Origin of the sequence: Rhodococcus sp. 114MFTsu3.1 (assembly GCF_000383555.1) — a bacterium.
GTDB lineage: Bacteria > Actinomycetota > Actinomycetes > Mycobacteriales > Mycobacteriaceae > Rhodococcoides > Rhodococcoides fascians_E.
Window position 1 is genome coordinate 55,906 of record NZ_KB911549.1, and the last position, 55,484, is coordinate 111,389.

Below are 55,484 nucleotides of genomic sequence, written 5' to 3' on the forward strand. Positions count from 1 at the left end.
GTGATCGCACACACCAATCTGTACTGGGACAACCAGCGCGCCCCGGGAAGGAAAGCCGGAACGGTTTCGACCGACGAGATCGACTTCGGCCGGTAGAGCAGCGCTAGGCTCTGCCGAGGTGCCGGGCTCGAGGAGGACACATGGACATGAAGTTGGAACTGATCCCTATCGCGGTGAGCGACGTCGATCGAGCCAAAGCGTTCTACGTGGACAAGCTCGGGTTCGTCGCCGACGTGGATGTCACTCCCGCGGAGGGTGTTCGCGTGGTTCAGCTGACCCCTCCCGGGTCGGCATGTTCGATCAGCATGGGAACCGGGCTCGGTGCGTACTCGATGCCTCCCGGTTCGACCAAAGGGCTGCATCTGGTCGTCGCGGACATCGAGGCATCGCGGGCCGAGTTGGAACACCGCGGCGTTCGGGTCGACGACGTCCAGGATGTGGGGGGCGGGGTGAAGTACGCGGCATTCGCCGATCCCGACGACAACACGTGGACACTGCAGGAGATGGCGTGGCGCACCGGGGACGCGTTCTAGACGCCCGAGCCACGCCTGCGCTCCATTTCAGCCTGCGTAGCTGGAAATCTGAATCAGGTTGCCGCAGGTGTCGTCGAACGTCGCGACGGTGACCGGGCCCATGTCGGTGGGCTTCTGCGTGAACACGACGCCGAGGCCGACAAGACGCTCGTATTCGGCGCGGACGTCGTCGACGGCGAAAGACGTGGCAGGAATGCCGTCGGCCATCAGGGCGTCGCGGAATGGCTTCACCGCGGGGTGTTCCGCAGGTTCGAGGCCGAGTTCGGGGCCGTCTTCGTTGCCTGGACCGACCAACGTCAGCCACTTGTGTTCGCCCAGCGGAATGGCGTGCTTGACGACGAATCCCAATATGTCGGTGTAGAACGCAAGCGCTTTGTCCTGGTCGGACACCATGAGGCTGGTGATGTAGATCTTCATGATTTCTCCTGTTCTCCGGCGACCGGCCATCGGTCGCCTATCGAGCGAAGCGGTGACGTGTCGAGATAGTGAAACTTATAGCGGCCCTTGCGTTCCGAGCGAATCAATCCGGCGGCCTCCAACACGTCCAGATGCTGGGACACCGCCTGCCTGGACAACGAAAACCCGTGGATCGAGATGAGTCGGGTGCACAACTCGAACAGCGTCTGCTCGTCGCGGAGCACCAATTCGTCCAGAATCACTCGACGGGTGGCATCAGACAACGCCTTGAACAGTTCGGGAGTCCCCGAGTCCTCGGGCATGGGAAAACAATAGGCAAGTACGCGCTTGCATGTCAATGCGTACCGTCGACTTCATGCCCGATGGCCCCGAGCGCACCGAAGACGGTCGATACGTCGTGATCAACGGTCGCCGATGGAGGGCGACCGACCCGGCAATTCCGGAGGACCGAGCCGCGGAGCTACGGTCGATACTCATGGCGTGGCGTCGAGACGTGAAGGCAACGGGCGGCGCCCCGGAGTCACGGGCAGGAGTTCAGGCCTCCAAGGTTGCGCTCGGCGAACGCGGCACACCCTGGTGGGACCAAACCGACGACGAGCGTCGCCGACGCTGGGAGACCCCGGTCCCCCGCCCCGGCGACGACACCTGACCGCCGACTCCGCGGAGCCGATCACCACGATCGAGGAATGACTGCACGCGGTGCGGGGTATGCGGCCGGACATGTCGAGAACCGAACTTCCCGAAACCACCCCCGCTCGCACGGTTGCCCGCTACTCGCTGGCGGGCATCCTCGTCTTCGCCGGCGTCAGCCACCTGTTCTGGGCCCGCGACACCTTCCGCGCGCAGGTTCCCAAATCGATCCCCCTCGACGAGGACGGCGTCGTGATGGCGTCGGGGGGTGTCGAGATCATGCTCGGCGCCGGTCTTGCCGTCGTGCAGAAGGATCGAGTCCTGCTGGGTCGCCTCGTTGCCGCGTTCTTCGTCGCGATCTTTCCCGGCAACATCGCCCAGTTCGTCAACAAGCGTGATGGTTTCGGCCTGGACTCGGACGGAAAGCGTTTCGTCCGGTTGCTGTTCCAACCGCTGCTCGTCCTGTGGGTGCTGTGGTCGACAGGCAAGCCGCGCTCGTGATCGAACCTGTCAACCGGTGATGTGTGACCTCATGCGATCGAATGCCTGTCCCAGTGACGCGACGTCTTCGGTTGTCAGGCGATCGAACATCAACTCCCGCACGGCAGCGACGTGTCCCGGGCTGGCGTCGGCGAGCTTTGCCATCCCCGCGTCGGTGAGTTCGGCCGACATCCCACGCTTGTCGTCGTCGCATTTGACTCGGTGCACCCAACCGGCGTCCACGAGCCTGGTGGTTGCGCGCGTGACGCCGCTGCGGGTGGTGGTCACGGCGTCGGCGAGTTCGCTCATGCGCAGCCTGCCACCGGGCGCCTCGGACAGCACGACCAGTAGTTCGTAGTCGGCGAACGAGATGCCCGAGTCACGAGTCAATTGCCCGTCGAGCGCGCGCACCAGCAGGCGGGTCGCGTCGAGATAGGCACGCCATGTGTGCTGCTCGGAGTTGTCGAGCCACCGTGTGGACGTCATGCGGTGAGCTTACCTATTTGATTGATTCGGAAACTACTTACCGGCCCGTCGCAGTACTTCCCAGAAGTAGGACACATGCTGCGCCATGTCGAGCTCCGGGTCGAACATCCAGTGCGTCTGCAGTCCGTCGATCATGGCGAACATCATGATCGCGATGCGCTCGGCATCGAGATCCGACGGTAGTTCACCGGACGCTTGCATGCGCTCGACCTCGGCAGCAAGCCCGGCGCGAGACAACCGGTAGCGCTCACGGAAGAACTCGTGGGACGGGTGATCCTTCTCGGCCGCCTCGGAGGCGAATCGCGAGTACAGCTGCACCAGGCCCGGCACCTCCGCATTGTGCTCGACCAATTCGACCAAGGAATCCTCGCCGGGGTCACCGAGCGCGCGGTCGACGTCCACCTCGTCGCGTCGCTGCAGAATCGCGGTGAACAGCACTTCCTTGGTACCGAAATAGTGGAGCAGACCGGCCTGACTCAGTCCGACGGCGTCCGCCAGTTCTCGCACGGTGGCCTTGCTGTAGCCATCGCGCGCGACGATCTCGAGGGCCGTCGTCAGGATTTCCTCCCGCTTGGCCACCCCTTTCGAGTACGCACCTCGTCGAGCCACGAGGAGAACTGTACGGCGGGTCCGTTGCAGACCAAAACCGAGCGACGTACTGTTTTGGTATCACTTCCTTTCGACGACGAGGCGAGCCATGGACCAGAACACCGAGATCACCGACATGTCGCTTGCCGACAAGATTGCGCTGGGAAGCGGAGCGGACTTCTGGACCACCCGCGCTGCCGGATCCGTGCCGTCGCTGATGCTGACCGACGGCCCACACGGCGTCCGAAAGCAGACCGGGGCGACGGATCACCTCGGACTTGCCGGCAGCGCCCCTGCAACATGTTTTCCGCCCGCTGTGGGACTGGGCCAGTCCTGGGACCCCGAACTGGTCGGTCGCGTCGGCGAGGCCCTCGGCGTCGAAGCCCGCGCCCTCGATGTCGACGTGCTTCTCGGCCCCGGCGTGAACATCAAGCGAGACCCCCGCTGCGGCAGGAACTTCGAGTACCTCTCCGAGGACCCTGTCGTGGCAGGTATCCTGGGTGCGGCGTGGGTGAGCGGTCTGCAGAGAACCGGCGTAGGGGCGTCGCTGAAGCACTTCGCGCTGAACAACACCGAGCACGATCGAATGCGGTCGAGCTCGGACGTCGATGCGCGGCCGCTCCGCGAGATCTACCTGAACGCTTTCTCCCACATCGTGCGCACCGCGAACCCGTGGACGGTGATGTGCTCGTACAACAAGATCAACGGCGTCTACGCCTCCGAGAACACGTGGCTGCTGACGGACGTGTTGCGCGGTGAGTGGGGTTTCGACGGCGTCGTCGTCAGCGACTGGGGTGCCGTCGCCGACCGTCCGACGTCGGTTGCGGCCGGTCTGGACCTCGAAATGCCCGGCCGCGGCGGCGCAACCGATGCACAGGTCGAGTCGGCCGTGAAGTCCGGCGCAGTTCCGATGGCTGCAGTCGACCGCGCAGCCGAGGCCGTCGCTCGACTCGCAGGACGCGTGCGCCGCAATGACGGAGCCACCGCGCCCGACCTCGATGCTCATCATGCCCTGGCACGCGAAGTAGCTGCACGGAGCGTCGTTCTGCTGAAAAACGACCGCGACGTTCTCCCTCTGCGACCCGATCACCGGATAGCCGTGATCGGCGAGTTCGCACAGGAGCCGCGTTATCAAGGCGGTGGCAGCTCGCACGTCAATCCCACCCACCTCGACGTGCCAGTCGACGAAATCCGGCGGCACGCATCGTCCGTCACATACCACCAAGGCTTCACGACGACCGACAACCCACCGCATGCCGACGCTTCACTGCATGCCGACGCAGTCGCTGCTGCCGCCGACGCGGACGTGGCCGTGGTGTTCGTCGGAGTCGGTGCACGTCAGGAGTCCGAGGGATTCGACCGCGAAGACATCGACATTCCCGAGGATCAGCTGGACCTGATCACAGCCATCGCGCGGACGCAGCCGAGAACCGTCGTCGTACTGTCCCACGGCGGTGTTCTTCGCCTGCAGCCGATTTCGACGATCGTCCCTGCGATCCTCGACGGCGCCCTACTCGGCCAGGCAGCAGGCGGCGCTCTCGCGGATGTTCTGTTCGGCGTCGTCAATCCGTCGGGCCGGTTGACCGAGACGGTTCCGGAGAGAATCCAGGACGTGCCGGCCTATCTGAACTTCCCGGGCGAGAATTCACACGTCCGCTACGGGGAAGGCATCTTCGTCGGGTATCGCTGGTACGACGCCCGCGAGATCGAGGTGACCTATCCGTTCGGACACGGATTGTCCTACACCGAGTTTCGATACTCCGATCTCGACGTGTCCGTGACGGACTCCGGCGTTACCGTGTCGGTCACCGTCACGAACTCCGGTTCCCGGTCCGGCCGCGACGTCGTTCAGGTCTACGTGGGCAAGCCCGATTCGACGCTCGTTCGAGCGCCCCGCGAGCTGAAAGGGTTCGCCGTCACCTCCGAGCTGGATGCAGGTGCCGACGAGCGCGTCGAGGTTCACCTCGACAGATCCGCGCTCGCCTACTGGGAAACTCGAACGGACCGATGGGCCGTCGAGGACGGTGACTACACCGTCGACGTCGGCGCGTCGAGTCGCGATATCCGCGCGTCGGCAACGGTGGCAATTTCCGGCGATTCCGTCGAGATCCCGCTGACCATGAACTCGACTCTCGGAGAAGCACTCGCCGACCCGCGGACCGCTCCCGCCCTGGCCGACATGTTCCCTTCCGCACCATCGGGTTCCGACGACGCACTGGGCGTCGACATGGTGCGCATGATGGCGTCGATCCCGTTGAACCGCCTCGTCGGATTCGGAATGGCGCCGGAGGTGTTGAACCGAATCGTCGAATCGGACCGATGAGACGGATGCCACCCCTGCTGGCAGGTAGGGCGAACCCCCACCAGCGCGCAGGGTATCTGGCGGCCAGCCGCGACGACATCGTCGGCCCGGGAGACGAGAGTTTCGTTAGGAACACACCGTTCTCTCGTCTTCCGGAAGGCACCATCATGGCCAGCACTCCCACGGTTGTACTGATTCACGGCGCTTTCGCAGATGCGTCGAGCTGGACACCGGTCACACGACGGTTGATCGACAAGGGCTACCGCGTTCTCGTGCCCGCGGTGCCGAACCGCAGCCTCCTCGGAGACTCCGCGTACATCCGATCCATCGTCGAGTCGATCGAGGGACCCGTCCTCCTGGCCGGGCACTCGTACGGCGGCGCTGTCATCACGGTGGCGGGCGCCGCAGACAACGTCGTCGGCCTGGTCTACGTGTCGGGTTACGCCCTCGAGGAGGGTGAATCTCTCGGTGAGCTGCAGGGGAGGTTCCCCGACTCCGACCTCGCTGCCAATCTCGTCTACACACCCTTCCCCGTCGCGGGCTCCGAGGACGGTACCGACGTCTCGGTGAAGATCGACTCGTTTCACGAGGTCTTCGCCGCCGGCATTCCGCCGGAGACTGCCGAAGTACTCGCAGTGTCTCAACGACCCTTGGCAGCAGCGGCATTCGGTGAAGCGGCGCCCGTCGCAGCGTGGAAGACCAAGCCGGGCTGGGGAATCGTGAGCAGCAACGACCGCACCATCAACCCCGATGTGGAGCGTTTCGGTTACGAACGTGCGGGGCTGCGCTCCGTCGTCGAGATCGGTGCACCTCACCTGGTCATGATTGCCGAGCCGGCCGCGGTCGTGTCCGTCATCGAGGAGGCACTGGCCGCCGTCACCGCGCCTGTGGTCTGACCCCGGCTCGGTCACGACTCGTCGAGGCGCCCCAGCAGGTCGACGGCGGCGCGGGTGTACTCCCCTATCCACCGGTCCGAGATTCGCTTGATCGGCAGCGGCGCCAATGCGAGGTGGCGCTCGCGGCCGATCTTGCGACCGGTCACGAGTTCGGCGGATTCGAGGACTCGCAGGTGCTGCAGCGCTGTCGTCCGGTCGATGTCGGGAAACAGCGCACACAGTTCGCCCGTGCTACGGGGAGCTTCTTTCAGGGCGTCCAGCATGCGTCGACGTAGCGGCGATGCAAGCGCTTTGAACACGCGGTCGTCGTCGTCACCCTTGTGCCCGGAAGCCATCATGTTGTAAAAATACAACATGTCCGAGAATCTGACCGAACTGTCCTTCACCGTGTCGGGACGAATTTCCCGACCCGTCGCCGATGTCTACGAGGCCGTCGCCGACCCCGAGCAGCTGTCGAGGTACTTCACCACCGGAGGTGCACACGGGCGGCTCGACGCGGGCACCGAGGTGACCTGGGATTTCCACGACTTTCCCGGCGCGTTCCCCGTTCAGGTGATCGACGCCGATCCACCCAACCGGATCGTGATCAGGTGGGACGGCGAAGGTACGTCCTCCGACGACGGGAGCACCACGACGACCTTCGAGTTCGAGCCGCTCGATGACGACACCAGGACACTCGTGACGATCACCGAGTCCTCGTGGAGGCCGACGCCTGCCGGTGCGAAGAGCGCGTTCGGCAACTGCCAGGGCTGGACGGGAATGCTCGCTGCCCTCAAGGTGTGGGTGGAGCACGGAATCAACCTGCGCGACGGGTTCTACAAGTAGAGCAGCATAATTGGGCCCCATGAGCCAAAGACAGAACATCTCGTCCGGGTCCGAGTGGGAACCCAAGATCGGGTACAGCCGCGCAGTCCGGATCGGCAACCACATTGCGGTGTCCGGCACCACCGGTCAGGGAGCAACCGCGGCCGAGCAGGCCCGAGCCGCACTCGAGACCATCGAACGCGCGCTCGTGGAGGCGGGTGGTTCGCTGCAGGACGTCATCCGCACCCGCATCTACCTGACCGATGTGTCGCTGTGGCAGGAAGTCGCCGCAGTCCACGGCGAGATCTTCGCCTCGATTCGTCCGGCGTCGACGCTTCTCGGAGTCGGCGCACTCATCGACGAAGCACTGTTCGTGGAGATCGAAGCCGACGCGATCGTGTCCTGACACCACCCCGACTCCGAGCCCGCGCAGGGTGTCCCGGTAGAAGTCCGGGGCACCCTGACGTGCATCCGGGCCTTCCGAATCACTGCCGCTCGGCGGACATGTCGCCTGTCTGCGGCGTGCCGTCGAGTCGCCCGTACTGGAGGTAGGTGACGCCGTTGTCCGTGGCCTCCGGCGGAGCCAGCAACTCGAGGTTGGTGGGGACCGCACCACCGTCGAACACCTTCTTGCCCACTCCGAGAACTATGGGATACAGCCACAGATCGATGCGGTCGAAGAGCTTCTCGCGCACCAGCGTCTGCACGAAGTTCAGGCTCCCGACGACCTTGATGTCCTGGTGCCGATTCTTGATCTCCCCTATCGCCGACGCCAGGTCGGAGCCCAGGTGCGTGGCACCGTTCCACGACAGATCGGGCGTGCCGCGCGACGCCACGTACTTGGGGACGCGGTTGAACAATGTCGCGATCGAATCGTCCTGACCACCTTCCTGGTGCGGCCAGTACGCGGCGAAGATGTCGTACGTTCGACGCCCGAGCAGTAACGCGTCGGTTCCCTCGTACGCAGCCTGCACCTGAGCTCCGGTGAGTTCGTGCATGAGAGGTGCTTGCCATCCTCCGAAGGGAAACCCGGTGGGATCCTCTTCGGGGCCTCCCGGCGCTTGAGCCACGAGGTCGAGCGTTGCGAACAGTTCCAGCCGTATCGTGCCCATGTTCTTTCTCCTTCGAGGTCGTCTGCAGTACCGACCGTCGTGTCGCTCGAAATTCATCGCTGCCGTCTTGTTCGCGTCAGAACTCGGTTCGGTCCCGTAAAGGATCCGTAAGGATCCGTTCCGCGGCGCACACACGGCAGTAGACATGCAGTCGACCGGCAGGCACTGGGCCGCCGGAACGCTACGAAAAAGAGGGCGAAGAAATTCATGGCTGATCTCGGCTACCTCGTGGTCATGGCCGGCGGATTCGGTGTGTGCGCATTGATCCTGAAGGCCATCGCCTCGAACGGGGTGTCCAAATGACACTCGACGGCGCAATCAGCGTGATCCTGCTGGTGATCGCGGCCGCAACGATCGTGTACCTGTTCGTTGCACTCGTCGATCCCGAAAGGTTCTGACGGCGATGAACTCTGCTCTGGCTTCTGCCCTTCAGATCGGCGTCGTGGCAGTCGTACTCGCGGCCGCCTACGTCCCGCTGGGCGACTACATGGCGAAAGTGTTCGCGCACGACAGCGACCGAGCACCGGACGTCGCCTCCGCCTCGGGTGGGACGGCGACCGTGGTGCGGTCACCGGCGATGGCGGACCTCCGCGTCGAGACCTGGATCTACCGGTTGTGTCGGATCGATTCACGGTCGCAGCAGACCTGGATCGGGTACTCGTTGTCCGTTCTGGGATTCTCGATTGCGAGTGCGTTCTTTCTCTATGTGCTGCAACGAGTTCAGGGCGTGCTCCCGCTGAACGGTGGCCTACCCGGCGTCAGTCCCTCGGTTGCGTTCAACACGGCGATATCGTTCGTGGCCAACACGAACTGGCAGTCCTACGTGCCGGAGACGACGATGTCGAACTTCACTCAGCCCGTAGGACTTGCCGTGCAGAACTTCGTGTCGGCGGCCGTCGGGCTTTCGGTGGCCATCGCAGTTGTCCGTGGATTCGTCCGCGTACGCACGGGCGGTGAACTCGGCAACTTCTGGGTCGACCTCGTACGCGGTTCACTTCGCATCCTGCTCCCTTTGTCCTTCGTAGTCGCCCTGATCCTGTTGACCCAGGGCGTTGTGCAGTCCTTCGCCAGCAGTTTCGCGTCCACCGGACTCGACGGGTCGACGGCCGGTAATGCGCTGGCTCCTGCCGCATCGCAGGAAGCCATCAAGGAGCTCGGTACCAACGGTGGCGGCATCTTCGCCGCCAACTCGGCGCATCCGTTCGAGAATCCGACGCCGTTGTCCAACGTCGTACAGATCATCTCCATCTTGCTCGTCCCGGTGGCATTGACCCGGACGTTCGGAACCATGGTCGGCGATCGAAAGCAAGGCCTGACACTGCTCGCCGTGGTGACAGTTCTCTTCGGCGCCCTGCTCGCGGTGACCGCTGCTGCAGAATCGGGCGCACGCGGTGTGGCTGCCCGAGCCGCGGGAGTGATGCTCGAAGGCAAGGAAGTTCGTTTCGGCATCCCTGGATCCACGTTGTTCGCCGTGGCGACCACCGGTACGTCCACCGGCGCGGTCAATTCCGCACACGACAGCATGTCCCCACTGGGCGGCGGTGCGGTGCTACTGAACATGCTGCTGGGTGAAATCGCCCCGGGCGGTGTGGGAACCGGCTTGTACGGCCTACTCGTCCTCGCCGTCATCGCAGTCTTCGTCGGCGGTCTGCTCGTCGGCCGAACACCCGAGTATCTCGGTAAGAAGATCGGCCAACGCCAGATAACCCTCGCCGCACTGTCGGTGCTCGTCATGCCCGCGTTGATTCTCACCGGTACGGCGATCACCGTGATCCTGTCGTCCACCACCGGTTTTCAGGGCAACGCCGGTGAACCGGGCACTCCCGGCTCCATCCACGGTTTCACGGAGGTGCTCTACGCGTTCGCCTCCACTGCCAACAACAACGGCAGCGCTTTCGGTGGGCTCACCGTCACGAGCGACTGGTTCCAGACATCGCTCGGCGTCGCGATGCTGCTCGGTCGCTTCCTCCCGATCATTTTCGTCCTGGCACTCGCCGGATCACTCGTCACCCAGCGGCGCAGCGCACCGAATCCTGGAACCCTGCCCACCACCGGTCCGTTGTTCTCGGTCCTGGTACTGGGAACCGTGGTTCTCGTTGCGGCACTGACATTCTTCCCGGCCCTCGCTCTGGGCCCGATAGCAGAGGCATTGCAATGACCATCACCACCTCCCCGCTCCTCGCAGACGAATCCGACGTCGACGAGTCACCGTCACCGGTCAGGTCGGGATATTTCAGTCCACGTCAGCTGTGGACTTCACTGCCGAACGCCGCGGCCAAACTCGATCCCCGGCATCTCGCACGCAACCCCGTGATGTTCGTCGTCTTCGTCGGATCGGTGGTCTGCACGGTCCTCGCCGTGCTGTCCCCGTCGGTGTTCGCGTGGCTCGTCGCGGCATGGTTGTGGTTCACCCTCCTGTTCGCGAACCTCGCCGAGTCCGTCGCCGAGGGGCGCGGAAAAGCACAGGCCGCCAGCCTGAGAGCCGTCAAACGTGACACCGTCGCCAAGCGTCGGGCAACCGACGGAAGCATCGAGGAAGTTCCGGGTACGGACCTGCGCGTCGGGGATCACGTGGTCGTCTCCGCAGGAGAGGTCATCCCAGGCGACGGCGACGTCATCGAGGGAATCGCGACGGTCGACGAGTCCGCCATCACCGGCGAATCCGCACCCGTAGTACGTGAATCGGGCGGCGACCGGTCCGCGGTCACCGGTGGCACCACAGTTCTCTCGGATCGTATCGTCGTCGAGATCACGTCCGCGCAGGGCGAGACGTTCGTGGATCGGATGATCGCTCTCGTCGAGGGCGCCTCGAGGCAGAAGACCCCGAACGAGATCGCGCTCGACATCCTGCTGGCGTCCCTGACGATCATCTTCCTTCTCGCCGTCGTCGCGATCGGCCCCATGGGCGCGTACGCGGGTGAGGCGCAGGATCCCGTCAAACTGATCGCGCTGCTCGTCTGCCTGATCCCGACGACCATCGGCGCCCTGCTGTCGGCAATCGGGATTGCCGGGATGGACCGGTTGGTCCAGCGCAACGTGCTGGCCATGTCCGGGCGCGCCGTCGAGGCAGCAGGCGACATAGACACTCTGTTGATGGACAAGACCGGCACGATCACCTACGGAAACCGCCGCGCCACCGGGCTCCATCCGATTCCAGGCGTCACGGCCGACGAATTGGCTGCGGCCGCCCGGTTGTCCTCCCTCGCGGACGGAACGCCGGAGGGGCGCAGCATCGTGGATCTGTGCGCGCTCGATTTCGGATTGCCCCTGCACCCGACCGAATCGGAGAAGTCAGCGGAGTTCGTCCCGTTCACCGCACAGACGCGAATGAGCGGAATCGACCTGGACGGCACTCGAATCCGCAAGGGGGCAGCGGATTCCGTCCTCGCGTGGGTCGACTCCCAGGTGCGTGGAAATGTAGGCCCTGGCCTACATTTCCACGCACAGGAGACCGTCACCTCGATCGCGGAGATGGGCGGCACTCCCCTGGTCGTCGCCTCCGCCGGACAGGACGACTCGGCGCGTGTCCTCGGTGTGATCGAGTTGTCGGATGTGGTCAAGCCTCGAATCGCGGAACGTTTCGCGCAACTACGCGCAATGGGAATCCGCACGGTCATGGTCACCGGCGACAACCCGAAGACCGCCAAAGCAATTGCCGCACAGGCCGGGGTGGACGACTTCCTGGCCGAGGCCACCCCCGAGGACAAGCTGGAACTGATTCGCCGAGAACAGCAGGGTGGTCGTCTCGTGGCCATGACGGGTGACGGGACCAACGACGCTCCTGCCTTGGCGCAGGCGGACGTCGGCGTCGCCATGAACACCGGCACATCGGCCGCGAAAGAAGCCGGCAACATGGTCGATCTCGACTCCGATCCCACGAAACTCATCGAGGTCGTCGAGATCGGAAAACAGCTGCTGATCACGCGGGGAGCGCTGACGACCTTCTCGCTCGCCAACGATCTCGCGAAGTACTTCGCCATCCTGCCGGCACTGTTCAGCGTGGTGTATCCGCAACTCGGCACGCTGAACATCATGGGGCTGGCAACGCCGGAATCGGCCATTCTGTCGGCGGTGATCTTCAATGCACTCGTCATCATCGGGTTGATCCCCCTGTCGCTGAAGGGCGTTCGTTACGTGCCGTCCAACGCGGGGACGTTGCTTCGGCGGAATCTTCTCGTCTACGGAGTCGGTGGTGTGATCACCCCGTTCATCGGTATCTGGCTCATCGATCTCGTCGTTCGTTTCATCCCAGGGATAGGCTGACATGCGCTTCGTTCAAAGGTTCTTCGGTCAGATCCTCGCCGGACTCGCCGTCCTGTTGACACTCACGGTGATTCTGGGCGTCGGGTACCCGGCCGCGGTGTGGGCGGTGAGCAGGCTCGGATCGGACTCCGCGGAAGGGTCGCCGTTGACCGACAGCACCGGCTGCGTGGTCGGCAGCAGCTTGATCGGCGTGGACCCTCAGGTCGAGGACGGCATGCCGGATCCGTTCTTCCACACCCGGGTCACCGGATCGGTGGCCGACGAGGACGCGTTCGCACCGGGTGATCCCGCCGCCGCACTTCCCTCGAACCAGGGACCGAGCAGCGAGACGCTTGCCGATTTCGTCGAGCAGCGACGCGTGCAGGTCGCCGAACGTGAGAACGTCGACCCGGATCAGGTTCCGGCCGACGCAGTGACCGGATCCGGATCCGGCATCGATCCACACATCAGCCCCGCCTACGCGGCAATCCAGATCGCCCGAGTCGCGGAGGTGAACGGGCTGAGTCAGGACACGGTGAGGTCGCTCGTCGACGAGTACACCTCGGGACGCCAACTCGGTTTCCTCGGCAACGAGCGAGTCGACGTGCCGGAGCTCAACGTCGCGGTGGGTCTGACCGCCCCCGGCTGCAGCTGATGTCCCCCGACGCCCGCGGTGAACTGCGCATCTATCTGGGCGCCGCTCCTGGCGTCGGGAAGACCTTCGCGATGCTCGGCGAAGCGCATCGCAGGAAGGAACGCGGATGCGATGTCGTTGCGGCCGTGGTGGAAACCCACGGCCGCGCGCGCACCGCAGCCCTGCTCGAGGGAATCGAGATGGTCCCGATGCGCACCGTGGACTATCGCGGTAGCAAAGCGCTGGACATCGACGTCGACGCCGTCATCGCGCGTGGACCTGGTCTGGTCCTCGTCGATGAGCTCGCGCACACCAACACCCCCGGCAGCCGAAACGGCAAACGCTGGATGGATGTCGAGGACTTGCTTGCCGCCGGGATCGATGTGGTGTCGACTCTCAACGTCCAACATCTCGAGAGTCTCAACGACGTCGTCGAACACATCACCGGCGTCCCGCAGCGCGAGACCGTCCCCGATTCGGTGGTCCGAGCCGCGGATCAGATCGAACTGGTGGACGTCACTCCCGAAGCACTGCGACGCCGCCTGTCGCACGGGAACATCTACGCCGCCGACAAGATCGACGCAGCACTGAGCAACTACTTTCGGCAGGGCAACCTCACTGCGCTGCGGGAACTCGCCCTTCTGTGGATTGCCGATCAGGTCGATGCGGCCCTGGCCAAATATCGAACGGCACACCGGATAACCGAGACGTGGGAGGCGCGCGAGCGGGTCGTCGTGTCGGTCACCGGTGGACCCGAATCGGAGACGCTGGTGCGTCGGGCGCGGCGTATCGCATCGAAGTCGTCCGCGGATCTGATGGTGCTGCACGTCATTCGAGGCGATGGGCTCAGCGGAGTGTCGGCGCCGCAGATGGGTAAGGTCCGCGCACTGGCCGAGCGTCTCGGAGCCAGCATGCACAGTGTCGTCGGCGACGATGTTCCTGTCACCCTGCTGGAGTTCGCCCGCGGCGTGAACGCAACCCAGTTGGTGATCGGAACGTCGAGACGCTCTCGGTGGGCCCGCATTCTCGACGAGGGTATCGGTGCTGCCGTGATCCAGAAGTCGGGGAAGATCGACGTCCACATGGTCACGCACGACGAGGTCAGCCGCGGGTGGCGTCTGTCCCGACTGATCAGACCCGATCCGACGCACCGGCGGATTATCTCCTGGGCGGCAGCCGTCGTCGTCCCGTTCCTGTCGGCGCTGGCGATGCTGCTCGTGGACCCCTATCTCGACCTCGGCGGCGAGAGTGCCTTGTTCTTCATGGTGGTTCTTGCAGTCGCATTGCTCGGTGGAGTTGCCGCAGCGGCGCTGTCGGCACTGATAGCCGGGTTGCTTCTCAATTTTTTCTTCGCCGACCCCCGCTACAGTTTCACCATCGCCGAACCGGACAATTTCGTCACGACGGTGGTGCTGCTGATCATGGCCGTCGCCGTCGCCTTCCTGGTCGATGTCGCCGCGCGCCGTGCCGCGCGGGCGAAACGTGCATCTCAGGAGGCCGAGCTGTTGACACTGTTCGCAGGCACGGTTCTGCGCGGCGGCGACCTGCACGCCTTGCTGGAGCGAGTCCGTGAAACCTATTCGCAGCGTGCAGTATCGATCATTCGACGGTCGGGCGACGTCGTCGAATCCGTCGGTAGCGACGCGCCCATCGACGCCCCCTCGGCCGACACCGCGATCGAGACGCCGGACGCCGATTTCGCGTTGCTGTTGGCCGGATCGAAAACCGGTGCACACGATCGACGAGTACTCGCAGCGGTCGCGAACCAGGCGGCGGGACTCATCCGTCAAGCCGAACTGGCCGAGGAAGCGAGCACAGCATCGGTTGTGGCGGAGGGTGACCGCTTGCGGCGGGCCCTCCTGTCATCCGTCAGCCACGACCTTCGAACTCCCCTCGCCGCTGTCAAGGCGTCGGTCTCCAGCCTGCGCAGCACCGACGTCGAATTCTCCGCCGACGACACCGCTGAGTTGCTCGCGACGATCGACGAGTCCACCGACACGTTGACCGCTCTCGTCGGGAACCTGCTCGATTCGTCTCGCCTCGCCGCCGGTGTCGTTCGGCCCACGCTGTCGACCGTTCGGGTCGAGGACGCGGTGCGAGCAGCGTGCGACTCCACTACGCGAGGCACACCCGACCTCGTCGTCGACGTCGGTGACACCAACGTCGCGGCCGACCCGATTCTGCTCGAACGGGTACTGGCCAATCTCGTCGACAACGCAGCCAGGCACGCCGCCGACACCACGATCCGGATCGGCGCCGCAACCGTCGGCGACCGCACGATCATCACTGTCGCCGACTGTGGCCCGGGGATCACGCTCGGCTCGAAAGACGCTGTCTTCGAGCCGTTTCAGCGCCTCGGCGACACCGACAACACCACCGGCATCGGCCTCGGACTGTCCGTGGTCCGCGGTTTCGTCGACGCGATGGGCGGTTCGGTCTCGGTGTCGGACACCCCCGGCGGCGGTGTCACGATGACGGTGGAGCTGGCGTCGTCCATCTCACCGACATCCGACACCTGATCAGCCCGAGTTGGCGGTGCGGCTCAGTCGCTCAACGGCCGGAGCCATTCGGCCTCGAGGTCGCCCTCGACGAATTCGGGGAGCGCACCGAAATAGGCTTGCATGAACGGTTGCTGGAGGTGGCGGGCGATATCTGCCCCGGTCGACCATCGCTCGTAGAACGCGAACGCACCCGGCTGCGCCGGCGTGGTGTGCACCGAGTACTGCTCGTATCCTTGTTCGGCGCGTACGGCGGGAACGATCGAACGGATGAGGCGTGCGAGTGCCTCTTCTTTTCCTGCCTTGGCGCGAGCGAAACCGTACACCGCGACAGGCGTGGTCGAATTCAGTACGTCGTTGGGAACGAGGCCATCGGGAACCGTGTTGTCGTGTGTGCTCATCAGACTTCTCTCATCCAGGTCGCGGGCTGTGTGCTCGCGGCTGTGATCCACGCTAGAACCGCAACGACGACGCATCCATGGCTGAAACTCCCCGAAAAATACCCGAATGAACCATTCGAACAATCGTTATGAGCATTTCGGTGGACCGTTGCTAGTCTCGACAGGTGGATGTTCTCTCCGAGATGTTGTCGGTCTCGTCGGTACGGGGCAGTGCAGGCGCTCGGATCACCGCCGCAGGCGAATGGGGTGTGGAGTGGGCGGGAGACCGTGATGCCGTCGTGTATGCAGTCACCGCCGGGATCGCTTACCTGATCGTCGACGGTGACACACCCCGCATGTTGATGCCTGGCGACGTCGTAGTGCTCGCCCAGGGCTCGGGTCACACGCTCGCCAGTGCACCGTCGGCTCCGGTGCACTCCTGCGACAATGCGGCCGCGGTCGATGCCAGGCTCCGCGGCGCGGCCCTCGCGCTCGGGGACGGCGGCGCTCGGACCCACATCCTCGGAGCCTCGTACAGTTACGATTTCGCGGCTCCCGTTCCCGTTTTCGCGGTTCTACCTCCCGTACTTCATCTCTCTGCGCCGCAACTCGACGCGAGTGCGTCCGATATCGTCACCATCCTCGGCAGGGAGCTTGCCGCACCTGGACCCGCCACGGATCTGTTGCTGGACCGTCTGGTCGACGTCCTCCTGGTGGAAGTCATGCGAGCCTGGCTCTCGACCGACACGGAACTGTCGGCGTCCTGGTGGGGCGTTCTTCGTGACCCGTTGCTCTACTCGGCAGTCAGCAAGATCCACGAGGAGCCCGGCCGTCCGTGGACCACGGAGTCGCTGGCGCGCGAAGTGTCGACGTCGAAACAGACTTTGATGCGGCGATTCGCCGTCTTCACCGGAACCACTCCCGGCAAGTACATCACCGACTGGCGCATGAATCTTGCAGCCCGACGGCTACGCGATACCGACGACTCCCTCGACACGATCGCAACCGATCTCGGGTACGCCAGCGAATTCGCTTTCAGTCGTGCCTTTCGCCGCGAACGACAGATCCCGCCCGGACGATACCGCTCACGATCGCGGGACGTCGGGAGCCGTTCTCGGACGCGACCGTCGTCGACAGCGGAACCGGCGCCGTCCATTGCGCCGACATCCGACACCTGATCAATCCAGGACGGAACGCAGCGCTGCCGCGAATTCGACGGGCCTGCCGGTCTGGCCGAACTCGCCGCCACAGAACCCCTGGTGTCCTCCGGGGAACACGACGGCGTCGCGGCCCAGCAGCGCAGCAACGGCATATCCAGCGCGACCGGCTAATTCACCGTCGACCGGACCGCCGGATTCCTCACCGACGGCGACGACGATGCGGGTACCGGACGCCTTCAACGCGTCTACGTCGGGCGCGAAATCCACAACGCCACCGCGCATGTTGGACATCAACGGGTCGTCGCGCGATCCATCGTCGTCCGTCGGCAGGCCGAACTGCGATGGATCCGGCGCCGGTCGATCGAGGTAGTCATGGTCGACCTCACCGCGGTGCATCACCAGCATGATGAATGCAGCCATCGCGGGGCCGGAGCCCTGCGCGTCGTAGATGGAGACCATGTCCTCGCAGACGGCGCGGATGTGGTCGCGGTCCGGCAGCGTCGCACCGGCCGGTGGTTCGTGTGCGACGAGCGTTCGAACGAGTCCGGGGTGGGCAGCCACGAATGCCAGCGCATTCACTGCTCCCCCACTGGTCGCGAAGACATCGACCGTGTCCGAGCCCAGTTCGAACAGGAGCGCGCGGAGATCGTCCGCGTGCTGAGCGGCTGTCACTGCGGCGGTGTCGTCCTCGCATGTACTGCGACCGGTGTTGCGGGGATCGTAGGTGACCACCACCCTGTCGGTGAAGTGCGACGCCAGGGTTCCGAATCCGCTTGCGTCCATAGGTGAACCGATCAACAGAAGCGGTACCGCGTCTTCGCTCGACGGACCGACGACGTCGTACGTCAGAGTTGCACCGGGCACGGTGAAAGTGTGAGTTGTCATGCTCGTGTCGACCGCGCTGGGCATGAAAACTCATCGCGGCGCCTCACGAGTCGGCTCCGAGCCTGCTGCCGACCATCTCGACGATCTCCGACGCCGCCGACCCCGTGTCGAAGGTGGGGTCCTCCAGGAATTCGTCGACGACCGCGTCGATCATCCCTCCCGCGAGGATCGCCAGTGTGCGCTCGTCCCGTCCCGGTCCCCGGTCGTCACCCCTGGCCTCGGACAACAGTCCCGCAAGGGGACGCCAGCGCTCCTGCCTCTCGTGTCGGGACGCGCCGTTGTTCGCAGCTGCCAGTCCGGCCTGCACCATGGTTCGTGCGTGATCCGGATGATCCGCCAGGTATCCGATCATCGCGCGCACGTATGCCTCGGGGCGTTCCGGTGGCGGCGACGCGTCGACGTGCTCGCCGACGTGTGTGACCAGCGCGGTCAGAACATGCTGATATGCGGCCGTGAGCACCGCATCCTTGGTGTTGAAGTGGTACACCACCGTGCCCTTGACGACCCCCGCGGCATCGGCGATCCGCGCCAACGACGCGGCGGCATATCCGTGTTCGGCGACCAGTGAGACAGCTGCGGCGATGATCTGCGCACGCCGTTCGCGCTCGATTCTGGTCGGTCCATCGGCCCCTGACATACGCGCAGACATGACGTAAGGTTACCGACATCGACCAATTTTTGACCATAAGGTCAAGAAATGAAAGGTAGTCATGGACGATCCATCGCCAACCCGCCCCAGGAGAAGGCGTCGAGCATGGGTGATCGCGGCACTCGTCGTGGCGGTAACGGTGACCGCGGGCGCATTCGCCCTCCGCACCCCCAGCCCCGTCGGTCATTGGAACTCCAAGGACAAGCACGAGAAGTTCGTGGACGATTACCAACGCGCCTGGGAGGACATGCCGACGCCTGACCGAACCCTCGACGTACGAACGGAATTCGGATTCGTTCGTGTCTACCGCTTCGACGGCACCGGACCGACCAGGACGGAGCACCCGTTCGTGCTGCTTCCCGGTAGATCGTCACCCAGCCCTATCTGGGCCACGAACATGCCCTCGCTGCTCGCACTCGGTGACGTGTACGCACTGGACCTGCTGGGCGAACCGGGAATGAGTGTGCAAGAGGTCCCGATCGAGAACGACGACGACAACGCGGCCTGGCTCGACCAGACTCTCGAACAACTCCCCGAGGACGAATTCAACCTACTGGGCCTGTCCATCGGCGGATGGGCCGCGACCAACCTGGCAACCCATTACCCCGACCGTGTTGCCTCCCTGATGCTGATCGACCCGGCGTACACGTTCGCCACCATCCCGCTCGGGACGGCGGTTCGAGCCATCCCGGCATCTGTCTCGTGGCTACCCAAGTCCTGGCGGGATTCGTTCGCCTCGTACACAGCCGGCGGCGCACCTGTCGAGGACAACGCCGTGGCTCGGATGATCGAAACCGCCATGAGCGCCTACTCGATCAAGCTGCCGCAACCGTCGCTGATCCCCGAGAGCGACCTGGAAGGCCTCCGAATGCCTGTCCTCGCGGTACTCGCCGGACGATCGGTCATGCACGACGCGTCCGACGCCGAGGAGGTCGCTCGACGTGCACTCGGCAACGGCACCGTCGTCGTCTACCCGGAGGCGTCGCACGCCGTCGACTCCGAGGAGGCCGACCGAATCGCCGACGAGATCAGCCGATTCCTCTCGTCCTGAACCTGTATCCGGCACTGCCTCAACAGGAGTCGACATGCAGCCGGTGTGCACCGCAGGTCAAGCACTGGAACAGGTAGCCCGACAGATCACCTTCGACTTCCAGATACTTCCTCACGACGACGGGCTCGAAACCGGTTCCACCGTCGACATCGGCGGCGAAGTCCTTCTCGTGCAGATACACGACGAGTTCGTCCGCGCCTACGTATCCGACGAATGCGCAGGGCCTGCCACAGTGGGACCGCCATTGCTCCTGCTGCCACGAGGGGTACGACGGCGTTCGGTCGGACACCTCACGGGCCTCGTCGACATCGACGCTGATCACACCATCCGGCGACGGCGGCACGCCGTCGATACCGATCCAGTCGTTGAACTCACCGTCGAACTTTCGGGCCGCCGAACCGTCGGCGATACACCATGGACAGAGAAACTCGACCTTCGCAACGGAGTAGAACGAACCCTGGTACTTCAGGTCACTCGGTCGACCGCACGCATCGCACTCCCCCTGCGTCTCCTCGAAGAACCCGAGTTCGTACGCGCGCGGATTGAACCGAAAGACGGGCGGGCGGTCGCGGTTCACGTCCTCGATGATGACATCCACAACCCGCGACGAAATTCACCCACCTGTTGTGCGTTGCGCAGGTCTGCGCACGCACAACAGGTGGGTGAATGTGCGCCCTCGACAGCAGAAAACCCCCACCCAGGGACTGGATGGGGGTCTCGAGCTCCCCCGGCTGGACTCGAACCAGCAACCGTCCGATTAACAGTCGGAAGCTCTGCCAATTGAGCTACAGGGGATTACTCAGTGGCTTCGCACTCTCGTGCGGGCCGAGAGAAACAATAGCGCACACCCCCATGGGAGTACCAAATCGCCCTGCTCGGGCCCCGTCAGGCAGGATGGTGGGACGCGTGCACAACACTGATCTAAGGACTTGTGATGATTCGTTTGGTTCTGGCTGCTGGGGCGGCGTACGTGCTCGGAGCCAAGGCTGGTCGTGGTCGCTACGAGCAGATTCGTAAGACGGCTTCCGCCGTGGCGGGTAGCCCGGCGACCAAGAAGGTCATCGAGGTCAGCAGGCAGAAGCTGTCGGATTCGCTGAACACGCAGCCGAAGCTCGAGCCGATGAAGCCCATCGACGACGAGACGCAGCTCTACATCCCCCAGGATCAGCTGCGTAAGCGTTAGCCGGCTGCGGAGTCGTCCTCGACGTTGCCGATGGCCTGTTCGAGCAGGCTTCGTCGGTACTGTTCGAGGGCAATGACGTCGCCGAGGAGCGCGTAGTACTCGTCCTGGTTGTCCTGCGGTGACATGCGCTGCATCTTGGATTTGAGCTCGGCGACCTGCTCCCCCACCCAGACTTCCTGTAGACGAGCCAGTACCCCGCCGATGTATCGCGTGAGCGCGATGTCCGCCACCGGGATGTGCTCGACCGCGAGCTCCATCACGAGCGATTTCACGACCGCAGTTTCGGTCCGCTTGGCGACGGCGTCGACCCATTCCCCTCCGCCGAGGCCTGCGGCGGTCCCCCCTGCGGCGGTCACCGCTGCGCTGACGGCGGCGTAGGCGGGGTGAGTGAAGGTCTCGGGAGGCAGTGAGTCGAAGACCGACCCGGCGATCGCCGGGTTCTGCAGTGCGGACTTCAACGCCTCACGCTGAGGCCACAGGGACGGATCCTTGGGGTGTGGACGCGTCGGGCCGGCCGGCACCTCCGCCGGGGGCGCCTGGCGCTTGTCGAACGGTGTGCGTTTCTTCGTGTCTCCGCGTGCGCCCTTCTTGGCTTCGTCTCGAACCCGTGCGAGAACCATCGCGGTGTCGTCCCAACCGGTCCAGCCGGCGAGTTGGCGCGCGTATTCGTCGCGCAGCGATGCGTCCTTGATCCGCGCGACGACGGGGACGGTTCTGCGCAGCGCTTCGACCCGACCTTCGGGTGTGTCCAGATCATGTTCACGCAGAAGGGATTTCACGACGAAGGCGAACATCGGGGTGCGGCGTGCAACGAGGTCACGTACGGCGGGGTCGCCGGATTTCTGCCTCAGCTCGCAGGGATCCATGCCCTCGGGCGCGATGGCAACGAAGGTCTGTCCGGCAATTTTCTGATCACCCTCGAAAGCCTTCATCGCGGCCGCCTGGCCTGCGTCGTCGCCGTCGAAGGTGTAGATGACCTCGCCGCGGAAGTAGCTGTCGTCCATCATGAGTCGACGCAGCATCGCCAGGTGGTCCTCACCGAAGGCGGTGCCGCACGAGGCGACGGCGGTCTTGACGCCTGCCAGGTGCATGGCCATGACGTCGGTGTATCCCTCGACGATGACGGCCTGATGCGATTTGGCGATGTCCTTGCGTGCCATGTCGAGCCCGAACAGCACCTGAGACTTCTTGTACAGCATGGTTTCCGGCGTGTTGATGTACTTGCCGGGCATGGTGTCGTCGTCGAACAGTTTCCTGGCGCCGAAGCCGATGGTGTCGCCGCTCTGACTGCGAATCGGCCACACCAACCGTCGCCGAAACCTGTCGATGGGTGTTCCGCGCTTACCGGGTGTCGCCAGGCCCGCGTCGATGATCTCCTTGGCTTCGAAGCCGCTGGACAGCAGGTGCTTGGTCAGGGTGTCCCAGCCGTCGGGCGCGTATCCGCAGCCGTACGCCAGCGCGGCTTGGCCGTCGAAGTTGCGCTCGGTCAGGTAGTCCCGAGCGGCCTGGGCGTCGGGTTCACGCAGACGCGCGGCGTAGAACTCCTGGGCCGCCGAGTTGGCTGCGATCAACCGCGCTCGGGTGCCCCGGTCACGTTGAACCGATGGCCCTCCGCCCTCGTAGGTGATCGAGTAGTTCAGCCGGTCGGCGAGTTGCTCGACGGCTTCGACGAAGGAGATGTGCTCGATCTTCTGGAGGAAGGAGTAGGCGTCACCTCCCTCACCGCAGCCGAAGCAGTGGAAATGCCCGTGGTTGGGTCGGACGTGGAACGACGGAGATTTCTCGTCGTGGAAGGGGCACAGGCCCTTCATCGAGTCGCCGCCCGCGCGCTTGAGAGAGACGTAGTCACCGACGACGTCTTCGATCCGTGTGCGTTCGCGAATGGCGGCGATGTCACGTTCAGGAATTCGGCCGGCCACGAAGGGCAGTCTAGTCCTGTCCCACGACTCCGACGAAGCGGATCAGCCCCAGCTGGCCTGAGCTCCGAGGCTGCGCTTGTCGATCAGTTCGAGGCGGCTTTCGGTGTACGACGCGATCTGGTCCACCACGACTCGGGTGCGCTCGGCATCGGACTGCGCGCGGTTCCAGGCGGGGACGAAAATAGGGTCCAGCTCACCCGGCCCGGATCGTTCGACCCATTCGGCGACGCGGTGAATGCGGTCGCGTTGGCGTGCCTGCCGCACTTTGTGGCTCGCGTCGGACATCACGTAGCGCAAGGCCATCGTCTTCAGCAGAGCGACCTCGGACGCAACGATCGGCGGGATGACCAAGTCCGCGTCGTACCGGGACAGGGGTTCGGTTCCCCATTTCTGACGGGTGGCGTCGATGGCGGCGGTGGCGAATCGCCCGACCAGCTCGCTGGTCAGATGCTTCAACGCGACCGACGCGGCGAGGGTGCCGTCGAATTCACCGACAGCGAGGACCACCGGCATGCGGGACAGGCGTTCGGCTGCTTCGACGAGCTCGTTCTGGTCGAGGCCGCGAAACTCGCGAACACCGAGTTCGGCGAGCTCTCGTTGCTCGGCCCGGTCGCCGAGTGACCGGAGTGCGATGCGGCCGTCGATGACGCCGTCTTCGACGTCGTGGACCGAGTAGGCGACGTCGTCGGCCCAGTCCATGGATTGGGCTTCGAGGCATTTGCGACGGTCGGGTGCGCCGTCGCGTACCCAGTCCAGGATGGCGGAATCGTCATCGTAGGCACCGAATTTCGCGCCGGGCGACGGGCGCAACCAGGGATACTTGATGGCGGCGTCGAGCGATGCGCGGGTGAGATTGAGCCCGACGCTGGTGCCGTCGGAATCGAGGATCTTGGGCTCGATTCCGGTGAGGATGCGCAGGTTCTGCGCGTTGCCCTCGAACCCGCCGCAGTTCGCGGCGACCTCGTCGAGCGCTTTCTCGCCGTTGTGCCCGTAGGGCGGGTGCCCGATGTCGTGGGCGAGACCGGCGAGGTCGACGAGGTCGGGGTCTGCGCCGAGTCCTTCCCCGATGCTGCGACCGATCTGTGCGACCTCGAGTGAATGTGTGAGCCTGGTGCGCGGAGTGTCGCCGTCGCGCGGCCCGGTCACCTGTGTCTTGTCGGCGAGCCTGCGCAATGCCGCGCAGTGCAGCACACGTGCTCGGTCGCGCGCGAACTGACTGCGATGCGACGCGTTTTCCTGCCCGCTGTCCAGCCCGGCGGTCTTGGGTGCTTCGGTGACGAATCGTTCGATGTCGTGGTCGGTGTAGTCGCTCACTGTCATTGCCCTGCCGTGTAGGAGAAGTCCGCGGTGAAGTGCGTCAGCTGATACCACAGCAACGCACCGGTCTCACGCGCGATTCCGTGGGCCTGGGACTCGCGGGTGTACACGGCCGGGCCGGTGCGGGTGGGCGATGTCCACGCTTCGAGTCCAGCGTCGCGGGCCATGGTGCGCGTGCGCAACGAATGCCACGGATCGCTCACCAGCACGACGGACGACTTACCCTGTGCGCGAAGCGTTTCGCTGACCGCCTCGATGCTTTCCAGCGTGTCCGAGCCCTGTTCGACGGCAATGATCTTGTCCGCCGGCACTCCCTGATCGATGAGGTAGTTACGGCCGGACGCAGCCTCCGTGTAGAGGTCGCCTTCTTGCTTCCCGCCGACGGTCACTATTTCCGGTGCGACCCCTTCTTCGTACAACGCGGCTGCCTGTGACAATCGAGCCTCGAACACGCTCGACGGAGTGCCCGAGTACTGCGCTGCGCCGAGCACCACGATCGCCTGTGCAGGCGTGTGGTCGTCGATCCGGGCCACCTGCCAGACCCGCACCGCGGTGCCGCCGACGACGACGAGTCCCATCAGAACTACGCCGACGACGAGCCTCGTCGTCCAGCGACCGAGCGTGCCGAAGAACCCGAGCCGCGCGGGTTCGGGCTCGGTGTATTCGTACGTCTCCCCGTAGGGATCGCCGTACGGATCGCGGTCGACAGTCGAGTTCACTCCTCGAGTTTGCCAGCCCGACCCGCGAGAAGGCGCCTGGGCACGCGGGGCGGCCTACAACCATCCCCGTTCCCGCGCGACTCGGATTGCCTCGGCTCGCGTCGTCGTACCCGTTTTTCCGATTGCCGCGGACAGGTGATTCCGTACCGTCCCTTCCGACAGATGGAGCGCAGCGGCGACTCGACCTGCGGTTCCTCCCTCGGCAGCAGCACGGAGAACTTCCTGCTCACGTGCCGTCAGCGGGGACACTCCGTCGGTCAACGTCTCGGTTGCGAGAGTGGGATCGACCACCCGCAGGCCCATGTGAACGCGCCGGACGGCGTCGGCGAGTTGGCGCGCCGGGGTGTCCTTGACGACGAATCCATCGGCACCCGCGTCGATGGCGCGTCGCAGATATCCGGGCCGGCCGAATGTGGTGACGATCATCACTCGGCAACCGGGGTAGTGCTTTCTCAGTTCTGCAGTCGCTGCGATGCCGTCGAGGCCGGGCATCTCGACGTCCAGCAGTGCGACGTCCGGGCGATGCTCCACGGCCGCCGCAACCACCTCGTCGCCGCGCCCGACTTCCGCGACGACCTCCAGATCGGATTCCAAGTCCAGCAGCGCCGCCAAGGCGCCTCGGACGAGAGCCTGATCGTCTGCCAACAGCAACCGGATACTCATGCCGCCACCACTTCCACCCGGAATCCACCCGCAGCTGACTTCCCCACGCTCAACGAGCCGTTCGACGCCTTCACGCGCTCGGCGAGCCCTCGCAGGCCGTGTCCGTCGTCCGAGATCCTTCCGGACGTGCCGACGCCGTCGTCGGAGATCTCGATGCGACCGGGTTCGACGACCACCGTGCACTGCCGGGCCCCACTGTGCCGGATCACGTTGGTGACCGCTTCGCGCACAGTCCACCCGAACAGTTCACGGTTGCGGAGAGGGACCACGTCGGCATCGGTGGGAAACACGGCGTCGATCCCCGCCGCGTCGAGAGCCGACCGCGCCGACGCGAGTTCCGTTGCGACGTCGACCGTGCGCATGGCCCCGACGGTGGAACGGACATCGCCGAGTGCTTCCCGAGCGAGAGCTTCCACCTCGGCGATCTCGACGGCCGCCCGGGCAGGATCGATCTCGACGAGCCGCCCGGCGAGTTCTGCTTTCACCGTGATGACGGTCAGCGAGTGCCCGAGAATGTCGTGGACATCGCGGCTCACTCGTTCACGCTCGGCGACGACGGCGAGGTCGGCGAGCTGTTGCCGTGCCTCGGCGAGTTCATGGTTGCGCTTGAAGACCTGAGTGATTCCCCAGGCCGCAACTGCGCTGATCACGAGCTGAAATGCGAAGAAGGAACCGGGATCCCAGGACGAAACGATGCGGGGCAGAAGTTCGACGACGGCGACCAGTGCGATGACAACCGCCCACGCCTGACGGGTGGACAACGTCATCATGGCGAGAACCGCCATGTAGATGGTCGCGCCGAACGCCTGACTTCCGATGAGTACCGCGAGGAACAGCGTCAGTGCCGCCATGCCGGCCAGGCTCGCCCAAGCCCATCCACGGGCGAGCGCAGGTCCTTCCCGTCGCGCAGTGCGAAATGCCCAGAACGTGACGACGAACAGGGCACCGAACGCGACGACGGCGGTCACGCCCGCCACTTTCCCGGCCAGACTGGGCAGCGCCAGGGACTCCCCCAGCGGGTACGCGAGATAGAACAGCCAGATCATGCCGAAGACCCAGCCGAAACGGAACGTCCGTCCAAGTCCCTCGGAGTCGTCCGTGTCTGACCGGGTCATGGCGAACACGCTAGTACGTGCGTGGAAATGTGTCCCAGGGGACACATTTCCACGCACAGCGGATCGGTCAGACACGCTTGGTGTCTCGGCGGAACAACACGGCGGCACCGAGTACGAACAGACCGGCCCAGACGGCCAGGTTGGCCAGAGCGACCACGAGCGTCCCCGTCGTCGGATCGGTGAACGGCGCACGGGCAACCGTCGCGAGCCCGTAGAGCGGAGTGAACTTGGCAACGAAGGGGAACCATCCGCTGTCTGCCAGCGGTACGAACAGTCCGCCGGCGAACGCGAGGACGGCGAGGAGCGGACCGAGGACCTGCATCACGTTCTCGGACGGCAGCAGGTATCCCATGAACAGTCCGAAGGCTGCGAACACGCCGCTTCCGAGCCACGCGATGAGGCCGCTGGTGATCCAGATCCAGATCGGCATGTCCGCCCCGACGAACGCGGCCACCACGAAGACCGCCACCACCGACGCGAGGCCCATCGTCATCGCGACCAGGATCTTGGTGACGATGTACGCGACCGGACGCAGCGGTGTCAGCCGGAGCTGTCTGCTCCAGCCCTGCGCCCGCTCGACGGACACCATCGCTCCACCGCTGGTTGCGCCCAGCATCGCACCGTAGACCGCCATGCTGATGGCGATGTACGCGGTGACGTTGCCGTGCGCGAAGGAGTAGTCGGACTTGAAAGCCGACTGCGAACCGAAGATCACGAAGAACACCGGTGGCATGACGAGAGTGAAGGCAATGGTCCGCCGATTGCGGAACAACCTCTTGATCTCCAGTCCGAGAAACGTGGGGCTGAACCCTCCGAGAGCCAGGGTCGGGCGAGGAGCGGTTGCTGTGGTCATGTCGCACTTCCTACGAGATCGGTTGTCAGAGCGAGGAATGCATCCTCGAGGTTCTTGGAGACGATTTCTACGTCGACGGCGTCGGTGCACGTCAACAGATATCGCGCGACGGCATCGGAATCCTTACCGTGGACTATCACTCGCTCGCCGCGCATCTCGACGTGGTCCACACCTGGAATACGCAGCAGCGCAGTCTGATCCACACCGCGGGCCGTTGCCGTGACAGTTCGACCGGAGGCGAGGTTCTTGACTTCCGCAGCGCTGCCGTCGGCGACGATCCTGCCGTGGCGCAGGAGCACGATTCGATCCGCGTACGCGTCGGCCTCGTCGAGATAGTGCGTCGCGAACATGACCGTGCGGCCGCCGCGTGCATCGTGACGAATCGCATTCCAGAAGTCGCGCCGCCCTTCGACATCCATTCCGGTCGTGGGCTCGTCGAGAAGAATCAGATCGGGTTCCGGCAGCAACGCGAGGGCGAAGCGAAGCCGCTGCTGCTCACCCCCGGAGCATTTCGCCACGCGCCGATCAGCGATCCCAGTGATCCCGGCACGCTCGAGAACGCTGTCGACCGGACTCGTGCGCGGAAACAGTGACGCGGTCAGCTGAATCGTCTCGCGGACCGACAGATCCCGGATGAGCCCTCCGCTCTGCATCACCGCCGACACCCTCCCGTCGGCGATCGCCTCGGCGGGTGAGCGGCCGAACACCCGCGCAGTACCCGTATCGGGCTTGGCCAGCCCGAGCATCATGTCGATCGTCGTCGTCTTGCCCGCTCCGTTCGGACCGAGAAACGCCACCACTTCACCGGGCTCCACGCGCAAACTCACATCCGCGACGGCCTGGACTTTCCCGAAAGCTTTGCTCAGGTGCTCGAGATGCACCGCAGGTGTTGTTGTCATGAGAACTACCCTGCTCGCGTTCGGCCTTTCATCCCTCGTCCGAGCGTCACGTTGTTGCCGTGACACCTGTCATGGGTGGTGCCGCGGTGTTACCACCGGACGGTAGATTCTCATCTCATGACGCAGTTCACGGTCCGACGCTTTTTCGCAGTCACTGTTCTCACGTCGATGCTCGGGTTGGCCACCCTGATCGGAGTGACGGCCCCGGCCTCTGCGGAAGCGCCGTCGAGGCTCGCCGGCCAGATAACGGATTCGGTCGGTGCGCTCGACGAATCGGAACTCGTCGACGTTCAGGCCGCGATCGACGATCTGTACAACTCGGCACAACTGCGACTGTGGGTCACGTACGTCGCTGACTTCGACAACCTGTCGGCCGAGCAATGGGCCCAGCAGACCTATCAGGCGAGCGACTTCGGGCAGCGCGACGTGCTGTTGGCGGTCGCCACCGTCGACCGGTCGTACTACCTCGCCGTCGACACGTCGTTGGACCGAATCACCGCGAGCGAGCAGACGGACATTCGGACCGACGACGTCGAGCCCGCTCTGCGAGAACAGGATTGGTCCGGCGCAGCCATCGTTGCCGCAGGATCGCTCGGCGAAGCGTACGCAAGTTCCGGCAGCGGCGGGTCCAGTACACCGTGGCTGATCGGCGCAGGCGTCGTGGTCGTTGCCGGAGGCGGCGCCGTCGTCTACTCCTCGCGGCGCAACAAAGCACGCAGGCAAGCGGGAATCGACGCTGCACACAACATCGACCCCACCGACACCGCAGCACTGTCCGCTCTACCCCTGGAAATTCTCGACGCGAGAGCGCACACGATGCTCGTCGAAACCGACAACGCCGTCCGGTCGAGCGAGGAAGAACTGTCGATTGCGCGCTCGGAATTCGGCGACACCACCTCCGCCCCGTTCATCACCGCGTTCGAAGAGGCGAAGAAGGCGCTCGGAACCGCGTTCGAGATCCGTCAACGCCTCGACGACGCCATCCCGGAAACTCCGGAACAGCGACGCTCGATGCTCATCCAGATCATCTCCTCGTGTGGCCGCGCCGATCACGAACTGAATTCGCGGGTCGCCGAGTTCGAGTCGATGCGAGACCTGCTGATCAACGCAGATTCCAAGCTCGACTCGCTGACGCAGGCCGTCGTCGAACTCACCGTGCGCGTACCCGAGTCGGATGCCGTTCTGAAGGCACTGCACACCGAGTTCGCGGAGCCGGCGCTCGCCTCGATCTCGTCGAACATCACCATGGCCCAGGAGGACATCGAACTGGCCGAGCGCAACATCGAGGTCGGCCGCGAGGCTGCGACGAAACCCGCAGGCCAACAGGGCGAGCTCGTGTCCGCGATCCGGACCGCGGAAAAAGCCGTCGACCAGGCTCGGGCACTGCTCGACGGAGTAGACCACGCGCAGAACGACATTCGCAATGCAATTGCCACACTGCCCGCAGCGATCGACGACGTTCGTCGCGACATCCAGAATGCCGCCACGCTCGCCGAGCACGGCGGACAGAAGCTTCAGAACGCACGCGCCGCGGCCGAGCAGGCACTCCGCATCGCCGAAGAATCCAAAGCGACCGATCCGCTCGGCAGCTTCACGCAACTCGTCGCTGCCGATCAACACCTCGATGCCGTCATCGCCGACGCCACCGAGGCGAAGACCCAGGACGATCTGCTCCGTTCACGACTGGCCCGCGACCTCGGTGGCGCACAATCCCAGATCACCGCAGCGAAGGACTACATCTCCACCCGACGCGGCGGCGTCGGCGCGGAAGCTCGCACGAGGCTCGCCGAAGCGGAACGGCACTTCGCTGCGGCTCGACAACTCGAATCCTCGGACCCGGCCAAGGCAATCCAGCACGCACAGGCAGCAGCCCAGCTGGCATCGAGGGCATCTCAGTCCGCGCAGGCCGACGTACGGGACTGGGAGAATCACAACCGCCCACGAGGCGGTAGCAGCGGGGGCAACGTCGCCGGCGCAGTCCTCGGCGGCATCCTCATCAACAGCGTCCTCCGCGGCGGCGGAGGCGGTGGCTTCGGCGGTGGTGGTTTCGGAGGCGGAGGCTTCGGCGGGGGCGGTGGTGGCGGCGGCTTCGGTGGCGGCGGCGGTCGGTTCTAGCTCCTCTCCGGTGGCCGAACCAGCGCCCCGTCCGGTGAGCGAACAGCGCCCCGTCCGGTGAGCGAACAGCGCCCCGTCCGGTGAGCGAATGAACCGTTCGGTCACTTGGAGTGACCGAACGGCTCATTCGGTGCTACGTGCGGGTCTCGACCGAGCCGAAGCTGCGGCGAGGGGTGGACTAGGCGCCCAGTAGCCGGGCCGCGAGGTAGGCCTCGACTTGATCGAGGGCGACGCGTTCCTGTGCCATGGTGTCGCGCTCGCGGATGGTGACAGCCTGGTCGTCGAGGGTGTCGAAGTCGACGGTGATGCAGAACGGCGTACCGATTTCGTCCTGACGACGGTAGCGGCGGCCGATGGCGCCGGCGTCGTCGAATTCGACGTTCCAGTAGGCGCGCAGCTGCTGTGCGAGGTCCTTGGCCTTCGGAGTCAGGTCGGCGTTGCGCGAGAGCGGCAGTACGGCGACCTTGACCGGTGCGAGGCGACGGTCGAGCTTGAGTACGACGCGCTTGTCGACGCCACCCTTGGCGTTGGGGGCTTCGTCCTCGGTGTAGGCGTCGACGAGGAATGCCATGAGTGAACGCGTCAGGCCGGCTGCGGGCTCGATGACGTACGGCGTGTAGCGGGTGTCCGTCGCCTGCTCGTAGTAGCTGAGGTCCTGACCGGACGCTTTGGAGTGGACCGACAGGTCGTAGTCGGTGCGGTTGGCGATGCCTTCGAGCTCGCCCCATTCGCTGCCCTGGAACTTGAAGCGGTATTCGATGTCGACGGTTCGCTTGGAGTAGTGCGAGAGCTTCTCCTGCGCGTGCTCGTAGAGGCGCAGGTTCTCGGGGTCGATACCCAGGTCGGTGTACCACTTCATGCGGTAGTCGATCCAGTACTGGTGCCACTCGTCGTCCTCGCCGGGCTTGACGAAGAACTCCATCTCCATCTGCTCGAACTCACGGGTGCGGAAGATGAAGTTGCCGGGGGTGATCTCGTTGCGGAAGCTCTTGCCGATCTGGCCGATGCCGAACGGCGGCTTCTTGCGCGAGGTGGTGAGGACGTTGGCGAAGTTGACGAAGATTCCCTGCGCCGTCTCGGGACGCAGGTAGTGCAGGCCTTCTTCGTTGTCGACCGGTCCGAGGTAGGTCTTGAGCAGACCCGAGAATGCGCGGGGCTCGGTCCACTGGCCGGGGTCGCCGGTTTCGGGGTCACGGATGTCGGCGAGACCGTTCTCCGGCGGGCGTCCGTGCTTCTCTTCGTACGCTTCGAGGAGGTGGTCTGCGCGGTAGCGCTTGTGCGTGATGAGCGACTCGACCAGCGGATCGGAGAACGTCTCGACGTGTCCCGACGCTTCCCACACCTCGCGCGGAAGGATCACCGAGGAATCGAGGCCGACCGTGTCTTCGCGGCTGGTGACCATGTTGCGCCACCACTGCTTCTTGATGTTGTCCTTGAGCTCGACGCCGAGCGGACCGTAGTCCCACGCCGACTTGGTACCGCCGTAGATCTCACCGCACTGGTAGACGAGTCCTCGACGCTTGGCGAGGTTGGCGACGGTTTCGACTTTGGACTTGGGTGCCACTGGCGGAGCTCTCCATCTTGTGTCTTGCGAGAGGGACTTGTACAGGCGTCAAGACTATCGGTCGAGGGCCGCTTTCTCCGAACGCTCCCGTTCGCGTTTGACATGCGCACTCGTGCATATCAAAATGGAAGTGATTTGCATTAACGATCGCTGGACTACTGTGAAGCAGGTACGCGAGCCCTGAACATGAAGGAGAATCTGTTGGCAATCCTGGAGACGGACCCTTCGCACCTCGGCAACGAACAGCCTGCACACAGCCCCTCCACCGAAGCCCACGTGCATGATCCGTTCGTGTCTGCGCCGCCCGCGCCGGTCCCGGCCAAGGAGACACTGACGGCCGCAGGCGACATCCTGCGCGCGCTGGCAGCGCCTGTTCGAATCGCGATCGTGCTGCAACTTCGTGAATCCGAGAGGTGCGTCCACGAACTGGTGGGCGCCCTCGGAGTGACCCAACCGTTGATCAGTCAGCACCTGCGCGTGCTCAAGGCCGCCGGTGTCGTACAGGGTGAACGCAATGGACGCGAAGTGCTGTACCGACTGGTCGACGATCACCTGGCTCACATCGTCGTCGACGCTGTCGCCCACGCAGAGGAAGGCTGATAGATGCCGGAGAGCACGAGAACCCGCAAGCCCGTCGCAGTCGGGATCCGAGCAACGAAGCAGCGCAGTGCCATCTCGGATCTGTTGGACAACATCGACGAGTTCCGGTCGGCGCAGGATCTGCACGACGAGCTGCGCAAGCGCGGTGAAGGCATCGGGCTGACGACGGTGTATCGCACTCTCCAGGCTCTGGCCGATGCCGGCACCGTCGACGTCCTCAGAATCGACACCGGGGAATCGGTCTACCGGCGGTGCTCGTCCGGCCACCACCACCATCTGGTCTGTCGTGATTGCGGCTACACGGTCGAGGTCGAGGGCCCGACAGTCGAGAAGTGGTCGCAGGGCGTCGCGGAGGACAACGGATTCTCCGACGTCAGCCACACCATCGAGATCTTCGGCACCTGCAACGAGTGCAGGGCCAAGTAGGTCACGGAAGCAGGCCCTCGCGCGCTTTCTCCACTCCCCCGAGGACCAGCACCAGCATGGTCATCAGGGCTTCGTCGTCGAGGCCACTCGCCGGAAACGTGTAGCGCAGCAGCACATCCGCCGATTTCTCGTGGACGTTCACCGAGATGGACCCGAACTGCGAGTCCGCATTACGGTCCGCCACCTTCTTGTGCAGAGCGGCCTTGAGGGGCCGGTCCCACGCCAGCACCGCCGTCAGCGACAGCACCTCGAGCCCTGGCGACAGTGCCACCGAGCGGAGGGAACACAGGGCCCCGGCATAGTCGAAGCCGAGCGAGCCTTCCTCCCCGACGACGACCGTCGCGAACTGCGACAGCGCCAGTTCGGCACGCGACTGCAGGGTCGTGGGCTCACTCATACTTCACTCCTCCGAATCGACGGTCCCTGGACGCGTACTCGATGCACGCTTCCCAGAGGTCCCGGCGATCGAAATCCGGAAACAGTTTCTTCTGAAAAACGAACTCCGCGTATGCGGACTGCCAGATGAGGAAGTTGGATGTGCGCTGCTCCCCCGACGGACGCAGGAACAGATCGACGTCCGGCATGTCTGCTTCGTCGAGGTACTTGGCGACGGTGGCTTCGGTGATCTTCTCGGGATCGAGTTTTCCCGCCGCCACCTGACGCGCGATTTCTCGTGTTGCGTCGGCGATTTCGGCGCGCCCACCATAATTGACGCACATCGTCAGCGTCATGACGGTGTTCTTCTTCGTCAGTTCCTCGGCGACTTCCAGTTCCTTGATGACGCTGCGCCACAAGCGAGGCCGTCGTCCGGCCCACCGAACTCGGACACCCATCTCGTTCATCTCGTCACGGCGACGCCGGATGACGTCGCGGTTGAAGCCCATCAGGAACTTCACCTCGTCCGGGCTGCGCTTCCAGTTCTCGGTCGAGAACGCGTAGGCCGACAGCCACTTGACTCCGATGTCGATGCATCCGCAAACGGTGTCCATGAGCACAGCCTCGCCGCGCTCGTGACCTGCGGTTCGTGGCATTCCTCGGTCCTGTGCCCACCGGCCGTTGCCGTCCATGACGAGGGCGACGTGACGCGGAATCAGTTCGGGCTGAATGATCGGAGGCGTGGCTCCCGACGGGTGTGGATCAGGGGGCCGAATCGCCCTGTCACCGTCAGACTGACTGCGCGGTTCGCGTCGGAGAATCACGGTCTTCATCCTGCCCGACGCCGGTTGCTCGAACCGCACCAGGCCCGACCTGATGCGGCGCTGTGCGTTCGACGAGCGGCAACGTCCGGAGTTGACGTTCCAGGTGCCACTGAAGATGAGCGGCGACCAGTCCACTGGCTTGGGACCGAACGGCCGTCGACGTCGTTTCCGTGTAGTCCCATTCACCGCGTTCGAGGGCGACCATCAGGTCTACGACGCCGGTCATGGGCGTCGCCGAACCCGGAGGCCGGCAGTGCACGCACACGGACCCACCTGCCGCGACATGAAATGCTCGGTGCGGCCCCGGAGCTGCACACCGCGCGCATTCGGTCAACGACGGCGCCCAGCCGGAGAAGCCCATGGCTCGGAGCAGGAACGCGTCGAGAATCAATTCAGGAGGGTGAGATCGGTCGGCGAGCGCGCGCAGCGCGCCCACGGTCAGCTGGTGCAGACGTTTCGCCGGTGCATGTTCTTCACCGGCCAGCCGCTCCGCGGTCTCGAGGATCGCGCAGCCGGTGGTGTAGCAGCCGTAGTCGCTGACGATGTCGCCGCCGAACGCGTTGACGGTGTGCACCTGGGTGACGATGTCCAGATTTCGACCCGGATGAAGAAGCAAGTCGACGTGGGCAAAGGGCTCGAGCCGAGCCCCGAACTTCGATTTCGTGCGGCGCACCCCCTTCGCGACGGCCCGAACGATGCCGTTGTCACGAGTCAGTAGCGTGACAATACGGTCGGCCTCGCCCAGCTTGTGCTGGCGCAGCACGACTGCGTTGTCCCGGTATAGCCTCACGTACTCCAGTGTCCCACGGAGCGGGGGTAGCGCATCTTCGCCACTCGGGCTTCTAGAAGCCCAGTTTGCCCATCTGCTTCGGGTCGGTCTGCCAGTCCTTGGCGATTTTGACGTGCAGGTCGAGGTAGATCCTCGTGCCGAGGAGTTTTTCGATCTGCAGCCTCGACGCGGTGCCGACCTCTTTCAGTCTCGATCCGCCTTTGCCGATGATGATGGCTTTCTGGCTCGGGCGTTCGACGTAGAGGATCGCGTGGACGTCGAGCATGTTGTCGTGGCCCTCGCGAGGGGTGACCTCGTCGATCACCACGGCGAGCGAGTGCGGGAGTTCGTCGCGCACGCCTTCCAGTGCTGCTTCGCGGATGAGCTCGGCCATCAGGACGTCTTCGGGCTCGTCGGTCAGTTCGCCGTCCGGGTAGAAGGCAGGGCCCTCCGGCAGCTCCGACGCGAACAGGTCGACGAGCTTCTCCACCTGCTCACCCGACGCGGCGGAGACCGGAATGACGTGACTGTCCTCGCCGAGGAGCTTCGAGAGCGCCATCAACTGCTGTACAACGCGTTCCTTCTTGACTTTGTCGATCTTGGTGACGATGCCGATCAACGTGGTCCTGGGCGCGATGTGACGCACCTGTTCGAGGATCCACCGATCGCCGGGGCCGATCTTCTCGTCGGCCGGGATGCAGAGCCCGATGATGTCGACCTCGGAGTACGTTTCCTGGACCAGGTCGTTCAGGCGCTGCCCCAGAAGCGTTCTGGGCCGGTGGAGTCCGGGCGTGTCGACTAGGATCAGCTGCGCGTGCTCGCGGTGAACGATTCCGCGGATGGTGTGCCGCGTCGTCTGCGGCCGGGACGAGGTGATCGCGATCTTGGAGCCGACGAGCGCGTTGGTGAGCGTCGACTTGCCGGTGTTCGGCCGTCCGACGAAACAGATGAATCCTGATCGAAATTCGGTGCCTGCGTCGGTCATTCTTCGTCTCCCAGCTCTTCCCGCCGTGTGTGGCTGGGATCGTCGTCGTCTGCCGTGTCGTGCTCGTCGTCCTCTTCGGGAGCTGGCACTCGTTCCACCAGAACGGTCGTGATGCGTACTCGCCCACGTGGGTCCGCCCCACCTTCGCCGATCAGGATCAGGCCGTGTGTCTCGACGCGCGAACCGGGTAGCGGCACGCGGCCGAGCTCGTAGCCGAGCAGGCCACCGATGGTGTCCACGTCCTCGGACTCGATCTCGATGTCGAACAGTTCACCGACGTCCTCCAGTGTGACGCGGGCGGACACACGATAGGTGCCGTCGCCCAGGTCCTCGATGGGCGCGACCTCGGCGGAATCGTATTCGTCGGCGATCTCGCCGACGATCTCCTCCAGCACGTCCTCGATGGTCACCAGCCCTGCGATGCCACCGTATTCGTCGACCAGCAGGGCCATGTGGTTTCGATCGCGCTGCATCTCGGCCAGCAGGCTGTCCAGTGCCTTCGAATCCGGCACGAACACCGCAGGCCGCATCAGTTCGTCGACCTTGACGCCGCGGCCACCGTCGGTGGAGTAGTACGTCCGCTGGACGAGGTCCTTGAGATACACCACGCCCACGACGTCGTCGACGTTCTCGCCGATGACCGGGATGCGGGAGTGTCCGCTGCGGACTGCAAGGGATGTGGCTTGGCCTGCCGACTTGTCGGATTCGATCCACACCATCTCCGGGCGGGGCACCATGATCTCGCGCGCGGAGGTGTCCCCGAGTTCGAACACCGACTGGATCATCCGACGCTCGTCGTCGGCGACGACGCCGCGTTCGCGGGCCATGTCCACCAGCTCGCGAAGCTCGATCTCCGACGCGAACGGACCGTTGCGAAAACCCCGACCGGGTGTGATGGCATTTCCGATGAGGATGAGAAGCCGGCTGATCGGGCCGAGTATCCAGCCGAGAGCTCGAAGCGGAAACGCGGCGGACAATGCAATCGAGTACGCGTGCTGCCTACCAAGCGTTCGCGGGCCGACACCTACCGCCACATAGCTGACCAGCACCATGACGACGGCGGTGACCGTCAGAGCGAGTGTTTCCGACAGCAGGTCCATCATGCCGCCGACGAGAAGTACGGTTGCCGCGATCTCGCACAGAATGCGCAGCAGAACCGTCAGGTTGACGTAGCGTGGCCGGTCCGCGACCACCTCGAGCAATCCGATTGCACCGGGCCGCTCGTCCTTGGCCATGTCCTCGATCCGTGCCCGCGACACGGTGTTGAGGGCCGAGTCGACGGCAGCGAAGACACCTGCGACGGGCACCAGCACCACTGCGGAAACGATGAGTGCGGGTGCACTGCTCACAGGTTCTCGTCCCTGGAGAACCCGGTTTTGCCCAGTAGCCGTGCGTCGCGAGCCGCTTGGATCTCGGCTTCCTCGGTCCGCCGGAGATCCTCGTACCATTCTTCGAGGATGCGATTCTGGAGACCGAACATCTCCTTCTCCTCGTCGGGCTCGGCGTGGTCGTAGCCGAGCAGATGCAGCACACCGTGCACCGTGAGAAGAGCGAGTTCGTGTTCCAGCGGGTGCCCGGCTGCGGCTGCCTGATCGGCAGCGAACGACGGACACAACACGATGTCGCCGAGCATCGACGGCCCCGGCTCGGGGGCGTCGGGACGGCCTCCGGGCTCCAGTTCGTCCATGGGAAACGACATCACGTCCGTCGGACCCGGGAGATCCATCCACCGCATGTGCAGGTCGGCCATGGTCGCCGAGTCCACCAGCACCATCGACAGTTCGGCGGCAGGGTGCACGTCCATACTCGCGATCGCGAACCTCGCCACGCTCACCAGTTCCGGCTCGGAGACATCCATCCCCGATTCGTTGGCCACCTCGATACTCATCTACCGCTCATTCTCTGTCGATTCTCCGCTCGGGCAGCCATGAGTCTAACGGCGTGCGGCACGTGCCCCACCCGAGCGTCGCTGCGCACGGTTGCCGATCGAGTCGTTGCTCTCGCGCGAGGACTCGAAGCGCTCGTACGCGTCGACGATGTCGGACACCAGCCGATGCCGAACCACGTCACTGCTGGTCAGCTGCGCGAAGTGGATGTCGTCGACCTCGGTCAGGATTTCGCTCGCGGCGCGTAGACCCGATCGAGCTCCACCCGGCAGGTCGACCTGGGTGACGTCTCCGGTGACGACGATCTTGGATCCGAACCCCAACCGCGTCAGGAACATCTTCATCTGCTCGGCAGTGGTGTTCTGAGCCTCGTCGAGAATGATGAAGGCATCGTTGAGGGTTCGGCCACGCATGTACGCGAGTGGCGCCACCTCGATGACGCCCGCCTGCATCAGCTTCGGGATGGCTTCGACGTCCATCATGTCGTGCAACGCGTCGTGCAGCGGACGCAGATACGGATCGATCTTCTCGTGCAACGTGCCGGGCAGGAATCCGAGACGCTCGCCGGCCTCCACTGCCGGCCTGGTCAGGATGATTCGACTGACCTGCTTGGCCTGCAGAGCCTGCACGGCCTTCGCCATGGCGAGGTAGGTCTTGCCGGTTCCCGCAGGCCCGATGCCGAACACGATGGTGTTGGCGTCGATGGCGTCGACGTACCGCTTCTGGTTGAGGGTCTTCGGCCGAATGGTCTTGCCTCGGCGCGAGAGGATGTCCAAGCTGAGGACCTCGGCCGGCGACTCGGAGACGCCCTCGGTGAGCATCGCCACCGTGCGCCGGACGGCGTCGGGAGTCAGAGGTTGGGCACGCTTGACGACGGCCGCCAGCTCGGAGATCACGCGTTCCGCCAGCGCGACGTCCGCGACCTTGCCGCTGAGCGTCACCGCGTTACCGCGCACATGGATATCCGCGCTCAGCATCTGCTCGAGTGTGCGTAGGTTCTCGTCCGACGGTCCCAGCAGCGGCGGAACCGCTTCTGGTGCCAATTCCATACTCGACCGAACCTGGCGTTCGGCAGGAAGATCGCTGTGTTCACTCACGTGGTGGCTATGGCCTGCTTTCGGTTGTCTGGTCTCGAACTCGGCTGTTGGAAGTTTAACGCTCCTGGATGTGAGCGCATTCCAATTACTCCGCCCGCAGCGTCACTCCACCACCGCGGCGAGAGAGTGCTTCCAGCATCGGCTACCGGGCTGGAGAAATGCGAAATGATCCTCGCCGTCGACGACGACCGAGGTCACGTGGTCTCCCGCCGCACGTGCCGCCTGTGCGTACTCTTCGCTCTGCGACACCGAGACCTGCACGTCCTCGGCCCCGTGGATGCAGTGCACGGGAATACCGGTCGGCACGCGATGGAGCGGCGATGCCGCACGGTAGGTCTGCGGCGCGTCGTCGTAGTCGACGTCGAAGAGTGCCCGAATCGGCTCGTAGGAGGCGCGGGACACCAGATCGAGTACACCCGCCTGCGACACCACCCGCGACGGCCGAATTGCGGCGTCCCGCTCCCCGGCAAGCCAGACCGCGAGGTGGCCACCGGCCGAATGACCCAGCAGACGCACGTCGGCGAGATTCAGCGTGCGCGGTGAATTGTCCTGCACCACAGTGGCGACCGCGGCGACGGCCGACGCCACGTCGCTGCTGATCTCGGGCCAGAGCCCTCCGGCACCCACACGTCGGTACTCGATGTTCCAGGCGGCGTACCCGGCCCGCGCGCATTCGACGGCGTACTGCGTTCCCAGGTTGAGCGCGTACTGCCCACTCCAGAAGCCGCCGTGGATGACCACGACGACCGAAAGTGGTTCCGTCGCATCACCTTCGGGCAGATACAGATGCCCGAACTGCTGCGGGTGGTCACCGTAGGCGATGGTGGTTCGCTTCATTCCGGCGATCCGAAGTCGAGGGGCGCGTGCCTCCATCTGTCGGTGAGTGCCCCGATCGCACCCAGCGCAACCGCTGCCGCCGTCGACGTCCGTAACACCGTGGGCCCCAGCATGACCGGGGTCGCCCCGGCATCCGTCAGCCGAGCGATCTCCTTGTCGTCGATGCCGCCCTCCGGCCCGACGATCAACAGGACCTCCGGGACGGTTCGGAACGGGAGCGAAGAGAACTCGGCGGTTGCCGCCTCGTGCAGCACCGCGACCACCCCGCCTCGTCCGACCACGTCGCGCGCCAGGGAGACCACGCCTGCGGTGTCCTGCACGTCGCTCACCGACGGCACGAACGGTCGCCTGGACTGCTTCGACGCCGCGGCTGCGACTCCTTGCCATCGCGCGACGCCCTTGGCTGCCTTCGGTCCGTCCCAGCGCGCAACGCAGCGCGCGGACTGCCACGGGTGAATCGAATCGATACCCGCTTCGGTGGCCAGTTCGACGGCCAACTCCGAGCGCTCTGCTTTGGGTAGCGCCTGGACCAGGCCGACGGTCGGAGTCGGCGGCGTCGCTGCGGATCGAGCGTTCACCGACAGCTCGAGACGGTTTTTCTCCGCAGCTGTCACGACGGTGTCGGCGAGGCCGCCTCTACCGTCGGACAGCAGTATCCGTTCGCCGACGCGGATGCGCCGGACCGTGGCGGCGTGGTGACCTTCCTTGCCGTCCAGCACGGCGACGCCACCGACCGCGGGCAGCGGATCGAGATAGAAGACGGTTGCCGCCATCGTCAGCGACCGCTGAACGCTTCCCGCAACCGGGAGAACAACCCGCCGCTGTGCTGAGATCCGGTGGTGACGACCTCGGCGGCGTCGCGGTCACGCAACCGCTTCAGGTCCTCGAGCACCTGAGTCTGCTTGCTGTCCAGGCGAGAGGGCACGACGACTTCCAAGTGCGCGTGGAGGTCGCCGCGGACGCCCGAGCGGAGCTTCGGCATTCCGTGTCCGCGCAGCACCGCGACCGACCCCGGCTGGGTGCCCTGGTCGACCGTGATCTCGGTCGGTCCGTCGATGATGGCGTCCACGGACACCGATGTTCCGAGTGCTGCGTCCACCATGGGGACGCGGATGGTGCAGTGCAGGTCGTCGCCGTCGCGAACGAACACCTCGTGCGGCTGCTCGACGATCTCGACGTACAGGTCACCGGCAGGGCCACCACCCGGTCCGACCTCGCCCTGTGACGCGAGGCGGATACGCATTCCGTTGCTGACGCCGACGGGCACCTTCACCGAGATCTCACGACGCGACCGCACCCTGCCGTCACCCGCGCACTTACGGCACGGGTCGGGAATGGTCTCGCCGGCTCCGCGGCACGTGGGGCACGGGCGCGACGTCATGACCTGGCCGAGGAACGAGCGCTGCACCGACTGGACCTCACCGGCACCGCCACACGTCTCGCAGCGCACCGGCTTGGAGTCCCCGTTGGTGCCGGAACCGGTACACACGTCGCAGAGAATCGCCGTGTCGACGGTGATGTGCTTGGTGACACCGGTGGCGCATTCGTCGAGCGTCAGCTTGGTGCGCAGCAAGGAGTCGGCACCGGGCTGAACACGGCCACGGGGACCACGCCCGCCGCCTTGGCCTCCACCGCCGAAGAACGCTTCGAAGACGTCGCCGAGACCTCCGCCGAAGCCCGCGCCGCCGAAGCCACCGCCTCCGCCGCCGCCCTGCTGCAACGGATCGCCGCCGAGATCGACGATGCGGCGCTTCTCCGGGTCGGACAGCACCTCGTACGCCGTCGAGATGTCCTTGAACCGAGCCTGGGCAGCCTCGTCCGGGTTCACGTCGGGGTGGAGCTCACGCGCCAACTTGCGGTAGGCGCGCTTGATCTCCTGGTCGGTGGCCTTCTGACCGACCCCGAGTGTTCCGTAATAGTCCCGTGCCACGTGAGTCTCTTTCTTCGAATCTGTTCTTGGTTGATCGAGCCGATGCAGTCGAGCTGGAGGTGCTCAGCGTTCTGCGAGCACTTCTCCGATGTATCTCGCAACGGCCGCAACCGATGCGATTGTTCCTGGATAGTCCATCCGCGTGGGCCCCAGCACACCCATGCCACCGAGCACCATGCCAGCCGAACCGTATCCAGTGGAAATCACCGAGGTGCCGCGCATCTCCTCGACCTGCGTTTCCTCGCCGATCCGGACGGTGACCGTGCGCGTGTCCTGCGTCACGGCTAGAAGCTTGAGCACGACGACCTGTTCCTCGAGCGCTTCGAGGACACCGCGCAAGGACCCGGGGAAGCCCGCGTCGCCCGCGAAGTCCGCCGCGTTGCGCGTCAGATTCGCGGTTCCCCCGAGAACCAACCGTTCCTCGGGATGTTCGACGAGCGATTCGATCAGAACAGTTGCCGACCTGATGATGGCGTCACGCAGGGATGCGGGCGAGTTCTCCGCGAGCTCGGCGACGGCAGCCGACGCCGCAGCCAGTCGCTTGCCTTCCATCGCGCCACCGAGCAGTCGCCGCAGTTGCGCCAGCTCGTCGTCGTCGATGACGTCGCCGAGTTCCACGATCCGCTGATCGACGCGGCCCGAGTCCGTGATGAGCACCATCAGCAACCGTGCCGGGGTCAGCGCGACGATCTCGAGATGACGAACCGAGGACACCGACAGGGTCGGGTACTGCACGACCGCCACCTGACGAGTCAGCTGGGCCAGCAGCCGCACACCGCGTCGCAACACGTCGTCGAGATCGACGCCGTTCTCGAGAAACTCCAGAATTGCCCGGCGCTCGGCGGACGAGAGCGGTTTGACGTCCGCGATGCGGTCCACGAACTGTCGATACCCCTTGTCGGTTGGTACACGACCGGAACTGGTGTGCGGCTGCGCGATGTACCCCTCGGCCTCGAGCACCGCCATGTCGTTGCGGACGGTCGCGCTCGACACGCCCAGATTGTGACGCTCCACCAACGCCCGGGAGCCGACCGGTTCCTGAGTGGAGACGTAATCCGCGACGATTGCACGCAGAACTTCGAATCGCCTGTCCTCGGTGCTCGACACGTTCCCCCCTTCGGTTCGTTCGGTCACGCGGTTGTCAACAGTCTGAGTCTAGTAGCCGCGACGAACACGAGCCGTCCAAGGCCTTACTGTGGTGCGGTGACCTACTCGACTTCGACGACGTTCACCGCATGATCTTCAAGGGCGTACGCGACGGGAAGCCGTACCCGGAGCACGGTCTCTCTCTGCGGGACTGGTCCAAGATCCCGCCGAGGCAGCTGCGACTCGACGAGATCGTCACCACGACGAAGGTGCTCGAACTCGACAGACTCCTGTCCGAGGACTCCACGTTCTACGGCGACCTGTTCCCCCACGCCGTTCACTACCGGGGCGTGATCTACCTCGAGGACGGACTGCATCGTGCAGTGCGCGCTGCGCTCCGGAACCGGACCGTGTTGCACGCCCGCGTGTTCGACTACGACGTCCTCGGCGCCTGACGGTCCACACCCGACCGGTCAGGCCGCAATCGCCCTGACGACGGCGTCGGCGAGCAGGCGCCCACGGTCGGTCAGCACATAGCGTCCGTCCCCGAACGTCATGAGGCCGTCGGCAACCACCTGCGCTGCTGCACTGCGTTCCGTCTCGCTCAGCACATCGGCGGGAAGGCCGGTTCTCAACCGGATCTTCAACATCAGCTCTTCGAGGTGGCGATCGTCCGCCGTCAACCGTTCGCTGCCCGCGATCGGCAGAGCACCGGACGCCAGATCGTCCGCGTAGCGGGCCGGGTGCTTGACGTTCCAGAAGCGCGTGCCGCCGATGTGACTGTGTGCGCCTGGTCCGGCGCCCCACCAATCGCCGCCGTCCCAGTACCCGATGTTGTGCTTGCACTCCGCATCGGCGCCGGTCGCCCAGTTGGACACCTCGTACCAGTGCAGGCCGGCAGCGTCCAGCACCGCATCGATCCGCTCGTACCGGCCCGCGAGAACGTCGTCGTCGGGCATCGGGAGTTCTCCGCGCCGGACCTTGCGAGCCATCGCGGTTCCGTCCTCGACGATCAGCGCGTACGCGGACACATGGTCGACGCCTGCGTCGAGCACCGCGACCAACGACGCGTCGAGGTCCTCGTCCCTCTCCCCCGGCGTTCCGTAGATAAGGTCCAGATTCACATGCTCGAAGCCTGCCTCGCGCGCCTCCTTCGCAGCCGCCACCGCCCGGCCGGGCGTGTGAGTGCGATCGAGAACGGCCAGTACGTGCCGGGCGGCAGACTGCATGCCGAGCGAGACCCGGGTGAACCCAGCGGCACGAAGATGCTCGAAGAACTGCGGCGACGTCGATTCCGGATTCGATTCCGTGGTGACCTCGCCTCCCTCGGTCAGGCCGAAGCTCGAGCGCACAGCGGCCAGCACGTCGGAAAGACCGGCTCCCCCGAGAAGAGAAGGCGTGCCGCCACCGACGAACACGGTGTCGGCCGTCGGAACGTGCCCGGAACGCGCGTCCATCACGGCGGCCGCAGCGTCGAGCTCGCGCCGCAGGCCGTCCATCCAGGACTCCGGCGATGCGGATGTCCCCAGCTCACCGGCGGTGTACGTGTTGAAATCGCAGTACCCGCAGCGCGTCGCACAGAACGGGACGTGGACGTAGATTCCGAACGGCCGCTGTCCGATTCCGTCGAACGCCTCGTCGGGCAGGTCGAGTGGGACGGGCGGGGCAGCGAGCAGGTTCACCGCTCCAGTGTCCCAGAAGTCGAGCGCACCGAATCACCTCGCGGGCTCGCAGCCTCGTGTCGGGGGCGCGCCGCGAGTTTCCGGCCCTCTGCCTGCCTATTTACCGAAAATCGTGGGTAAATAGCCCTGCTGCGGTCGGACCAGCAGGAATGACGTGGCACAATGGTCGGCGTGACTGACTCCGGGATCCCGCTCGTGGCGCGTCGCCACGTCGATCTCAAGCGTGTGTGCAGTTCTTCGTGTCCTTGTTGTCGAGTCTGTAGCTGAGCTCTGCGCCGGCCTGCTCGACCGAACACCCACACTCGAAGTCAGAACGATCCGTCCGGATGCGCGTGCACGCGGCGAGAACCAGCCCTCTCCCCGCGGCGGCCCGGAAGCCGATAGATCCAGGAGCACACCGATGTCGTCGACAACCGACGCGGCCACGTCCGCCGCTTCGTCCACGCCTGCGCGCGTCGCCCCCAGGGAGCGCACCGCCAGGCCGACCAAGCGCCGAGCCGAGGGCCAGTGGGCGCTCGGCTACCGCGAACCGCTCAACGCCAACGAGCAGTCCAAGAAGGACGACAACCCGCTGAACGTCCGCGCCCGCATCGAGAACATCTACTCGAAGCAGGGTTTCGACAGCATCGACAAGGGCGACCTGCGCGGTCGGTTCCGCTGGTGGGGTCTCTACACCCAGCGCGAGCAAGGCTACGACGGCACGTTCACCGGTGACGAGAACATCGACCTGCTAGAAGCCAAGTACTTCATGATGCGCATCCGCTGCGACGCGGGCGCACTGAACCTCGAACAGTTCCGCACCCTCGCCGGGATCTCCCAGGAATTCGCTCGCGACACCGCCGACCTGTCGGACCGCGAGAACGTCCAGTACCACTGGATCGAGGTCGAGAACGTCCCCGAGATCTGGCGTCGCATCGAGGCAGTCGGCCTGAAGACCACCGAGGCGTGCGGCGACTGCCCGCGTGTCGTCCTCGGATCTCCTCTCGCCGGCGAAGCCGTGGACGAGGTACTGGACCCGACGTCCGCCATCGACGAGATCGTCGAGCGCTACATCGGCAAGCCCGAGTACTCCAACCTCCCGCGCAAGTTCAAGACGGCCATCTCCGGCCTGCAGGACGTGGTGCACGAGATCAACGACTGCGCCTTCATCGGAGTCAACCACCCCGAGCACGGACCGGGACTGGACCTCTGGGTCGGCGGCGGACTGTCGACCAACCCCATGCTCGCCCAGCGCGTCGGCGTGTGGGTGCCGCTCGAGGACGTGCCGGACGTCTGGGAAGGCGTCGTCTCCATCTTCCGCGACTACGGATACCGCCGCCTGCGCACCAAAGCTCGCCTGAAGTTCCTGATCAAGGACTGGGGAATCGAGAAGTTCCGTCAGGTGCTCGAGGACGAATACCTGCACCGCAAGCTGATCGACGGCCCGGCGCCGGAAAAGCCTGCCCGCCCCCGCGACCACGTCGGCGTCCAGAAACTCAAGAACGGGCTCAACGCAGTCGGCGTCGCGCCGATCGCCGGCCGCATCTCCGGAACGATCATGGCCAAGGTCGCCGACGCAGCCGAGAAGGCCGGATCGGATCGTCTGCGGTTCACTCCCTACCAGAAGCTGATCGTCCTCGACGTCCCCGACGACAAGCTCGAGCAGCTCATCTCGGACCTCGACGCACTCGGACTGCCTGCCCGGCCGTCGCACTGGCGCAAGAACCTGATGGCCTGCAGTGGAATCGAGTTCTGCAAGCTGTCCTTCGCTGAAACTCGTAAGCGCTCACAGGTTCTCGTTCCGGACCTCGAGGCTCGCCTCGAGGACATCAATGCCCAGCTCGACGTACCGGTCACGATCAACATCAACGGCTGCCCCAACTCGTGCGCGCGCTCCCAGATCGCTGACATCGGATTCAAGGGAATGCTCGTCGACGACGGTGCCGGGAATCAGGTCGAGGGATTCCAGGTTCACCTAGGAGGCAGTCTCGGTCTGGACAGTGCGTTCGGCCGGAAGCTGCGCCAGCACAAGGTGAACAGCACCGAACTCGGTGACTACATCGAGCGAGTGGTGCGGAATTTCGTGAAGCACAGAGGCGAAGGCGAGCGGTTCGCTCAGTGGGCCGTGCGAGCAGACGAGGCGGATTTGCGATGACTACCAGACTGGACCTGTCGGTCGATCAGCTGAAATCGATCGCCGAGCGCGGCGCGAGGGAGTTGGACGGCGCCAATGCCGTCGAGCTGCTCGAGTGGACCGAACGAGAGTTCGGCAACGACTACATCGTGGCGTCCAACATGCAGGACGCCGTTCTCGTTCACCTCGCCGCGCAGGTACACCCGAACGTCGACGTCTTGTTCCTCGACACCGGCTACCACTTCGCGGAAACCATCGGCACTCGTGACGCCGTCGAGGCCGTGTACGGCGTCAACGTTATCAATGCGCGCGCCGAACAGACCGTGGCGCAGCAGGATTCGACAGAAGGCAAAGACCTGTTCGCACGCGAACCCAACCGATGCTGCGCACTGCGCAAGGTGGCTCCGCTACGCAAGGAACTCGCCAACTACAGCGCCTGGGTCACCGGTATCCGACGCGTGGAGGCACCTACCCGCGCCAACGCGCCCCTCGTCTCGTTCGACGATGCATTCGGCCTGGTGAAGATCAATCCGATCGCCGCGTGGTCCGACGACGACATGCAGCGCTACATCGACGAACACTCCATCCTCGTCAATCCACTCGTCGACGAGGGATATCCATCGATCGGGTGCGCGCCGTGCACCGTCAAACCTGCCCCCGGCGCCGATCCGCGTAGCGGTCGGTGGGCCGGCAAGGCCAAGACCGAATGTGGGTTGCACGCCTCATGACCGTGAACACAGCAACGGATCGCCCCCGTGTCGACAGCGCGCGCTTCGACACTCTCGACGCACTCGAGTCCGAGGCAATCCACATCTTCCGCGAGGTCGCAGGGGAATTCGAACGCCCGGTGATTCTGTTCTCCGGCGGTAAGGACTCCACGGTCCTGCTGCACCTGGCGATCAAGGCCTTCTGGCCGGCGCCGCTGCCGTTCGCGCTTCTCCACGTGGACACCGGGCACAATCTGCAGGAGGTGCTGGACTTCCGCGACTACGTCGTCGCGAAGTACAACCTGCGCCTGCACGTCGCGAAGGTCGAGGACTACCTCGCCGACGGCCGCCTCACCGAGCGTCCCGACGGCATTCGCAACCCCTTGCAGACCGTTCCCCTGCTCGACGCCATCTCCGAGAACCGCTTCGACGCGGTCTTCGGCGGCGCACGTCGCGACGAAGAGCGCGCTCGCGCGAAGGAACGGATCTTCTCGCTGCGCAACGCATTCGGCCAGTGGGACCCGAAGAAGCAGCGCCCCGAGTTGTGGAACCTCTACAACGGCAAACACTCCCCCGGTGAGCAAGTGCGCGTCTTCCCCCTCAGCAACTTCACCGAACTCGACATCTGGCGCTACATAGCGCGGGACAACGTCGAACTGGCGAGCATCTACTACGCCCATCAGCGCCCGGTCTACCAGCGCGACGGCATGTGGATGACCCCGGGCGTGTGGGGCGGTCCGACGGAAGCCGAAGAGCTGCAGACACTGTCGGTGCGCTACCGCACCGTGGGCGACGGATCCACCACGGGCGCCGTCCTGTCCGACGCCGCGGACAACGAGGCCATCCTCGCGGAGGTGGCCGCGTCCCGCCTCACCGAACGTGGCGCCACCCGAGGCGACGACCGCGTCTCCGAGGCAGCCATGGAAGACCGCAAGCGCGAAGGATACTTCTGAGCATGTCCACATCTGGTTCGCAGCTTCTTCGCCTCGCCACCGCCGGTAGCGTCGACGACGGTAAATCGACACTCGTCGGACGGTTGCTGTACGACACGAAATCGGTGCTGGCAGACCAGATCGACGCCGTCACTCGGGCGTCGGTCGACCGTGGCCTGAGCACACCCGACCTGTCGCTACTGGTGGACGGCCTCCGAGCCGAACGCGAGCAGGGCATCACGATCGACGTCGCGTACCGCTACTTCGCCACGCCTGCACGGTCTTTCGTGCTCGCCGACACTCCCGGCCATGTTCAGTACACACGCAACACGGTGTCCGGTGCGTCGACGGCGCAGTTGGTGATTCTGCTGGTCGACGCCCGCAAAGGTGTCATCACACAAACTCGTCGTCACGCTGCTGTTCTGGCGCTCCTCGGTGTGCCGAAGCTGGTTCTCGCGGTCAACAAGATCGACCTCGTCGAGGATCCGGCTCAGGTGTTCGCGGACATCTCGGCCGAGTTCAACTCGCTCACATCGTCACTCGGATGGGCGTCGGAGGACGTCGTCGAGATTCCGGTGTCCGCGCTGCACGGTGACAACGTCGCGGTCCGGTCGACCAACACTCCGTACTACGACGGCCCCACGCTCATCGAGCACCTCGAATCCGTTCCCGTCGACGCCGAGCCCCATCGCGTCGGCCTGCGGTTCCCGGTGCAGTACGTCATCCGTCCACGGACGGCCGACTTCCCCGATTACCGCGGTTACGCGGGCCAGGTCGCGGCAGGAGCCGTCACCCCCGGGGACGAGGTGGTCGTGTTGCCTTCCGGAACCCGTACCACCGTCGAGCGAATCGACACGGCCGACGGAGAACTAGATTCCGCACACGCAGGGCGCAGCGTCACGCTGATCCTCGCCGACGACGTCGACGTCTCCCGAGGCGACACCATCGTCTCGCCGCAGGACGCTCCCGAGCCGATCGGCGAATTCGACGCCACCGTCTGCTGGCTCGCCGAGAAGCCCCTGCGTCCCGGTGCCCGCCTGCTGCTCAAGCACGGCACACGCACCACCCAGGCCATCGTCGGCACACTCGTCGAGAAGTTCGACGAGCAGAACCTCACGGCCGATCCTTCACCGGAATCGTTGGAGCTGAACGACATCGGACGCATCTCGGTGCGTGTCGCCGAGCCGATCGTCGCCGACGACTATGCCGTCAACCGGCACACGGGAAGCTTCCTGCTCATCGATCCCTCCGGCGGCAACACTCTTGCTGCCGGCCTCGTCGGCGACGCCCTGTCCGCGGTCGAGCTGGGGGAATCGGTACCGGCCTGACATGAGCGTCCTGATCGCCGTCGCCCACGGCAGTCGCGATCCGCGTTCCGCGGAAACCGTTGCTGCTGTGGTCGACGGCGTTCGACTTCGCCGTCCGGATCTGGACGTGCGGGTGGCGTATCTCGATCTGACCGAGCCTGCTGTCGGCACCGTCATCGGTGAGGTTGCGGCCGAGGGACATTCGTCTGCGGTCGTGGTTCCGCTCCTGCTCGGCAGCGCGTTCCATGCGCGCGTCGATCTTCCGGGCATACTCGACGCGGCGCGCGTCCGATACCCGTGGATGACGTTCACTCAGGCCGATGTACTCGGTGACGATTCGCGGCTGGTCGACGTGCTCCGCGCACGCGTACTGGGCACCGGCGTCGACCGTGACGACCCCGACGTCGCCGTTGCCGTCGCCGCCGTCGGATCCTCGGATTCGCTTGCAAATCGACGCACTCGCACGTTGGCGTCACGTCTTCTGGACGGAACCGAATGGTCGGGTGCGCAGGTCTGCTTCGCGACCGGGGTCGAATCCCCGCCTGCCGACGCCGTCGCGCGGCTGACAGCGGCGGGGCCCCGCCGAGTCGTCGTAGCCCCGTGGTTTCTCGCGCCGGGCTTGCTCATCGACAGAGTGTTCGGTGCGTTCGACAACTCGGCCCTACGTGCCGATGTGCTCGGCGACCATCCGCTCGTCGCGGGCGTGGTGTCGTCCAGGTTCGACGAGGCACCGCGATATCAACCGAGAATCGACGAGTCCTCCACCGTCCGCCGGTAGGTGTAGAGCGTGGTGACCGCGCAGACGACGGTGGCGGCGATCAGCACCTGAGGGCCGGTGATGGCCAGGCTCATGATTCCGCCGACGAGAGCGCCGAGACTGAACGCTGCGTAGAGCAGGAAGTATTCGAGCCAGTCCTTGACCGATCCGCCGCTGATGTGACGCTCGATCCCCTGCCCCATCTTCACCAATGTTCCGGTGACGTAACTCAGCGGGATCGACACTTCACCATTCTTCACGAACGACGTGTTGAGCGCGCCCATTGCGAAGGAGATGAACAGGATCGGCACGAACTGCACCTGCGGAGCGCTCCATCCGCTCATCACGACGTCGACCACGGATGCGATCGCCAACGCGATGGTGGTGAGTACGGTTGCGCCGTGTGGATGATCGCGCCAGACGTGGCGCCGACACAGCGACGCGATGACGACGCCTGCGACGAACGTCAGGATCAGCAGAATCGCTGCAGCGGCCATGGCGTTCTCACCTCGGAAGAATCCGACCGCGCCGCGCTCGGTGTTTCCCGTCATGAACGTCACGAAGTATCCACCGGTGTTGGTGAACGCTGCGGCACCGACCAACCCGGCGAGGCCGGCGAGCACCCAGGACAGTCGGGCGTGAGAGCTGAACATTTCTCGCATGTACCCCGACGGTAGCGGGGCCTATCCCGAGGTTCCCGGTGGAATTCGTCACGGTGGGCGTAGCGGTGCGACCACGTCACGTGGAGATGCGATTATCACGGACTGCCGTTACAGTCCCGGCGCGCGTGCGCCGGGACCGTGACGCCATGGAGCCGAAATCCGTTGCTGCTAGCTGGAAGTGGCACTCTCCAGCGGATCCGTCTGCACGGCATCACCCGTCGGCGCGATCTCCGGGATCCTCGTCGCTCTGGCGTACACGGTTTCGCCGGGGTTCAGCTGCAGCGCTTCACTGTCGCCGCGGGTGATCTGCGCCGCGAACAATTCTCCGGTGGCCGCGTTCTGGAGTTCGACCTTCACCTCGAACCCGAGATGCACGACACGCTGGACGACGGCGCGCGTGACGCCTGCGGATTCGGCGGTCCCGTTCTCCTGAGCGAGAGCCAGCGACGGGTCTCGGCCGACCCGGATGTCGTGCGGGCGAACCAATTGACCGTTGAGCTTGGCAACCTGCCCGAGGAACGACATGACGAAATCGTTGCCCGGACGGTCGTAGAGATCCTCGGGCGAACCGACCTGTTCTATGCGCCCCTTGTTGAGAACGGCGATCCGGTCGGCGACGTCGAGCGCCTCTTCCTGATCGTGCGTCACCAGGACGGTGGTGACGTGCACTTCGTCGTGCAGCCGCCGCAGCCACGTGCGCAGGTCCTCACGGACCTTCGCGTCGAGTGCACCGAAGGGCTCGTCGAGAAGCAGGACCTGAGGGTCGACGGCAAGGGCCCGTGCCAATGCCATGCGCTGGCGTTGACCACCGGACAGCTGTGCAGGGAACCGAGTCTGGAAACCCGCCAGTCCGACGATCTCGAGCAAGTCGTCGACCTTGCGTTTGATCTCGTCCTTGGGACGCTTCCTGATCTTCAGACCGAACGCGACGTTGTCCCGGACGCTGAGGTGCTTGAACGCGGCGTAGTGCTGGAAGACGAACCCGATCTCGCGCTTCTGGGGGCTGATCCACGTCACGTCCTGCCCACCGAGTACGACCTGGCCGGAGTCCAACTGTTCCAGACCGGCAATCGATCTCAGGAGCGTCGACTTGCCGGAACCGCTCGGCCCGAGCAGCGCGGTCAACGAACCCTTGGGGATGTCGATGCTGACGTTGTCGAGGGCCGCGAAGTCGCCGTAGTGCTTGTTGGCACCGATGACGGAGATCTCGATGTCGTCCGATTTCTGTACGGTCATTACTTCGTCCTCTTCTTGTCGAGGGTCGTCATCAGCAACAGCACGATGACGGCGATTGCCATGAGGAGAGTCGATGCCGCATAGGCGCCCTGCTGGTTGAAGTCCTCGTACCTCGAATGAACCAACAGCGTCAGGGTCTGCGAGATGCCGGGAAGGTTGGTGGACACCATGATCACAGCACCGAACTCACCGAGCGAACGTGCGACGGTCAACACGATCCCGTAGGTAAGACCCCAACGAATGGCGGGCAGGGTGATGCGCCAGAACGTCTGCAACGACGACGCGCCCAACGTCGACGCGGCTTCTTCCTGCTCCTCGCCGATCTCGTACAGAACCGGCTCCACCTCGCGAACCACGAACGGCAGCGTCACGAAGATGGTCGCGATGACCATGCCTGGAAGCGCGAAGATGACCGTGAAACCCAGGGTTTCGAGTCCACCGAACCAACCGTTCGCACCCCACAACAGGATCAGTGCCACACCGATGACGACGGGTGACACCGCGAACGGAAGGTCGACAATCGCTTCGAGCACGCCTTTGCCGCGGAACCGACCGCGAACCAGAGCGAGCGCGGTGATGACACCGAAGACCACGTTCACCGGCACGACGATCGCCACGATCAGCAGCGACAGCTGCAAGGCGGATTGCGCTGCCGGAGTGGTGATCAACCCCCAGAACTCGAGGAAGCCGTTCTCGAACGTGCGGTACAGAATGGCACCGAGCGGGAACAGCACGAGGGCAGCGAGATACAGCAACGCAATCGACCGGAGCGACAGCTTGACCGGTAATCCGATCCTCATCGAATCTGCTCCTCACGACGTGCCAGGCGATTGCCGACGATGCGCAGGACGAACAGAACCACGAACGCGAAAGCAAGCAACACGACCGAGATCGCGGCGGCGTCGACGGTCTGGTCGTACTCGATCAACTCGCGAATGTACTGCGAGGCGATCTGCGTGTCGCCCGGAATGTTGCCACCGATCAGCACGACCGAGCCGAATTCACCGATGGCCCTAGCGAAGGCGAGTCCGGTTCCGGTCAGCACGGACGGGAGCAGAACCGGCAGAATGATCGACCTGAAGATCGTCCAGTTGTTCGCGCCCAACGACGCCGCAGCTTCCTCGACCTCTTGATCCAACTCGATCAACACGGGCTGCACGGCACGAACCACGAACGGCAGGGTGACGAACAGCAGTGCGACGACCACTGCGGGCTTGGTCGCGTTGAACACCAGGCCGATCGGGCTCGCCGGCCCGTACAGCGACAGCAGAACGAGACTCGCCACGATTGTCGGCAGCGCGAACGGGAGATCGATCAACGCGTTCACGAACCGCTTGCCGGGGAACTCGTCACGAACGAGGACCCACGCGATGAGAGTCCCGAGCACCATGTTCACCACCGCCGCAGCGACCGAGACGATCAGGGTCACCTCGAACGTCGCAATCGCGCGAGGTGCCGTGACCGCATCCCAGAAGCCGACGATGCCGTCGTCGAACGATTTCACGGTGAGCGCGGCGAGCGGCAGCAGCACGATGATGCTGAGCCACAACACCGCGACCCCGAGGCCGAGGGGTCCGACGGACCCCGGGCCACGAAACTTTCTGCCCCTACGTGGCGCGGGGTCGGTACGCGTCGTCGACATGGTGGTTATTTGGTGTTCTCTTTGTAGATCGTCGTGATTGCGCCGGTGTCACCGAAGAGTTCGGCGTCCACGACGTCCCAGCCGCCGAGATCGTCGATGGTACGCAGGTTCTGCGGGGTGAAGAACTTGTCCGAGAACTCGGCGGCGATCTCCGGGTTGGTCGGGCGGAAGCCGGACTCGGCCCAGATGCGCTGGCCCTCGTCGGTGTAGATGAAGTCGTTGAGGGCGTTGGCCTTCTCCAGCTGTGAGCTCGAGTTCACGACGGCGACCGGGTTGTCGATTCGGAAGGTGTCGGCCACATCGACGTGCTCGACGGGCTGGCCCTGCTCCTCGATCAGCAGCGCTTCGTTCTCGTAGCTCAGCAACACGTCACCCTGTCCCTGCAGGAACGCCTCCGTGGCGGCGCGGCCCGATTCCGGCTGCACCGGGAAGTGTCCGGACACGAGCTGCTGGACGTAGTCGAGACCTGCCTGCTTGTCCCGACCGCCGTTGCTCTTGGCTGCGTACGGCGCCAGAAGGTTCCACTTGGCCGAACCGGAGCTGAGCGGGCTCGGGCTGATCACCTGAACGTCCGGCTTCAGCAGATCGTCCCAGGTCTGAATGTTCTTGGGGTTGCCCTCGCGCACCACCAGGGTCACGACCGAGCCGAAAGGCACACCGCCGTAAGCGTTCTCGTTCCAGTTCTCGTCGACCTTGCCGGCCTTCACGAGGCGCGTGACATCCGGCTCGACGGAGAAGTTCACGATGTCCGCCGGAGCACCGTCGGCAACCTTGCGAGACTGGTTGCCCGACGCACCGTAATCGGCGTTGATGGCGGTGTCCGTGCCGCCCTCGGTGGCTTCGAACGCAGGCCCGATGGCATCCCACCCGTTCTTAGGCACCGCGTATCCGACGAGCGTCAGTGTCGAACCGCTGCTCGACCCGCCTTCGGCTCCGACGGTATCGCTCGATCCTCCGCCGCATGCGGCGAGAACAAGCGTTCCCACGGCAGCGAAAGTGGTGAGCAGGTATCGAGAGTTGAGCCTCATCGAGAAGTGCCTTTCATCGAATGTGAATCTGATTGGTCGTTGACGAGATCCGTAGAACAATCGAAGACCGCGCCCACCTGCGTCGCTCTTACCCAGCCGATGGCACGGTGAAGCGTCCGGGGCGCACGCACGAGGAATCCGAGACCTCGTAGCGCACATTTGTCAGGCGCAGGAAGGTAAGGTCCGGTCAGGCGGGCGAATCAGGACGCGGATCGACAACAGTCGATATCCGCGACTGCAAGCATGCCGACCGCGATCAACGCCAGTTCATGGCGGACCCGGTACTCGGCAGCGGCAGACACGGACAGAAATCTAGCAGAGGAACCCGGCGGACTCTAATTGCGCGGGTACGCGTGCGATCACCTGGTCAGAAACCATGCCAGAACGACGAGTACGAGCAGTGCGATCAGGGCCAGCGTGACCCTCGACTTCGGCATCAATGACCTTCCGCAACGGGCGACTCGGACGCATCCTTCTCGGCACGCGCGTCACGTCCGAGGGCATGGAGT

At 64.8% G+C, this 55,484-nt stretch carries 62 protein-coding genes and 1 tRNA gene (2 of these 63 only partly in view); 25 read left to right on the plus strand and 38 right to left on the minus strand.

Annotation, left to right across the window (positions count from 1 at the left end; all coding sequences use genetic code 11):
• Positions 1-96, plus strand: the end of a protein-coding gene (locus H292_RS0112255; protein ID WP_019667446.1) for an isochorismatase family protein. Its footprint begins 459 nt before the window's first position; only the last 96 of its 555 coding nucleotides appear in the window; its start codon lies beyond the left edge, outside the window; it ends in the stop codon at positions 94-96.
• A 44-nt stretch (positions 97-140) separates the two neighbouring features.
• Positions 141-533, plus strand: a complete 393-nt coding sequence (locus H292_RS0112260; RefSeq protein ID WP_019667447.1) for a VOC family protein — start codon at positions 141-143, stop codon at positions 531-533.
• 27 nt (positions 534-560) lie between these two features.
• Here H292_RS0112260 and H292_RS0112265 read toward each other — a convergent pair whose 3' ends face one another.
• Positions 561-950, minus strand: coding sequence for a VOC family protein (locus H292_RS0112265; RefSeq protein WP_019667448.1), 390 nt, complete (start codon positions 948-950; stop codon positions 561-563).
• Entirely contained in the window at positions 947-1,252 is a 306-nt protein-coding gene (locus H292_RS0112270) for an ArsR/SmtB family transcription factor (RefSeq protein ID WP_019667449.1), read from the minus strand. The genes H292_RS0112265 and H292_RS0112270 overlap by 4 nt, the downstream gene beginning before the upstream one ends.
• A gap of 53 nt (positions 1,253-1,305) precedes the next feature.
• On the opposite strand from H292_RS0112270, the gene H292_RS0112275 reads away from it, so the two are divergent.
• Positions 1,306-1,599: a hypothetical protein gene (locus tag H292_RS0112275; RefSeq protein ID WP_026348192.1), complete on the plus strand. Its 294-nt coding sequence runs from the start codon at positions 1,306-1,308 to the stop codon at positions 1,597-1,599.
• A gap of 59 nt (positions 1,600-1,658) precedes the next feature.
• Positions 1,659-2,081, plus strand: a complete 423-nt coding sequence (locus H292_RS0112280; protein WP_019667451.1) for a DoxX family protein — start codon at positions 1,659-1,661, stop codon at positions 2,079-2,081.
• A 9-nt stretch (positions 2,082-2,090) separates the two neighbouring features.
• Here H292_RS0112280 and H292_RS0112285 read toward each other — a convergent pair whose 3' ends face one another.
• Both H292_RS0112285 and H292_RS0112290 read right to left on the minus strand, forming a co-directional pair.
• The gene (locus H292_RS0112285; RefSeq protein WP_019667452.1) at positions 2,091-2,546 is read right to left on the minus strand and encodes a MarR family winged helix-turn-helix transcriptional regulator; all 456 of its coding nucleotides are present in this window, start codon (positions 2,544-2,546) and stop codon (positions 2,091-2,093) included.
• A 33-nt stretch (positions 2,547-2,579) separates the two neighbouring features.
• Positions 2,580-3,155 (minus strand): TetR/AcrR family transcriptional regulator, encoded by a 576-nt coding sequence (locus H292_RS0112290; protein WP_230594140.1) that lies wholly within the window; start codon positions 3,153-3,155, stop codon positions 2,580-2,582.
• An 88-nt stretch (positions 3,156-3,243) separates the two neighbouring features.
• Between H292_RS0112290 and H292_RS0112295 the strand changes: the two genes are divergently transcribed.
• Together H292_RS0112295 and H292_RS0112300 are read left to right on the plus strand one after the other, a co-directional pair.
• Positions 3,244-5,457 (plus strand): glycoside hydrolase family 3 C-terminal domain-containing protein, encoded by a 2,214-nt coding sequence (locus H292_RS0112295; RefSeq protein ID WP_020111612.1) that lies wholly within the window; start codon positions 3,244-3,246, stop codon positions 5,455-5,457.
• Between the two features lie 5 nt (positions 5,458-5,462).
• Entirely contained in the window at positions 5,463-6,332 is an 870-nt protein-coding gene (locus H292_RS0112300; RefSeq protein WP_020111613.1) for an alpha/beta fold hydrolase, read from the plus strand.
• 11 nt (positions 6,333-6,343) lie between these two features.
• On the opposite strand, the gene H292_RS0112305 is transcribed toward H292_RS0112300, so the two are convergent.
• On the minus strand, positions 6,344-6,670 hold the full coding sequence (locus tag H292_RS0112305) for an ArsR/SmtB family transcription factor (protein WP_231383829.1): 327 nt from the start codon (positions 6,668-6,670) through the stop codon (positions 6,344-6,346).
• 16 nt (positions 6,671-6,686) lie between these two features.
• Here H292_RS0112305 and H292_RS0112310 point away from each other — a divergent pair, with 16 nt between their 5' ends.
• Together H292_RS0112310 and H292_RS0112315 are read left to right on the plus strand one after the other, a co-directional pair.
• Positions 6,687-7,157, plus strand: coding sequence for an SRPBCC family protein (locus H292_RS0112310; RefSeq protein ID WP_020111615.1), 471 nt, complete (start codon positions 6,687-6,689; stop codon positions 7,155-7,157).
• A gap of 19 nt (positions 7,158-7,176) precedes the next feature.
• A complete protein-coding gene (locus H292_RS0112315) occupies positions 7,177-7,542 on the plus strand; it encodes a RidA family protein (RefSeq protein ID WP_019667458.1) in 366 nt (121 codons plus the stop codon).
• Positions 7,543-7,621: 79 nt separating this feature from the next.
• Here H292_RS0112315 and H292_RS0112320 read toward each other — a convergent pair whose 3' ends face one another.
• Positions 7,622-8,248 carry a dihydrofolate reductase family protein gene (locus H292_RS0112320; protein WP_019667459.1) on the minus strand — a complete coding sequence of 209 codons (627 nt, stop codon included), beginning with the start codon at positions 8,246-8,248 and terminating at the stop codon, positions 7,622-7,624.
• A 299-nt stretch (positions 8,249-8,547) separates the two neighbouring features.
• Here H292_RS0112320 and H292_RS0112335 point away from each other — a divergent pair, with 299 nt between their 5' ends.
• From H292_RS0112335 to H292_RS0112355, 5 genes are read left to right on the plus strand one after another with little or no spacing between them, the layout of a single operon-like run.
• Positions 8,548-8,646, plus strand: a complete 99-nt coding sequence (locus H292_RS0112335; RefSeq protein WP_019667462.1) for a potassium-transporting ATPase subunit F — start codon at positions 8,548-8,550, stop codon at positions 8,644-8,646.
• 5 nt (positions 8,647-8,651) lie between these two features.
• Positions 8,652-10,406, plus strand: coding sequence for a potassium-transporting ATPase subunit KdpA (gene kdpA / locus H292_RS0112340; RefSeq protein WP_020111616.1), 1,755 nt, complete (start codon positions 8,652-8,654; stop codon positions 10,404-10,406).
• Entirely contained in the window at positions 10,403-12,511 is a 2,109-nt protein-coding gene (gene kdpB / locus H292_RS0112345) for a potassium-transporting ATPase subunit KdpB (protein ID WP_020111617.1), read from the plus strand. The genes kdpA and kdpB overlap by 4 nt, the downstream gene beginning before the upstream one ends.
• Before the next feature lies 1 nt (position 12,512).
• Positions 12,513-13,145, plus strand: a complete 633-nt coding sequence (locus H292_RS0112350; protein WP_020111618.1) for a potassium-transporting ATPase subunit C — start codon at positions 12,513-12,515, stop codon at positions 13,143-13,145.
• The gene (locus H292_RS0112355; protein ID WP_020111619.1) at positions 13,145-15,643 is read left to right on the plus strand and encodes a sensor histidine kinase; all 2,499 of its coding nucleotides are present in this window, start codon (positions 13,145-13,147) and stop codon (positions 15,641-15,643) included. Before H292_RS0112350 ends, H292_RS0112355 begins: the two co-directional genes overlap by 1 nt.
• A gap of 23 nt (positions 15,644-15,666) precedes the next feature.
• Here the strand turns inward: H292_RS0112355 and H292_RS0112360 are convergent, their stop codons facing one another.
• Positions 15,667-16,023 carry a putative quinol monooxygenase gene (locus H292_RS0112360; RefSeq protein WP_231383830.1) on the minus strand — a complete coding sequence of 119 codons (357 nt, stop codon included), beginning with the start codon at positions 16,021-16,023 and terminating at the stop codon, positions 15,667-15,669.
• Between the two features lie 164 nt (positions 16,024-16,187).
• Here H292_RS0112360 and H292_RS0112365 point away from each other — a divergent pair, with 164 nt between their 5' ends.
• Positions 16,188-17,180, plus strand: a complete 993-nt coding sequence (locus H292_RS0112365) for an AraC family transcriptional regulator (RefSeq protein ID WP_020111621.1) — start codon at positions 16,188-16,190, stop codon at positions 17,178-17,180.
• On the opposite strand, the gene H292_RS0112370 is transcribed toward H292_RS0112365, so the two are convergent.
• Both H292_RS0112370 and H292_RS0112375 read right to left on the minus strand, forming a co-directional pair.
• Complete coding sequence (locus H292_RS0112370) at positions 17,181-18,071, minus strand: alpha/beta fold hydrolase (RefSeq protein WP_020111622.1); 891 nt, start codon at positions 18,069-18,071, stop codon at positions 17,181-17,183.
• Between the two features lie 19 nt (positions 18,072-18,090).
• Positions 18,091-18,696, minus strand: coding sequence for a TetR/AcrR family transcriptional regulator (locus tag H292_RS0112375; RefSeq protein ID WP_231383831.1), 606 nt, complete (start codon positions 18,694-18,696; stop codon positions 18,091-18,093).
• A 109-nt stretch (positions 18,697-18,805) separates the two neighbouring features.
• Between H292_RS0112375 and H292_RS0112380 the strand changes: the two genes are divergently transcribed.
• Positions 18,806-19,747: an alpha/beta fold hydrolase gene (locus tag H292_RS0112380; protein WP_020111624.1), complete on the plus strand. Its 942-nt coding sequence runs from the start codon at positions 18,806-18,808 to the stop codon at positions 19,745-19,747.
• Between the two features lie 19 nt (positions 19,748-19,766).
• Here the strand turns inward: H292_RS0112380 and H292_RS0112385 are convergent, their stop codons facing one another.
• Complete coding sequence (locus tag H292_RS0112385) at positions 19,767-20,324, minus strand: CbrC family protein (RefSeq protein WP_037188411.1); 558 nt, start codon at positions 20,322-20,324, stop codon at positions 19,767-19,769.
• A 145-nt stretch (positions 20,325-20,469) separates the two neighbouring features.
• Positions 20,470-20,542 (minus strand) — tRNA-Asn (locus tag H292_RS0112390).
• 139 nt (positions 20,543-20,681) lie between these two features.
• On the opposite strand from H292_RS0112390, the gene H292_RS0112395 reads away from it, so the two are divergent.
• Positions 20,682-20,930, plus strand: a complete 249-nt coding sequence (locus H292_RS0112395; RefSeq protein ID WP_020111626.1) for a hypothetical protein — start codon at positions 20,682-20,684, stop codon at positions 20,928-20,930.
• On the opposite strand, the gene dnaG is transcribed toward H292_RS0112395, so the two are convergent.
• The 7 genes from dnaG to H292_RS0112430 all read right to left on the minus strand — a co-directional run bounded on the left by dnaG (position 20,927) and on the right by H292_RS0112430 (position 28,415).
• Positions 20,927-22,849, minus strand: a complete 1,923-nt coding sequence (gene dnaG / locus H292_RS0112400; protein ID WP_019667474.1) for a DNA primase — start codon at positions 22,847-22,849, stop codon at positions 20,927-20,929. The genes H292_RS0112395 and dnaG overlap by 4 nt on opposite strands.
• Positions 22,850-22,891: 42 nt before the next feature.
• Positions 22,892-24,169, minus strand: a complete 1,278-nt coding sequence (locus H292_RS0112405) for a deoxyguanosinetriphosphate triphosphohydrolase (protein ID WP_020111627.1) — start codon at positions 24,167-24,169, stop codon at positions 22,892-22,894.
• The gene (locus tag H292_RS0112410; protein ID WP_019667476.1) at positions 24,166-24,885 is read right to left on the minus strand and encodes a YdcF family protein; all 720 of its coding nucleotides are present in this window, start codon (positions 24,883-24,885) and stop codon (positions 24,166-24,168) included. The genes H292_RS0112405 and H292_RS0112410 overlap by 4 nt, the downstream gene beginning before the upstream one ends.
• Positions 24,886-24,939: 54 nt before the next feature.
• A complete protein-coding gene (locus H292_RS0112415; RefSeq protein ID WP_019667477.1) occupies positions 24,940-25,548 on the minus strand; it encodes a response regulator transcription factor in 609 nt (202 codons plus the stop codon).
• Complete coding sequence (locus H292_RS0112420) at positions 25,545-26,663, minus strand: sensor histidine kinase (RefSeq protein ID WP_230594135.1); 1,119 nt, start codon at positions 26,661-26,663, stop codon at positions 25,545-25,547. Before H292_RS0112420 ends, H292_RS0112415 begins: the two co-directional genes overlap by 4 nt.
• Before the next feature lie 67 nt (positions 26,664-26,730).
• On the minus strand, positions 26,731-27,516 hold the full coding sequence (locus H292_RS0112425; RefSeq protein WP_020111628.1) for an ABC transporter permease: 786 nt from the start codon (positions 27,514-27,516) through the stop codon (positions 26,731-26,733).
• A complete protein-coding gene (locus H292_RS0112430) occupies positions 27,513-28,415 on the minus strand; it encodes an ABC transporter ATP-binding protein (protein ID WP_019667480.1) in 903 nt (300 codons plus the stop codon). The genes H292_RS0112425 and H292_RS0112430 overlap by 4 nt, the downstream gene beginning before the upstream one ends.
• A 117-nt stretch (positions 28,416-28,532) precedes the next feature.
• On the opposite strand from H292_RS0112430, the gene H292_RS0112435 reads away from it, so the two are divergent.
• Positions 28,533-30,530, plus strand: coding sequence for a TPM domain-containing protein (locus H292_RS0112435; protein WP_020111629.1), 1,998 nt, complete (start codon positions 28,533-28,535; stop codon positions 30,528-30,530).
• A gap of 178 nt (positions 30,531-30,708) precedes the next feature.
• On the opposite strand, the gene H292_RS0112440 is transcribed toward H292_RS0112435, so the two are convergent.
• Entirely contained in the window at positions 30,709-32,094 is a 1,386-nt protein-coding gene (locus H292_RS0112440) for a glycine--tRNA ligase (RefSeq protein WP_019667482.1), read from the minus strand.
• A gap of 186 nt (positions 32,095-32,280) precedes the next feature.
• Here H292_RS0112440 and H292_RS0112445 point away from each other — a divergent pair, with 186 nt between their 5' ends.
• On the plus strand, positions 32,281-32,694 hold the full coding sequence (locus tag H292_RS0112445) for an ArsR/SmtB family transcription factor (RefSeq protein WP_019667483.1): 414 nt from the start codon (positions 32,281-32,283) through the stop codon (positions 32,692-32,694).
• Positions 32,695-32,697: 3 nt separating this feature from the next.
• Positions 32,698-33,120 carry a Fur family transcriptional regulator gene (locus tag H292_RS0112450; RefSeq protein WP_020111630.1) on the plus strand — a complete coding sequence of 141 codons (423 nt, stop codon included), beginning with the start codon at positions 32,698-32,700 and terminating at the stop codon, positions 33,118-33,120.
• Between the two features lies 1 nt (position 33,121).
• Here H292_RS0112450 and H292_RS0112455 read toward each other — a convergent pair whose 3' ends face one another.
• The 11 genes from H292_RS0112455 to hrcA all read right to left on the minus strand — a co-directional run bounded on the left by H292_RS0112455 (position 33,122) and on the right by hrcA (position 42,930).
• Positions 33,122-33,517 carry a hypothetical protein gene (locus H292_RS0112455; protein WP_019667485.1) on the minus strand — a complete coding sequence of 132 codons (396 nt, stop codon included), beginning with the start codon at positions 33,515-33,517 and terminating at the stop codon, positions 33,122-33,124.
• On the minus strand, positions 33,510-34,328 hold the full coding sequence (locus H292_RS0112460; RefSeq protein WP_019667486.1) for an isoprenyl transferase: 819 nt from the start codon (positions 34,326-34,328) through the stop codon (positions 33,510-33,512). Before H292_RS0112460 ends, H292_RS0112455 begins: the two co-directional genes overlap by 8 nt.
• Positions 34,285-35,109 (minus strand): DNA repair protein RecO, encoded by an 825-nt coding sequence (gene recO, locus H292_RS0112465; protein ID WP_026348198.1) that lies wholly within the window; start codon positions 35,107-35,109, stop codon positions 34,285-34,287. The genes H292_RS0112460 and recO overlap by 44 nt, the downstream gene beginning before the upstream one ends.
• A 52-nt stretch (positions 35,110-35,161) precedes the next feature.
• The gene (gene era / locus H292_RS0112470) at positions 35,162-36,073 is read right to left on the minus strand and encodes a GTPase Era (protein WP_020111631.1); all 912 of its coding nucleotides are present in this window, start codon (positions 36,071-36,073) and stop codon (positions 35,162-35,164) included.
• Complete coding sequence (locus tag H292_RS0112475) at positions 36,070-37,422, minus strand: hemolysin family protein (protein ID WP_019667489.1); 1,353 nt, start codon at positions 37,420-37,422, stop codon at positions 36,070-36,072. The genes era and H292_RS0112475 overlap by 4 nt, the downstream gene beginning before the upstream one ends.
• The gene (ybeY, locus tag H292_RS0112480; protein ID WP_020111632.1) at positions 37,419-37,961 is read right to left on the minus strand and encodes an rRNA maturation RNase YbeY; all 543 of its coding nucleotides are present in this window, start codon (positions 37,959-37,961) and stop codon (positions 37,419-37,421) included. Before ybeY ends, H292_RS0112475 begins: the two co-directional genes overlap by 4 nt.
• Positions 37,962-38,006: 45 nt before the next feature.
• A complete protein-coding gene (locus H292_RS0112485; protein ID WP_230594157.1) occupies positions 38,007-39,008 on the minus strand; it encodes a PhoH family protein in 1,002 nt (333 codons plus the stop codon).
• Between the two features lie 150 nt (positions 39,009-39,158).
• Positions 39,159-39,893 (minus strand): alpha/beta hydrolase family protein, encoded by a 735-nt coding sequence (locus H292_RS0112490; RefSeq protein ID WP_020111633.1) that lies wholly within the window; start codon positions 39,891-39,893, stop codon positions 39,159-39,161.
• Complete coding sequence (locus H292_RS0112495; protein ID WP_019667493.1) at positions 39,890-40,666, minus strand: 16S rRNA (uracil(1498)-N(3))-methyltransferase; 777 nt, start codon at positions 40,664-40,666, stop codon at positions 39,890-39,892. Before H292_RS0112495 ends, H292_RS0112490 begins: the two co-directional genes overlap by 4 nt.
• A 2-nt stretch (positions 40,667-40,668) precedes the next feature.
• On the minus strand, positions 40,669-41,823 hold the full coding sequence (gene dnaJ / locus H292_RS0112500) for a molecular chaperone DnaJ (protein WP_019667494.1): 1,155 nt from the start codon (positions 41,821-41,823) through the stop codon (positions 40,669-40,671).
• Positions 41,824-41,886: 63 nt separating this feature from the next.
• On the minus strand, positions 41,887-42,930 hold the full coding sequence (gene hrcA / locus H292_RS0112505) for a heat-inducible transcriptional repressor HrcA (RefSeq protein WP_026348199.1): 1,044 nt from the start codon (positions 42,928-42,930) through the stop codon (positions 41,887-41,889).
• A gap of 128 nt (positions 42,931-43,058) precedes the next feature.
• Here hrcA and H292_RS0112510 point away from each other — a divergent pair, with 128 nt between their 5' ends.
• Complete coding sequence (locus tag H292_RS0112510) at positions 43,059-43,364, plus strand: type II toxin-antitoxin system VapB family antitoxin (protein WP_019667496.1); 306 nt, start codon at positions 43,059-43,061, stop codon at positions 43,362-43,364.
• An 18-nt stretch (positions 43,365-43,382) separates the two neighbouring features.
• Here the strand turns inward: H292_RS0112510 and hemW are convergent, their stop codons facing one another.
• Positions 43,383-44,591, minus strand: a complete 1,209-nt coding sequence (gene hemW, locus H292_RS0112515; RefSeq protein WP_020111634.1) for a radical SAM family heme chaperone HemW — start codon at positions 44,589-44,591, stop codon at positions 43,383-43,385.
• 400 nt (positions 44,592-44,991) lie between these two features.
• Here hemW and H292_RS0112520 point away from each other — a divergent pair, with 400 nt between their 5' ends.
• The 5 genes from H292_RS0112520 to H292_RS0112540 are packed head-to-tail and all read left to right on the plus strand — an operon-like array spanning position 44,992 to position 50,428.
• Positions 44,992-46,725 carry a nitrite/sulfite reductase gene (locus H292_RS0112520; RefSeq protein ID WP_020111635.1) on the plus strand — a complete coding sequence of 578 codons (1,734 nt, stop codon included), beginning with the start codon at positions 44,992-44,994 and terminating at the stop codon, positions 46,723-46,725.
• Positions 46,722-47,432 carry a phosphoadenylyl-sulfate reductase gene (locus tag H292_RS0112525; RefSeq protein WP_019667499.1) on the plus strand — a complete coding sequence of 237 codons (711 nt, stop codon included), beginning with the start codon at positions 46,722-46,724 and terminating at the stop codon, positions 47,430-47,432. The genes H292_RS0112520 and H292_RS0112525 overlap by 4 nt, the downstream gene beginning before the upstream one ends.
• Positions 47,429-48,364, plus strand: coding sequence for a sulfate adenylyltransferase subunit CysD (gene cysD / locus H292_RS0112530; RefSeq protein ID WP_019667500.1), 936 nt, complete (start codon positions 47,429-47,431; stop codon positions 48,362-48,364). The genes H292_RS0112525 and cysD overlap by 4 nt, the downstream gene beginning before the upstream one ends.
• Before the next feature lie 2 nt (positions 48,365-48,366).
• On the plus strand, positions 48,367-49,671 hold the full coding sequence (locus H292_RS0112535; RefSeq protein ID WP_019667501.1) for a sulfate adenylyltransferase subunit 1: 1,305 nt from the start codon (positions 48,367-48,369) through the stop codon (positions 49,669-49,671).
• A 1-nt stretch (position 49,672) separates the two neighbouring features.
• Positions 49,673-50,428 carry a sirohydrochlorin chelatase gene (locus H292_RS0112540; protein ID WP_020111636.1) on the plus strand — a complete coding sequence of 252 codons (756 nt, stop codon included), beginning with the start codon at positions 49,673-49,675 and terminating at the stop codon, positions 50,426-50,428.
• Here the strand turns inward: H292_RS0112540 and H292_RS0112545 are convergent.
• The 7 genes from H292_RS0112545 to H292_RS0112575 all read right to left on the minus strand — a co-directional run.
• A complete protein-coding gene (locus tag H292_RS0112545) occupies positions 50,389-51,060 on the minus strand; it encodes a YoaK family protein (protein WP_020111637.1) in 672 nt (223 codons plus the stop codon). The genes H292_RS0112540 and H292_RS0112545 overlap by 40 nt on opposite strands.
• A 177-nt stretch (positions 51,061-51,237) precedes the next feature.
• On the minus strand, positions 51,238-52,305 hold the full coding sequence (locus H292_RS0112550; protein WP_020111638.1) for a sulfate/molybdate ABC transporter ATP-binding protein: 1,068 nt from the start codon (positions 52,303-52,305) through the stop codon (positions 51,238-51,240).
• The gene (cysW, locus tag H292_RS0112555; RefSeq protein ID WP_019667505.1) at positions 52,305-53,105 is read right to left on the minus strand and encodes a sulfate ABC transporter permease subunit CysW; all 801 of its coding nucleotides are present in this window, start codon (positions 53,103-53,105) and stop codon (positions 52,305-52,307) included. Before cysW ends, H292_RS0112550 begins: the two co-directional genes overlap by 1 nt.
• A complete protein-coding gene (gene cysT / locus H292_RS0112560) occupies positions 53,102-53,947 on the minus strand; it encodes a sulfate ABC transporter permease subunit CysT (protein WP_080733908.1) in 846 nt (281 codons plus the stop codon). The genes cysW and cysT overlap by 4 nt, the downstream gene beginning before the upstream one ends.
• Positions 53,948-53,952: 5 nt before the next feature.
• A complete protein-coding gene (locus tag H292_RS0112565) occupies positions 53,953-54,975 on the minus strand; it encodes a sulfate ABC transporter substrate-binding protein (RefSeq protein ID WP_020111639.1) in 1,023 nt (340 codons plus the stop codon).
• A 200-nt stretch (positions 54,976-55,175) separates the two neighbouring features.
• Positions 55,176-55,277, minus strand: a complete 102-nt coding sequence (locus H292_RS28860; RefSeq protein ID WP_329955138.1) for an Ms4533A family Cys-rich leader peptide — start codon at positions 55,275-55,277, stop codon at positions 55,176-55,178.
• A gap of 134 nt (positions 55,278-55,411) precedes the next feature.
• Positions 55,412-55,484, minus strand: partial view of a hypothetical protein gene (locus H292_RS0112575; protein ID WP_179275155.1) — the end only. It continues 146 nt past the right edge of the window; only the last 73 of its 219 coding nucleotides appear in the window; its start codon lies beyond the right edge, outside the window; its stop codon occupies positions 55,412-55,414.

Bases quoted from the DNA above. Each gene is read 5' to 3' on its own strand.
- H292_RS0112260 (WP_019667447.1), top strand. From the start codon at position 141: ATGGACATGAAGTTGGAACTGATCCCTATCGCGGTGAGCGACGTCGAT.
- H292_RS0112265 (WP_019667448.1), bottom strand. From the start codon at position 950: ATGAAGATCTACATCACCAGCCTCATGGTGTCCGACCAGGACAAAGCG.
- H292_RS0112270 (WP_019667449.1), bottom strand. From the start codon at position 1,252: ATGCCCGAGGACTCGGGGACTCCCGAACTGTTCAAGGCGTTGTCTGAT.
- H292_RS0112275 (WP_026348192.1), top strand. From the start codon at position 1,306: ATGCCCGATGGCCCCGAGCGCACCGAAGACGGTCGATACGTCGTGATC.
- H292_RS0112280 (WP_019667451.1), top strand. From the start codon at position 1,659: ATGCGGCCGGACATGTCGAGAACCGAACTTCCCGAAACCACCCCCGCT.
- H292_RS0112285 (WP_019667452.1), bottom strand. From the start codon at position 2,546: ATGACGTCCACACGGTGGCTCGACAACTCCGAGCAGCACACATGGCGT.
- H292_RS0112295 (WP_020111612.1), top strand. From the start codon at position 3,244: ATGGACCAGAACACCGAGATCACCGACATGTCGCTTGCCGACAAGATT.
- H292_RS0112300 (WP_020111613.1), top strand. From the start codon at position 5,463: ATGCCACCCCTGCTGGCAGGTAGGGCGAACCCCCACCAGCGCGCAGGG.
- H292_RS0112305 (WP_231383829.1), bottom strand. From the start codon at position 6,670: ATGATGGCTTCCGGGCACAAGGGTGACGACGACGACCGCGTGTTCAAA.
- H292_RS0112310 (WP_020111615.1), top strand. From the start codon at position 6,687: ATGTCCGAGAATCTGACCGAACTGTCCTTCACCGTGTCGGGACGAATT.
- H292_RS0112315 (WP_019667458.1), top strand. From the start codon at position 7,177: ATGAGCCAAAGACAGAACATCTCGTCCGGGTCCGAGTGGGAACCCAAG.
- H292_RS0112320 (WP_019667459.1), bottom strand. From the start codon at position 8,248: ATGGGCACGATACGGCTGGAACTGTTCGCAACGCTCGACCTCGTGGCT.
- H292_RS0112335 (WP_019667462.1), top strand. From the start codon at position 8,548: ATGACACTCGACGGCGCAATCAGCGTGATCCTGCTGGTGATCGCGGCC.
- kdpA (WP_020111616.1), top strand. From the start codon at position 8,652: ATGAACTCTGCTCTGGCTTCTGCCCTTCAGATCGGCGTCGTGGCAGTC.
- kdpB (WP_020111617.1), top strand. From the start codon at position 10,403: ATGACCATCACCACCTCCCCGCTCCTCGCAGACGAATCCGACGTCGAC.
- H292_RS0112350 (WP_020111618.1), top strand. From the start codon at position 12,513: ATGCGCTTCGTTCAAAGGTTCTTCGGTCAGATCCTCGCCGGACTCGCC.
- H292_RS0112355 (WP_020111619.1), top strand. From the start codon at position 13,145: ATGTCCCCCGACGCCCGCGGTGAACTGCGCATCTATCTGGGCGCCGCT.
- H292_RS0112360 (WP_231383830.1), bottom strand. From the start codon at position 16,023: ATGAGCACACACGACAACACGGTTCCCGATGGCCTCGTTCCCAACGAC.
- H292_RS0112370 (WP_020111622.1), bottom strand. From the start codon at position 18,071: ATGCCCAGCGCGGTCGACACGAGCATGACAACTCACACTTTCACCGTG.
- H292_RS0112375 (WP_231383831.1), bottom strand. From the start codon at position 18,696: ATGTCTGCGCGTATGTCAGGGGCCGATGGACCGACCAGAATCGAGCGC.
- H292_RS0112395 (WP_020111626.1), top strand. From the start codon at position 20,682: ATGATTCGTTTGGTTCTGGCTGCTGGGGCGGCGTACGTGCTCGGAGCC.
- H292_RS0112405 (WP_020111627.1), bottom strand. From the start codon at position 24,169: ATGACAGTGAGCGACTACACCGACCACGACATCGAACGATTCGTCACC.
- H292_RS0112415 (WP_019667477.1), bottom strand. From the start codon at position 25,548: ATGAGTATCCGGTTGCTGTTGGCAGACGATCAGGCTCTCGTCCGAGGC.
- H292_RS0112420 (WP_230594135.1), bottom strand. From the start codon at position 26,663: ATGACCCGGTCAGACACGGACGACTCCGAGGGACTTGGACGGACGTTC.
- H292_RS0112425 (WP_020111628.1), bottom strand. From the start codon at position 27,516: ATGACCACAGCAACCGCTCCTCGCCCGACCCTGGCTCTCGGAGGGTTC.
- H292_RS0112430 (WP_019667480.1), bottom strand. From the start codon at position 28,415: ATGACAACAACACCTGCGGTGCATCTCGAGCACCTGAGCAAAGCTTTC.
- H292_RS0112435 (WP_020111629.1), top strand. From the start codon at position 28,533: ATGACGCAGTTCACGGTCCGACGCTTTTTCGCAGTCACTGTTCTCACG.
- H292_RS0112445 (WP_019667483.1), top strand. From the start codon at position 32,281: ATGAAGGAGAATCTGTTGGCAATCCTGGAGACGGACCCTTCGCACCTC.
- H292_RS0112450 (WP_020111630.1), top strand. From the start codon at position 32,698: ATGCCGGAGAGCACGAGAACCCGCAAGCCCGTCGCAGTCGGGATCCGA.
- H292_RS0112455 (WP_019667485.1), bottom strand. From the start codon at position 33,517: ATGAGTGAGCCCACGACCCTGCAGTCGCGTGCCGAACTGGCGCTGTCG.
- H292_RS0112460 (WP_019667486.1), bottom strand. From the start codon at position 34,328: ATGAAGACCGTGATTCTCCGACGCGAACCGCGCAGTCAGTCTGACGGT.
- era (WP_020111631.1), bottom strand. From the start codon at position 36,073: ATGACCGACGCAGGCACCGAATTTCGATCAGGATTCATCTGTTTCGTC.
- ybeY (WP_020111632.1), bottom strand. From the start codon at position 37,961: ATGAGTATCGAGGTGGCCAACGAATCGGGGATGGATGTCTCCGAGCCG.
- H292_RS0112485 (WP_230594157.1), bottom strand. From the start codon at position 39,008: ATGGAATTGGCACCAGAAGCGGTTCCGCCGCTGCTGGGACCGTCGGAC.
- H292_RS0112490 (WP_020111633.1), bottom strand. From the start codon at position 39,893: ATGAAGCGAACCACCATCGCCTACGGTGACCACCCGCAGCAGTTCGGG.
- H292_RS0112495 (WP_019667493.1), bottom strand. From the start codon at position 40,666: ATGGCGGCAACCGTCTTCTATCTCGATCCGCTGCCCGCGGTCGGTGGC.
- H292_RS0112510 (WP_019667496.1), top strand. From the start codon at position 43,059: ATGATCTTCAAGGGCGTACGCGACGGGAAGCCGTACCCGGAGCACGGT.
- H292_RS0112520 (WP_020111635.1), top strand. From the start codon at position 44,992: ATGTCGTCGACAACCGACGCGGCCACGTCCGCCGCTTCGTCCACGCCT.
- H292_RS0112525 (WP_019667499.1), top strand. From the start codon at position 46,722: ATGACTACCAGACTGGACCTGTCGGTCGATCAGCTGAAATCGATCGCC.
- cysD (WP_019667500.1), top strand. From the start codon at position 47,429: ATGACCGTGAACACAGCAACGGATCGCCCCCGTGTCGACAGCGCGCGC.
- H292_RS0112535 (WP_019667501.1), top strand. From the start codon at position 48,367: ATGTCCACATCTGGTTCGCAGCTTCTTCGCCTCGCCACCGCCGGTAGC.
- H292_RS0112540 (WP_020111636.1), top strand. From the start codon at position 49,673: ATGAGCGTCCTGATCGCCGTCGCCCACGGCAGTCGCGATCCGCGTTCC.
- H292_RS0112545 (WP_020111637.1), bottom strand. From the start codon at position 51,060: ATGTTCAGCTCTCACGCCCGACTGTCCTGGGTGCTCGCCGGCCTCGCC.
- H292_RS0112550 (WP_020111638.1), bottom strand. From the start codon at position 52,305: ATGACCGTACAGAAATCGGACGACATCGAGATCTCCGTCATCGGTGCC.
- cysW (WP_019667505.1), bottom strand. From the start codon at position 53,105: ATGAGGATCGGATTACCGGTCAAGCTGTCGCTCCGGTCGATTGCGTTG.
- cysT (WP_080733908.1), bottom strand. From the start codon at position 53,947: ATGTCGACGACGCGTACCGACCCCGCGCCACGTAGGGGCAGAAAGTTT.
- H292_RS0112565 (WP_020111639.1), bottom strand. From the start codon at position 54,975: ATGAGGCTCAACTCTCGATACCTGCTCACCACTTTCGCTGCCGTGGGA.